Here is a 57671-nt window from a genome sequence, read left to right on the forward strand (position 1 = left end):
GGGCCGGACGCCGCTGCCAGCTGAGCGCGGCGATGGCCGCCGCGCCCGTCCGGCGGCTCATGGCGTGCGGGGGGGCGGGCTCTCCGGACGCACGCACGGCAGCTTCGGCTCGAATTTGCTGCGCTTGAGGCTGAAGAAGGCCTTCACGTTGCGCACGTTGCCGTCGCTGGAAAACAGGCGCTGGGCCAGGGTCAGATAGCCCGGGATGTCCTGCGCGTAGATCACCAGGATGAAATCGGGCCCCGGCGAGACGCGGTAGCACTGCTGCACCGCGGTTTCCGGCTGCATGCGCTGCTCGAAGGCTGCCAGGCGTTCGGTGTCCTGCCGGTCCAGCGTCACTTCCACGATCGCGGTGATGCCGTGGCCCAGGTGCCGTGCCAGGGCATCGGGCTGGACCAGGGCCACCTCCCGCTCGATCAGGCCCGCCTCGCGCAGGCGCTTGACCCGGCGAAGGCAGGTGGGAGGCGACACGCGAACCGCTGCGGCCAGGTCCTGATTGCTGGCCGTGGCATCGTCTTGCAGGGCGTTCAGCAGTTGAAGGTCTGTGTCGTCGAGAAATAATAATTCCATGGATTTAATTTTATGGAATTAAATTTCAATGGTTGTTCTGCGGGAAATTTAATTCCAAATATTGTTTGTATAATTTATACATATTTCTTGACGCCCTGCCTACCATCGCCCATCCACATTCCTTTCAGGAGATCGTCCATGTGCGGCATCGTCGGCGCGGTATCCACGCGCAACATCGTCCCCATCCTCGTGCAGGGCCTGCAGCGCCTGGAGTACCGCGGCTACGACTCCTGCGGCGTGGCCATCCACGATGCCAGCCTGGGCGCCTCCCGCACGGGCGGCCTGCGCCGCGCCCGCAGCACGGCCCGCGTGGCCGAGTTGCTCGAGCAGGTGAACGCCGAGCAGGTCGAGGGGGCCACCGGCATCGCCCACACCCGCTGGGCCACGCACGGCGCCCCCGCGGTGCACAACGCCCATCCGCACTTCAGCCACGGCACGGGCACGGGCGATCCCACGGCGGATGAGCCGCTGCGCCTGGGCCGCGTGGCGCTGGTGCACAACGGCATCATCGAAAACCACGAAGAGCTGCGCGCCGCCCTGCAGGCACGTGGCTACACCTTCACCAGCCAGACGGACACCGAAGTCATCGCCCACCTGGTGGACAGCCACTACAGCGGCGACCTGTTCCAGGCCGTTCAGGCCGCCGTCACCCAGTTGCATGGCGCTTATGCCATCGCCGTCATCCACAAGGACGAACCCCACCGCGTGGTGGGTGCACGCGCCGGCTCGCCGCTCATCCTGGGCGTGGGGGAGGGCGAGCATTTCTTGGCCAGCGATGCCATGGCGCTCGCTGGGGTGACTGACCAGATCGTGTACCTGGAAGAGGGCGACTTGGTGGACCTGCAACTGGGCCGCTACTGGATCGTGGGCAAGGGCGGGCAGCCGCTGGAGGCCCATCGGCGCCCGGTGCGCACCGTGCAGGCGCACAGCGGCGCCGCCGAGCTGGGCCCCTACCGACACTACATGCAAAAGGAGATTTTCGAGCAGCCCCGCGCCATTGCCGACACGCTGGAGGGCGTGCGCGGCATCGTGCCCGAGCTGTTCGACGGTGCGCCCGGCCCGGACGGCGAGCCCGGCGCCGCCGCCTGGCGCGTGTTCAAGGAGATCGACTCCGTGCTCATCCTGGCCTGCGGCACCAGCTACTACAGCGGCTGCGCGGCCAAGTACTGGCTGGAGTCCATCGCCGGCATTCCCACCCAGGTGGAAGTGGCCAGCGAGTACCGCTATCGCACCAGCGTGCCGAACCCGCGCGCGCTGGTCGTCACCATCAGCCAGTCGGGGGAAACGGCCGACACGCTGGCCGCGCTGCGCCACGCGCAAAGCCTGGGCATGCTGCACACGCTCACCATCTGCAACGTGTCCACCAGCGCCATGGTGCGCGAATGCAAGCTGGCCTACATCACGCGTGCGGGCGTCGAGATCGGCGTGGCCTCGACCAAGGCCTTCACGACCCAGCTGGCGGGGCTGTTCCTGCTCACCCTTGCCATCGCGCAGTCGCGCGGCCGCCTGACCGACGACCAGGAGGCCGAGCACCTGAAAGCCATGCGCCACCTGCCCGTCGCGCTGCAGGCCGTGCTGGCGCTGGAGCCGCAGATCATCAGCTGGGCCGAGGACTTCGCGCGCATGGAAAACGCGCTCTTCCTGGGGCGCGGGCTGCACTACCCCATTGCGCTCGAAGGCGCCTTGAAGCTCAAGGAAATCAGCTACATCCATGCCGAGGCCTACCCGGCAGGGGAACTCAAGCACGGCCCCCTGGCCCTGGTGACCAGCGCCATGCCGATCGTGACCGTCGCGCCCAACGACACGCTGCTGGAAAAGCTCAAGAGCAACATGCAGGAAGTGCGCGCGCGCGGAGGCGTGCTGTATGTGCTGGCCGATGGCGACACACGGATCGAAAGCGGCGAGGGCCTGCACGTGATTCGCATGCCCGAGCATTACGGCCCGCTGTCGCCGCTGCTGCATGTGGTGCCACTGCAATTGCTCGCGTACCACACGGCTTGTGCCAGGGGGACGGATGTGGACAAGCCCCGCAATCTGGCCAAGAGCGTGACGGTGGAGTGAGTGCCTGCGGCGGCCGACACGCGTATTCTGGGTAATTAAAGTCGTAAACACGCAAATAAAGTCGTAAACAAGCCTCCAGCATTCATGCGGGTTTGAGGGGCGGCCATTTGTAACCGTAAAGTCGTAAACTCGAACTCGACGGGTAAAGACGACCTAGAAATACGAAGCAAACCGCAGCCCTGTTTGGGCTTGTTGCTATATAAAAAAAGAGCGCTCAGTTTGAGCGCTCTTTTTCTTTGGTTTTTCTAGAAGTTCTTGCAGTCCGAGCAGCCCCTAAACGCTCCAATGACTGCAAGAGGCTGGGAGCGGCCGTTGACCCATTCCGCTACGAACGGCCGCTTCGCCCAAGAGCAGACACCAGGGAAGCTGTCAGGCATCAATGCAAAGCCGCCCTCAATTAAAGGCAGGATCATTTCTCAAGCGGATGCCTAGAATTGGCGGTCGCAGAGACCGCGAGCTAAACGCCGCTATTTCGCTGCATCTGTTGGACAAGGCAAATCCTGCAAGGCGTCATGACCCGGCTATGGCAGCTGCAGCTATCGGGCACGCAAGTTCCGTGAGCGAACGTCGACGAGCACTATGGGAAAACGCTCATGTCTTGCACGCAGGTAGGAGCCATGATCTTTAACAAGGCCCTCGTCGACATACCTAAATATCTGACGGGCCGGAACGTCATGTATCACGCCGAGCCCCATGGGGGCGTCGTTCAGGGTGATCGGATTGACTGGCGCGGCCCCAATTCGGGGGGCTTTGCTCTTGCCCTGCAGTTGCAAGGCACACAAGCGCTCCAATGTGTCGAACCCGCAGCTGACCGTCATGTCTGTATGCGCATGCTTGGCGGCAGCTTTCTCGAGTGTGGCCATCCACTCTGAGGAAAAGTCAGCTTCAGCCTTGTCAATAAGTAGGTTTCCTTTGGCGGTATCGGTCCGCGCCATACGGAGGCAGCGCTCGATCACTGCACCAACAATCTGGGCACGTAACTGATCCTGACCACCCTCGGCTTCGTTGCAGTCCGCCAGTAGGGAAAGGGCTGCGACTGCGGCCGCGCCGACATTGCCCTGTTTGAGGAGACTCGCCATGATGGTGTTTAGGCGCGCAGGCTCTAGCGCCCCAGTTGTGCGTTTCCGAGTAGCGTGGTGCAGGATGATTGCGCTCCACGCATCCACGGCAGTGACATCTCCAGACAACGTGTGTGTAGTGATCTGGTGGCTGATTTCCTCGAACGAAGCAAAGAAATCAAGGTAGCCCAAGGCGATGGGGCCCGCAGCACCTTGCAACGTCGTGTACCAGTCCAGGATGAACCCCTGATCCGGTGCCAAGCGTAGAAAGGCGGCCACATCATCGGTCAAGCTGTTGGAATAGTCGGCATGTGCCGCTGGCGAAGGCTTTACCAAACGCATGCGTTCTGCGACCAAAAAATTCCTGGAAGGACCGGTGCGCGAAGAAAAGCACGCCGGACTCTTTCTCCTCCGTCAAGGTCGAGACGATGTACTCATTGCGTTTTCCCTCCTGATCAGCGCTGTTGCCGTTGGGCAGGTCATGGAAAAGGAAGTCCGGCAGTTCGCGCCGGTAGAAGCTGCCCTGCGTGCCGTCAGGCTTACGCCAAGCCCACCAAGCGAGTTCGCGCTGGAACTGCAGGCGGGCCTCTAAGGCGATGGGCCTGCGCGCGGCCTTCTGCACCGTGTCGCGCTGGACCATATTGCTGATGAAATGCTCATACAAGCGGTGCGCATTGAACCCTCGCAGATCGAAGTTGGGATCAGCAGCTGCATCCGCGACGAGTTGCACATGGACGGGACGGCGTAGCAGATCCTCAGGCACCTGCGCAAAAATCTCTTCGCGACGCCTCTCGATGAAGTTCGATTGGTAGCAATAGCGCTTGCTTTCTTCGTGCTTGATTTGGTTGACCTGCAGGCTGGATGTCAGAAGCCGGGAGGTCTCTTCTGCGTTGAAGAAAGCCATCTTCCACTCATGCCAAGAGGGATAGTCCGCGCTTGCGACGAGTTGACCGCCAACCTTGGTCATGCCGCGAAAGACCATATCTCGCTCATCGGAAGGCAGCGCATTGGGCCTTCCCAACAGCAACACCTTTGCTTTGCCCACTAACAGCTTGTTGAATTCGCGGAAGTTGTTGAGAAAGTCCGCAGCTGTCATGGCGTGCTTCATCTCGTCGAATCCATCCAGGATGATGAACAGACGGCCTTGCTTGTTCAGGTACTCCAAGGTCGCATACTGGTATCCCGCGCAAGGAAAACGTGAGGTGAACTCCTTGCCAAAAAGTCCCTCGAGCTGGGTCTCATGCACCACCTCACCTAATCGCAGAAGGATGGGCATGCGGGCGGTAGGGTCGGCCAAGTGCAGATTGGCACAGTGAGCGGCAAGGCGCTTGGCAAAGCTGGACTTGCCCTGGCCATATCCACCCAGGATCGCCCGACTTGGCCCTTCATCGCTTCGTAGCCAGTTCTCGACGATCTGGATGGCTGGTTCTGTGAAGCCCTCTAGTCGCGCTTCGACATATTCGGTCAGATCAGTGGGTCGCAGCGCAGCCAGATGCGTAATGTAGGGCTTGATGCCGAAGACTGACTCGGCCAGCTGGTCGTAGGTCAGGTGCGAAGCGCCACGCCAGTCATCGATGAGTTCCTGTGCGTCTGTGGAGACTCCGCTGCGACTGACGATCAGGATTCGGTTGATCCGTCCCTTGTCGAGCATGACCTGGTACTGCGGATATATCTGGGAGGACACATAGCTCTTGTCTAGACGACTGCTGTAGTCCTTACATTCCACGGCCCAGATCTCGGTCTTTCCGAAGTCTTCGCGTGTGAAGCGGATGTCCACCTTGGTGCCGGACTCGCGGACTTCCACTCGCAAGTTGGGATACTTAGTCCTAAGCAGATCGCACACGAGGTCCCTGAATCGATCACCACGTTCGGTTGTGCTGGGCAGCTTTCTTTGATTCGCTTCAGGTGGAGGCGTGCTGGCAAGAGAAGAGCAGGGATGGGCGTCGCTTCCACGACGTAGGCACCACGGCAGTGCCAATTGCTTTCTAATACAAAAAACATCTCCCGAACGCATTCCGCAGAAATGTCGACGGCGCGCGTCCAGTTTCCTCAGTTTCAACGCACTGTCTACGCATCTTGGCAGCACCTCTGACTGTCTGGAGTTGGCATATCGCTGCCGCACGACTGCTCCGGTTGGCCGATAGCATTCGCTGGAGGCTGTGTGAAAACTCCGTTCGGCCGTGTTTTCATGGGACCTCGACCCCTTGGCCCATTCGAGAAAATGCAACCTGAGCCCATCTGAGAGTTAGAGCTTCGGAGTGATGCCCATCGCATCGAGTTTTCACACAGCCTCGCTGCATTGCAGACATCGATCAGGTCCTTCAGCCTAGGTGACCAGCAGCGGTGAGGCGCACTCCACCAAAGCAAGACACCTTGCACAGCGTCCTCCTTCGGCATAGCCTACCGCGATGCCAGAAACGGACAAACTCTTTCCCGAGTACCAGCTCCTGTCCTGGCTGCCTGGCGAGACATTCTTCAGTCTGGTTAGCCGTCATCACCAGCTTTGGGGGCATGTCACATCTGTGCAAACCTGCCAACTGATGTTCGGCAGCGCACGTGCTGGTGTCCACCATGATCTACCCAACAGTCTTGGTGCCTTCGCGCAGCGCACGAATGCATTGCTTGGTGAGGTCGATTCCATTGCGAGAGAGCGGACACTGCTCAATTTCTACGCGGCCTTCGCCCCCCCAGACGAGACTGCAAACGCTGTCGCATGTATGTCCGGTGCCAGTGTGGCCCATCTGAAGCTGCGGCTGGGCATCCTCACAAGCCGATTTCGCGCCAACCATCCCCTCAAGGCCTGCCCGCAATGTATGGAGCAAGACCTCCGCGAGACTGGATGGGCTTATTGGCATTTGAAGCACCAGTTCCCGGGCGTGTGGATGTGTACGGCACACCAGCAGCCGTTGCTTCAATCAGCCCTTAAAGCCAATGGAGTCGAGCGCTTCCAATGGCTCCTGCCGCGCTTGGCTGACTTGCATTCTGCAAGCGCGAAGTCCCCTGAAATAGCTTCGTGCTCTTTGTTGTTGAGCCTCGCGGAGCTCATTGAGCATCTTGTTCAATCAGGAGCATTCGAGCCACTGCTGTTGAGAGATCTGTACGAGGTCTACCGCGAAGAATTTCGGGCGCGTGGATGGGTTGCTGGTGCCGCAAGCTTGCGCACTGGACAGATCGCGACAGCCTTCCTCAACTACTGCGAGCCACTCAGGTGCATTCCGGAGTTTGCGTCGCTTGCCCAAGACGAGGAAGGGATGGCGACGCAATTGGGTCGATTGCTAAGGCCACCTCGCTCTGGAACACATCCACTCAGGCACCTGCTCCTCATCCATTGGCTGTTCTGCACCGCACTGCGGTTCGATCTCGCAATGAAATCCAAGGGTGTTCACTCCCAATCAACCGTCCTAAACACGGTGCTGCCCGGATTCCCCGTCATTGACCCGCGAATGGCCCACCTGCATCGTCTCATTCAGGAAGAGGGGCAATCGGTGCGCAAGGCAGCGAGCCTTGTTGGTGTTGACCCGCAAACAGCGCTCATTTGGGCTGCAAAGGCAGGGATAGCGATTTCACGTCGACCAAAGAAGCTATCGACGGATGTGCGTGCTAAAGCCATCCGGGAGCTACGCAAGGGGGTTGACAAAGAACAAGTGGCATCTCGAGCCAGAGTCTCTGTTGGGACGATCACCCGTTTACTACTCAGTGATGCAAAGCTGCATGCAGAATGGTCTGAAGCGCGAAGCGAAAAAGCGAGGGCCCATGCTCGAAATCTTTGGCTTGAACTGTTGCAGTCCTCAGGACATCTCGGGGTCAAGTGGATTCGCACAATGGACCCACGCACCTATGCGTGGCTCTATCGAAACGACCGTGCCTGGTTGAACTCGAACAAACCGGACCCACTTCCGGAATCCCAGCGCTCAAGGCCGCCCTCAGTGGATTGGGTAGCCCGAGATGAGCATCTATGCATCCTGGTTCGTGAAGCAGCGTTGCACCTGATGGAGGATCAGGGCGTCTCGCGCATACACCTCTGGCAGTTGTTCCAGCAAATACCTGACCTGCGGGCGAAGCAGGCCCAACTGCCCCGACTGCCGCGCACTCTTGAAGCCATCAAAGCAGCTCTGAGTGCCCATCTTCCGTCCCACGATCTCTTTCGCTGAGACCCATCCATTGTCGATTTAGCTTCGTACTTGATATGCATATATGCATCAGTGTATGCTTAATGCATGATCGAATCGGAAATCCGTGCACGCGCAGCAAATGCTCGTCGTATTTGCTCGGTCCATGGAATAGCCCAAGCGGACATCGCCGCCCACGTAGGGGCCAGTCAATCTCAAGTGAGCCGCATCCTCAAAGGAGAGGGCGTCAGAGCCTCACGTCTGTTTGAAGAGGTTTGCCTTTTTGTTGAGCGCTTCGAGAGTGGTGTCAGCGCCGATAGCGTTCGCAGCAATCGCGAGTTGATCGAGGCCCTTCAGGCCACTTGGGACGGGTCTGCGTCGCATGCAAAGGCACTGGCTGCCGTGATTCGATCCCTGGCGATTCTCAAACCCGCTTGATCTGATACGGAGACAGCTGATGAACATGCTTGTGCAGCCAGCGCCATTGCCAGAAGAGATGGACCGAGGCTACTTGGGGCGGATCATGCGGATCAATGGGTACCGCACTCCGAAGGACGCGGTGGAGGCGATGGCTGCGCATTTTGGTGAGGAAGGGCGGTCACGCCGCGACCTCACAACGCACGAGCTTCTCAGCAGGATGGCGGGAATGACTACCGAGCACTTCGCGCAGCGTCACACGACCCTGCCGTTGCGCAGAGGGATTACCTCCTATCTTCCAAAGCTTGTGCATGGATGTAGTGAACGCACAAGCCTGCTGTATGTCAGTGGCACACTGCGAAAGTATCCGGCGGCCTTCTTCTGCGAGGAATGCGTGCGAGCCGATATTCAGTTTCATGGGACCGCTTATTGGCGCAGAGACTTGCAAACTCCAGGTCAGCTGTGGTGTTCCAAACACTCGAAGCCACTGAGCTTCGTTGCCGGAAAAGATCCTTTCCTTGACTCCCCTGCAGCCTATGTCGGGAAATCAGAGCAAATACCCCAAGAGTGGGTAACGCCTGCAGTCAAAAATGCTCATGTGGATCGGTTTTTAGAACTTGCCGCCGGTCTCTATGATCGTCCGGTTCCTCTCGATGTTGCCCTCATCGCTCCACTTCTTCGCGATACGGGGAGTGCGCAGGGGTTCAAACCTAACGCTTGTTCGAATCAAGGGACACTGATCAGTGATCGAATCAAAGAGCTGTTTCCAGAGCAGTGGCTTGGTACCGTATTTCACGAAGTGATTGCAAAAGATCCAGGTACCTATCTCCACCAAGTGGATGGAACCCTCTACCTGCGCAAATCAGCCTCGTCTGTGATCGCCTACCTGCTCGTGCTGTCTGTCTTGTTTGAGAGCGCAGACCAAGCCTTACACGCCTTGGTTGAAGCCTGCAATGGGCAAGTAGCGCCGTCATGGCGGCCACGGTTAGCGAAACCGAGTGTTCCAGGAGTAGATGATTTGCTGGCGCAGTACGTCGCAGCGAAGGGAGTTCATTCAGCAGTCGCGCAGCTGCTTGAGTTACCGCTTCATACGGTACGAAAGGCTCTGTGTGATCTTGGTTTACCCAGCCTACCTGAGTGGGATGAGACGGCTGATGTTGGGCCTGTCGCAGCGTTGAAAGCGTACTACCTGGACAAGCTACCCTACACGTCCTGCTTGAAGATAGCGGGTGTGACTGAGGCTCGTTTTGATGCACTGATGCGCCAATGTAGTCCAAAAATGGCAATAGCCCTTGGGCGGATGAGTCTGAAGACAAGCATCCGGCCAAGGGCGCGCCAAGCGAAAGGTCGCCTCCCCGTCAGACTGGAGCAAGGGGCTGTGCTGGCAACCCCTCAGTTCCGCGAAATGTTGCTCCAGAACTGAGCCCAAAAGCTGTGGTCCTGCGGAGAAAGGTCTTCGTACATTGACAGCCGTCCTGGGTCATTGCTGTGAAGCGCAGCAACGGCCTGAGCCACTGGTGCCAGATAGGTATCTGCAGCCACCTTGAAGTCATCGAGACGAAGATCGTCATCATTGCGCTCGAACGCCACGCGGTGAGCGGCAATCCAAAGTGCGATGATCAAGCGCTGTACCCCGGCGGTTTTTTCAAGTATCAGGTCACCCAATTCTTCAGTGATAGCTACTGGGCGAGCGACGTACTGGTAGTGTCCGAGTCTTGGCAGAAAGTGCTGACGGAACGCCGCATCATGATCTGCCCAGAAATGCTTGAAGGCGTGGTACCCCGAGGTGACGATGCGTTCTGTGTTGCTCAGGCGCCTGGTCAGTGCACCAAACCCGTCTGGAGTACCCGAAACTAGCAGCGGTATCTGCCATTCGTTCAACGCCGTCAGAATCCACTTGAGGGAATGATCATCAATGATGCGCAGCTCTGGCGGAGGTTCACCGAGCTTTCTTTTGCTTCTGGACTTGAGCGTAGAAAGCTTGAACAGATTCTGAATCTCGTCCAGGTGCAGAAGGCCAAGAAAATGACTGGAGGCGACTTGCCGCCACTCGTCCAGCATTTGTGGCCCGTTGCGCCATTCACCAGCCAATGTCTTGTCAAAGCGGGTGCTGCCTGTGGCCTTCTTAAATGCGGTCATCAGCGCCGCTGCTAGATCGGTGGCTTTGCCCCCCGCAGGAACATCCAGCGAGAGCCAAACCACCTGCTGCAAGCCGTTGACCATCCGGAAAAATGAAGTGTGCTGGATAGTTTGAGGGAATGTAGAGAGGCATCTGCGAATCGCTTGTGTCTTGCCTGAGCCGGAAACACCCACAACCGCTGCACCATAGGTTGGCGCCGTCACAGGCGGCCTGAAGCGGGCCTCCTCGCCGCTGATCATGCTCCATGTACTAGATGACGAAGGTTGCAGGTGGTGGTAGTTCTGACAGATCATCATGTCCATCGTTTCGTACAACTGCAGCTCTTCCAAACTGGGTACATGCAGATCGCGAACACTCATCAGCATGTGTAGGCGGACGTGGCGCGGAATAGAGGCAATGTCTTTGGGTGGACGAGCTGGAAACTCCACCAATGCTTTGAGTGCGTCGGGCCGTGAGCGTATAAGTCCAAGCTGGGCGATGAGTGAATTTCCTGCGTAAGGGTCGCGCACTGCGACGGTTTCGGGTGCGTGCTTAGTCATGCATGGCCTCCGCATCCATTGCTTGGACCAAGTCGCCCATCATCGCGTCATAGTTGGATTTGGACTCCGAGCGTGTCTTTGCCGTTCCGCGGACTTCACCCACCATCAGTTGACCAGCAAACTCATTTTCGATTGCACGAGCTTCACGGATTGTGGGAGTGAGCCCCCGCGCGCGTTGACGTGCAGCGCGTGTCTCCTCAATGGCTTGCTTGCGGATAGACTCCATGCGGTAGTAGCCAAGCACCGCTTCCTGCACTCGTTGGTGTTCAACGTCGGCAGCCTTGAGTTTTTGGAACGCAAATGCGTCAACCATCTCGTCATGGGTGAGCGCGGGATCGGCCCGGGAATGGTCGGAGATTGTGAGGTCGATCAGGCCATTTCCGCTTTCGTACGGAGTCCAGATGCGTGAAACTGAGCCTGGGTAGTACTGGGCCGGGATTTCCCAGCTGCCCCGGACTGATCGTGCGCGAGTTGTCCATTGCTCAGTTTCTACGATTGGCGCACTATAGCGATTCGCGTGAAAGACGACACCGTTCCGAGTGACGCGTGCATCGCCCGTGGGAAGCAGCTGCGTGATCAATTCCGCTTGCGACTGTGCGCGAGAGAAGCCAATCCCCATGGCATGCCCCCAACGCCACAGCCCTGCTGGGCTAGGGAACACACCTTGCGCGATCATGTGTGCATCCAAGCGATTGCTTCGGTCTGCAGTCAAGTTGTAGATGTAGAAGCACTCGTGGAGAAACTGCATGTACCGACGGACGGACATGGTCGCTGCCGCTGGGTTAGATCGGCGCAAGTCGTACTCTTTGCGCCGGGCATCCATCGCACCTGGAATGAAGTGGTACTGCACGTTCTTCATGATGCGGTGCATGACCTCCACCACGCCTTTCAGATAGGGGCGGAAGGGCGCGGTGTAGCTGAGAGTGGTGAGCAATTTCATGCCCGTGGCCTTTGCCCGCTTGGACAGATACTCACCTCGATCGCAGAGTAGCCTTGCAGGCATGGTAGGGGCCGGAAACAGAGACTGGCGCATGTCGTATTCCCACAGATCGCTTAGCAGGTTGGACGATGCGACTGTGTTGAAAATGGCGACTTGTGCAGTGTCCCAACTGGGCCCTGTGAGACAGACATAGAAGCCCACGACAGCCGTGGAGAAAACGTCTACGATGACATACACGATCGGGCGTCCGATGATCCAGTTGGGATTGATCGAAGATCGCAAGTACACATCCCCGATGGTGGAGTCGATGGCGTACATCAGTCCTGGCCCCTCGGCACCTTCCTAGCTGTAGCCCGACAAGCCGCGGAGCGCGCGTTCGAAATGACCGCTGCTGGTCTTTTCGCGAATGCGTTCGATCTCTTCTACATCCTCGGTTAGCACCCGTTTGACCTGCTTTTTGTTGGGGTACTGGCCAACCTTCAAGTCAATCGCGACGATGTCTCCATTGTCCTCATACCGCATAGCAGTAGTGAAATGGCTGGCGATGATGCGCTTGTAGCGCTCTGGCATTGACGGCTTGGGTTTCGCAATTCCGTTGTCGGCCAGCATGATTTTTGCACGCCAGACAGTGTTCATTCCCGGTTGAACTGGTTCCCCCCAGCAACCGAAAAGCAGCTTTGACAGTCGCTGCGAAAAAGTCTTTCTCCCGGCCTTCTTTCTCGTGCCGCTGGCCGAAAGATCGCGCCGTTTTCCAGGCGCGCCGCACTTGTCCCAGCGAGTGCGGAGGCTGGCTTTTGTGAGTCCGAATGTGCAAAGAACGGACCAAAGCTTGTACACAAGCGATCGACTGACCTTGTGTGTTGAAGATGCATTCCTGACCAGCCCGGCTAAGCTCCCGTGGACTAGGATGGATTCCTTGAGTTTCTCGTTGTCAAGAAATGCCTCCATAACCCGACAACGCGTGTCGAAGGCATTTTGCGCGCTTGGTTGAACGATGTCCTGGTAATAGTGCCCCGGAAGTTCCAGACTGAGCTCGATTACCTCATGGGCTTCGATCAGGTCCAGGAGATCTCTGCGGGAAACTTTGTATAGGGTGCCCACGAGAGCCATTTGTGGGGTGCGCCGTTTGCGCTTTAAGTCTCGGTCTTCAATGCGGGGCCGACCGCCGCGAATCTTGACCCGTGGAGCCTCTTGTTTGATGAGTACGCAAAAAGTGGTGTCGGCGATGGCATCATCGACAATGATCCGAAAAATTCCTTCCGGGAGGCCAATATTGGCTTTGGGCAACTTGAACAATTGGTTGTGCATCAAATGCATGCTGACCTCCGTGCCAAGATGGGATTGAAAGAAGTGAACTCCTCCCCGGAGATCAACGCTATGGGTTGATGCGGCCTCCAGCCTCGGCGCAAATCCACGGGGAGAAAACCGCGCCAAACAGCCTGCCACAGCGCGCACTGAGCTCTATGGCGATGTGAATCCCCACCGAAGCGATCAGTCAGGTTCTGTATGGCGTCTGAATAGCGCTGCCAATGCATAGATTGGACTGTTTTGCAAGCCATGCGTATTTCCGCATCGGGTGCAGGCCTCTCGAATCCCCACGGCGAGCTTCGGCGCAGGGTAAGTCCGACACTTTTTCGTACTGATCTGGAGTGATGAGTAGCCACTCCACTCCCCTGTGCAACCAATAGGTCTTTTCGAGAAGAAGAAGCTCCTTGGCACGACCGGTAAGAGTACTAGTCGGTTTGCAGGAGACAGCTAGGAGTTCTAGCGCTCCGTAGCGATTTCGAAGAACGAGTAACAGGTCTGTGCTGCTGGTCCAGGCTTGAGACCGCTCTCCCCGGATAAGCTTCAGATGCTCGATGCCGATTGATCGAGCTATTTCAAGGGTTCCCGCGTAGCGCTTCAGTCCGAGGCCCAGTTGCCAGCGCGAAAGCTCATGCGGGGCACTCTCCTGACTCAGCGGGAACTGCTCCAAAAGATCCACTAGATTCGGCAGCAGGCCCGCGAAATTCAACGCAGTCCACTCCTTGTCAGAGAGAAGTTCGCGCTGGCGATCCCTCCAGACAATCAAATGCGATCTTCCTCTGCTCGACGGATCACCTCGTGATATCCGATGCCAGGGAATGTACTCAGCGTAAGTTCCTGTCCCTCTTTCTTCTCTTTGAAAGCGGTCGAGGACCTGAGGTGTGAAGCGCTTTTCGGTTCTCATTTTTCATTTCCTTGAGGGCGAGCGAATCCATCGCCCGCACGCAGTTGCGTTCGTTCATTTGGGTGAGAGGGGAGTAATGCAGCGCTATGTCAGCTTCCCGCTGTATGGCAGGAGAAGGAACATGGCTATCCGTGCGTCATGAGACGCCACGGCGAGTGCTGCATGCGGAGATGCTTATGGGGAAAAGTCGAAAAGGGTCATTGAAGTCTCTTGGTTTGGGAAAATGGTGGCCCTGCCATGGCAGTCCACAAAACGGCACAAACGAAGACTTGACCCCCCGCACGGTGGCGGATAAATTTGGATCCGTTAGAGATCTCTGGGGGTAAGCTTCTCGGAGTGAGGCGGCCTCGGATTGCAGTCCGAGGCCGTCTTTTTTTCGTGGATATCCACGAAACAGGTGGCTCTTAGCCACTTGCAGATTTGCGCTTATTTCATGTGCAGCGCCTCCGCGATAAGTGCGCTTTGCCCGCGCAGGCATTTGCGGTTGCCGCGCAAGATTTCATATACGAGACGCGGGCTGAATCCGCGTTGTTTCGCCCAAGCGGCAACGGTTATTCCTGCGCTATGAAAATCCCTCCACGTCAACTGTGGTTGGCTCTCCGATGCATAGGAGCATTGGCTGACGTTGTCCTGTGACGCGAGCATAGGTAGAGATGGAAATAGGCGCTTATCTCTACATCGTATGGCCCGTGTGGTCTCGCGTCTACGTGAAGATTGCGGTGCATTAGCTAGTAATTCTTGCCCACAAATTTGTATCTCTTAACACGGCGTATTTGCTAAGCTTGCATGCTTGGGCGATAGTCCTTTGCGCATAGAAATACCGCGGATGGCGCGAAAGAGCAGAAGATATTGGAGTTGCAAATTGTTGCATCCAGGTGGTATGGCAAGAAGGGCCAGCGGCACCTTTGCCTGTTGCATGCGGCCGACATCAAGACGTGTGAATCGGAGGACGCTGTTCGCAAAACCGGGCGCCTGCGTAAGACCGGCAAGATGCTCCAGTTCTTGGGGGTGGCCTCAGGCTCCTGGGCATTCCGATGCTCCACGGGGCACACTGGAAGGAAGATTGGGGCAGACGCGCAATACCAACAGGAGCTCTTTTGACCAGAGGGACTACACCCCTCTCGCGTTGCGCGTTGACCCCCTCCTGTTGAGGGTTGCCTGACTTTCGAAGCAGCGTTGGCCTTGTTTCGCCACACACTGGAACGTCAGGAGTGCGCCGGGCTGGACATCCATGACGCCATGCTGTATCCGGCTGATGAAGCGCGGATCACCCGGACCAGTCAGGCCCTGCACGGTGCGTGGACGGCTGGGCAAAGGATCTGGCTTAAGGCGGACCTGCACCTGGGACATCGCAATGTGATCGACTACTGCGACTGTCCTTTTAACGATGTACCGTTCATGAACCAGGCCTTGATGCGGCACCGTCGCGCACATCGAGAAGGCTCGCAAGCTGATGCATTGGGGCGGCATCGCCATGATCATCATCGGGATTCCGCTCATCCTGGTTTTCGTGGGCATCCTCATCATCGGCGGTGGCGTCATATTGCGACGCACTGGCAAGAACATGGTCAGAGGCATGCAGTACCAACTGGACATGTTGGAGCAATGCTACGCCACGCTGAAGCGCATTCCCGGAGTTCGGCTGGTTTGAGATGTACGTTGTCGGTTGACCCCCCTCTGGACACTGCCGGGTCTGCTGGTTAGGCTTTCATCAATGAACGAGCTGGACGGTGCAGGCTCAGCAAACGCGGTTCGTCACACAGGCGTTTTGTGTTGATGGGTCAATGGTTCTCGACTGGAGGAAAGCGTGATGAACAGCAAGGCGCAAGAGAAACCGAAGGATTTGATCGAAGCCCTGATCTGGCTGGTGGGGCCTGAAAGTAAAGAGATCCGGAAGAAACACCTTCAGGGGCAGCATCTCGTCAACTTCGATGGCGATCACCCGGACCGAGCGTGGAAGACCTCTCCCGATGGCTCAGTGGTCCATGGACGGTTGCTCGAAGACGGAACGTTCATTCCCGATGAAACGGGTGCAGTTCCACATCAACGGGCCAACAACGCTCAGTGAGAGCGCCGCAGTTCAGGGTGATCGCTTGTACGGTGCTCCTGGCGACGAATCTCTTCGATCATCGGCCAGCTCGAACAGGCACTGCATGTAGGGCTGGACATCGGTCCAACCCGCGCGCTCTTCGTAGAACTGCACCAGATTGCGCGTTGCCTCGATGGCATCTGGCCAGCGATCGGCCGCGCTGACTTTGGTCATCGCCTCGCGACTATCTTGCTCGTCGTGCAGCGCCCCATCTTGCGCTCCGTAGGTGTGAAACTCCACGATCCGGCGCGGGGCCTCATAGGCCGTCTCTGAGCACATGCCACCAGGCAGCAGCGCTTCACGAGAGACATGGGCTCCAGCAAACGAATCCTGCACAGTGTGGAGCACCGAGCCAAAGGCCACTTGGTGCAAATACCGCCCCAGCTTGTCTTGTTGACCCAGGATGTAGAGGTCGACAACGCGCCATTCTGTGCATCCAAAGTGTTCTTGTACGGTCGGGATCTGAACGTCTCGCAGGAAGGTGTCGGACTTTATCTCTCGTGACGAGACCTTCCAGGCGAATTCCAGCCAATCGAGTACTTTGGCACGGGTCGCTCCAGGATGCACGCCTTCCTGGCTCGCCATCGCATGCAGAAATTGCAGATCCCCAAAATGCGAACGCGTCATCACGTTCCCCTGCAGCGCGCCTTTCTCCTTGCTGCATCCCACAATGGCGCGGCTTTGCGCCTTCTTCTCCGCATCCTTGAAAAGGCAGTACCAACACAATGGCTGTGTAGAGAATCGGATGGTCTGCGCCACATTGCATGACTTCCCGAGGTAAGTGCAATTCCCTTCCTCCGGCGACAGCCGAAAGGGCGGCAGGTCGTTCCATCGAACGCCGTAGATGACATACGCCGAGGCAAAGGGGCGATCTCGCAAACCACAGGTCTTATCGGAAGCCAAGCTGGATGCATCGACTGGACAGCCCATCCCAATCTGAGTGATCTCTTCGTGAACCCGGCCTTTGATCATGATGCCCAGGCTGTCCGCGGTTCGCGCCAGTGATGCTTCGGATTCGTTGGTCAACCGCGCCTCGAACTCGGAGCCCATCGGGGCGATCTGGAATGCGAGGGCCGCACTGGAAAGAAGGCACGCTGACAGCACTGCCAGCATCTGTCTTAAGGCCTGCCCCGAAGTGCTTTTCTCCGAGCAAAGTCTGAACAGACTGGTTGCGCGATGGCGACGTGATGTGATCATTTCCCCCTCCCTGCCTCTGTGTGCTTAGGAAGAACATTCTGCAACATATCGCTTGGACGTGGTCGCAGAAGTGGACGCGCGGGCGTCAGTGCTCCGTAAGCCCTATGGCACCATCCAAGGGTGTGCTCCTGGTGAGTGCTTTGCTTTTTGAGAGGCCCTTCATGCTTAGCCGTTCCACGCTTTCACTTTTGCAACAGGCCGGTGAATCACTCTATGCAGCCCAGCAAGCCATGGCTCAGGAGGTTCGGTCCGGCGCCCAGAGCGTGGTAGATACCGTAGCAAGCCTGCCATTCAGCGCCGAGGCTGACCGCACCTATGCCCAACTTCGAACCGTGGCCCGCCTGTCCCACGAACTCCAAGCCATCGAAGAACAACTTCGCACGGCTTATCAAACTGCCGCCTCTTTGGCTCAGAATGACTTGCAATTGCTGCAGGCTTTGCCGCTGCGGAGATCACCTCAGATTTCGCCTGGTCAGCAGGCCCAGGCAGAGGATGCAGTCGTCAAGCCAACTCCAGTCAAAGGCGTCCGGGCCAGTTCCAAAACCAAGACCCAGTCATCTGGAGTGCCCAAGGCCCAATCGCTCAGTTCCAACGACGAGAAGGTCTTAACGTACCTCGAGCGGGAACTGACTCGCAGCGCCTGGTTGCAGATGACGCAAGCCTCGATCGCAGAAGGGGCGGGCATTCCGAAAGGCTCAATCGCTGTCGCGATCAGTCGGCTGAAGCAAATAGGCCGTTTGAAGGAAGGCGCGCGTGGGCACTACCGCTTGAAGTGACTGGGCTTGCAACCCGACCAGCCTTGCAAGCATCGTGAAGATCATCTGCACAATGGCCGGGGGAGGGAACAAAAGTGCAAAGACTTCTATGGCTCGCCCTGTTGCCCCTGGCCGCACAGGGGCAGCAGGCGGTTTATCGCTGTGAGCAAAATGGGAAGGTGGGGTATTCGCATGAGCCTTGCGTGGGAGCAAAGATCATCGATGCCACCCCAACCCAAGGGGTGAACAAAATGACCGGCGTCACTTGAAAAGGCGCCGAGGTTCAGCGTGATGAGCACCGTAAGCTACTTGACGATGGCTTCCGCCCTCTGACGGGCATGTCGCACGAACAAATGGATTTGGAACGCCGAAGGTCCAGGCTTTCATCCGGAGATAAGTTACGGTGCAGGTCTTTGGACTTTCAGCTGCCTGAGTTAGAAGGTCGTGCTGCCGCGGCCAATCGAGAAACGAGATCCCGCGCTGAGGCAGAGCTACATAAGGCCCGGCACGAATTTTATTGGCTCAAGTGCTGACTACGGATGTCGATGGGCGTATTCATTTTGAGTGTAGTGCGCCTCGTTAGCACTGTCTAAGGTGATTCCGTGGATTGATGCGAAGTCAGCTTCAGGCTGAGTGCGGACGGTCAGATTTGCCGCGCGAATGTCTGAGGTCGCTGACACCGGACATCGGCCGTCGTGCGCCGCGAGCGACTTCGCTCGGTACAAGTCGCCCAACTTCAACGAAGACCGCCCGCCCCCACATCCTCGCTCGGAAGAAGAATGCCACCGCTTGGGCTGAAAAACCAGAGTGTTTGCGATCTCATTCAGCTATTGGCGGAAGGGCAGTCTCGACTTGTCGCTTGCGTCGACGTCGCGGTCGAAGTCATGGCGCGTGTAGTCACGAGGGTAGTAGGAAAAGCTCTTAAGGCGGTAGTACGCGTTTGCGTTCATGTAGCGCCGCGACATGTCCAAGCTGGCAAGCTCGGCCGATTCTGCATCCATTTCCCGGCTCAAGTGAACATGGGTGATGCCCGTCTCATCGGTGCTGCGGGAGTCCACAGCGACGCAGCCACTACCCGACCATTCATGCAACAAGATATTGGCAGTCTTGGGAGGGCCGTAGGCCACCACAGGGCCGACTGAAACGCCGGCAATGTGCTCGTTGTGTTCATCGAGGAATGAGCGCGTCTCGGTGAGTGTCTTGGCCGTCTCTCCCGCGTAGAGCAACACATTGACTTTGGCAGCCACTCCGTTTTGTCCGCAAGCCTTAAGGAGCTTGGAAGCTCGATGCAGGTAACGATCAGGGTGTGCCGATTTGCGCATGCTCAGGATCTGAGTGGGAGAGGCGGTCTCGAGCCCTAGGTCCAGGACCTTCATGCCGGCTTCGGCCAGGCAGGCGATAGTCTCTGGCGTCAGCGCATCGACACGGCTCTCTGTGCGCCACTTGACTTCTAGGCCATGTGAGCGCACTGCGCTAACCAGACAAGTGCTCCAGTTCAGATTGGGCGCGAACATCGACGATTGCAGGTACGGGCGAACATCGCTGGTTCCGTACTGCCCCGCGATCATCGCCAAGGCGGCCGCGATCTGCTCGGCTGGCAGCAGCTTCTCGAGGGGGATGTCTCGTTCTTCGCAGAAACTGCACCCCATGCCACACCCTCGCGACGCCTCAATGCTTGGCTGATACCGCTCAAACCCCGAGACCAGTCGATGGTTCAGAACGAACTGCGGCGTCGGTGCGGAGAGCCGGCGCACGATCGGCGTGGCGGTGAGCAAACTCGTTATGACAGGCTCAGCCAGCCCTGGAATAAGCAAGTCCGCTTCAGGAAGCTTTTTGCGAAGCCAGCCAGGATCCGGACCGACAACCCAGCGCCCGCCAACGATGATCTTTGCGCAGGGGTCCGCGAGGCGGACAAGCTTGCAAAACCGTTGCGCCCATCCGAGAGCGTAGAAGCTCGGGATCGACAGCATGACCGGCAGTGAGGACGGCAACGTTCCGTCTTGCACAAGCGCATCGAGCAGTTCGCTGGGCTCGCGATGCTCGCCGTGCACCAGCAAGGTCTTGAATCCCTGATCATTCAGGATCGTTGCAAGCGAGAGAGCGCCATAGTTCAAGTAGAGCTGCCGGCGAGCCAGCATATGATCGCGCTTCTTGGGCGACAGCATGCCTGCCGACACGAACGCCACTGTGTTCGATCGCCTCATTTCGAGCAGCGACCCGCGAACTGCGGCTTTAGAAGGAAAGCAGTGCCGTTTATTAGTTTTGAAGGCATCGACGGAAGCGGAAAGTCTGAGCAGGTTTGGCGGATTGTCAAGCACCTGCGTGATTCAGGTCGGTCCGTACTACAGACCAAGGAGCCAGACGGAGGACATCTAGGTGCGGAGGTGCGAGCGATCTTGACGCGGCCTCAGCGCACGCTGGACCCAACGGAGCAGCTCCTTTTGGTCAGCGCTGCTCGTTACGACCACGTCAAGAATGTCATTCGGCCAGCTCTGGCCGCCGGAGCCTGGGTCGTGTCCGACCGATTCTTGGACTCCACCTCCGCTTTCCAGGTGTCTGTGTCTGAAACGAATCTTCGTCCACTCTTTCAAGCCACCTGCGACATTGTCGTAGGAACCACACTCCCAGATCTAACGCTTATCCTTGACCTGCCCCCGCAAGTGGCTATAAGCCGCCGCAGGCTGCGTTGCGACCAAGAAGATGACCCCGCGGAAAAAACCCGGGATTTTTCAGCGATCCGAAGCGCGTTGCTTGAGATTGCGCGCAACGACCCGCGACGGTGCCGCGTCGTGAATGCAGACCAGCCCGTCGATCAAGTCGCTGCCGCAGTACGTCGCATCATTGAGCAGTCGCTGTGACTGCGCCTGCGAAGAGTGCGGCCGCGTGGCGCTGACATCAGTTTAGGCTTTTTGTGCACCAACACACCCGTAGTCTTTTAGTGACGCGCCTGATGGAATCGCTGGCGGTCCTCGCCCCAGGCTCGGTATTCGAGAGGTTCGCCGTCGTCCTGATAGAACAGCTGCACGACATCACGCTGGTGCAGCGCGGATCTTCCGTCACTGGCAGCCCTGTCGGCGGTGCGCTTGATGCCGTTTCGGAAGACGGCCGCGTGGTCGTGGAGGCCTCCATCGTCAAGGGGTATTTTTCGGGGCAGATGGCCAAGCCCTGGGGCGATCTGGAGCACGCGCTTGATCTCGCGCCGAGAGCACAAGATGTCTACCTTCTGAGCTCGCAACGTGCTGAAACGGGGAAAATCGAAGGCATGGTCAACGAAGCGCTCGGGCAAGCGCGGATGTCCGGTAGGCGCCTGCATCTTATGGACAGCCGGGCGATCGCTGAGGCCATCGTCGATACGCTCATGCTTCGGGACGGCGCCATAGACAAGCTGTCGGTCCACCTGCCTGTGTTGTCGGACATTCGGGACGACCACCCCGCATCTCTGACCGCAGCACCATTGAGCGAGAATTATTTGCCAAACACAGCGGTCGACATGGAACTTGACCGGCTGCTGGAGACGAAGAAATGCGTTGAGATCACAGGCATCGGCGGCATCGGCAAATCTCAGGCCGCAGCCGCGTGCCTGGCGCGCGCAGAAGGTCGATTCCACTACCGTTTCTGGGTCAGCGGCAGAGATATCGACGGCATTGAGCGCCTCTCTGCGGTCCCTCTGCGGCGCGGAGGTGCCGAACGAAACGTGAGTGCCTTGCTGCGGCGAGAGCGCACGATGTTGGTCCTCGATGACGCAAACGCCCGGCTTGACCCATGCGGGCTGGCGAACTTGTGCGGCCCCGACTCGCGGGTCGTGATCACGCGGCAGCACTCATCCCCAGGAGCGTTCGCCATGCCGCTAATGGACGAGCATCAGGCCCGCATTTTGCTCACCCACGACGTGGCGAGCCAGCTATCCGACAAAGCCTTCCACACGATTTGGCGAACAGTCGGAGGTCACCCACTTACCCTGACGATGCTGAACGCCGCGGCACGGGAAGGATCGTCTTGGAACGAGCTTGCGAATGAGTGCGCGCACGTAGCCAAGTTTCAACTGCACGGAGCGCGGCTTGCCGACAGCATCCTAGGAAGGCTCAGGCCGGCGCTTGAGGAGGAGCTGAGCCTCTTTCAATGGGCGGACCAAAGTAACTTAGATCGAGCCTTTTTTGAACACGTCATCGGTTCCCTTCGTATGAGGGCGTTCGAGCGCCATGGCCTCACGGCGCCTGAAGGTAAGGCATCGATTCGAATTCACGACATCGTCTTCACAGCGCTCAAGTCCCTGGACTGGCTAACGACACAGCGATCCAGGGCAATCGACGGTCACCTGGAAGCGTTCATCGTCAAACAGATCCGGGATGACGGGCATGGCCTGCAGCTGATCGCCTCGCAACTGCGAGCCAAGATCCGAAGAAACGTCGAGAACGGTGACCGACGTCCGGCCTACCTTTATGCCTTGGCGATGACGTGGAGCGGCGGTGCAATCCCTGTCCAGTTGCTTCCCGATCCGATTCAGGAAGCCAAGCGACTGAGCGCTCTCAGCGCTCGCGAAAACGAAGTGGCGATCCTGGTCGTGCTGGAGACGATCGAAGCTAAGGCGCGCTTTCTTAAGCACACCATGGGAGAAGTTGCGGTCACCAGCTGGCTCAATTCAGTGATGCAAGCCTACGGAGCGCTCGCTGGCATGGCAGACCAAAGTGCTCGCCAAGTGGCTGAGATCAAGCACCACCAGGCTAAAGTGTTGCGCACTCTCGGGAGGGATTCCGAAGCCGAGGAGCTATTCCAGGAGGTGGTCGCCAGTTATCCCCTGAACGATGCCAAGCTCCAGCTGGTGAGGTCCCTCGGCCTCAGGCCCGAGGGCTATGCGGCGGCAAAGCAATACGCCACAGACATCATTGCCGCAAAGCTAGAGGACGCAGGCGTCTCGCCATCTCTGCTCCTGGCACTTGGAGACACACTCAACCTAGCTCGCAAGACATGGGCGGGAGAGCTTCTCGACCAACACGAGGAGATGTTTCTTGGCGAGGCGCTGTACAGCGCCGGGATTGGTGTTCCGCAGGGCTATCACTCGCTGGCGAACTTTGTGCGAGCGCTCATCTGGCATGCCCCTGAGCGAGTCGAGGGGGTGCTGGCGCGCCTGCCTGAACCTACCCCTTTGATGCTGGACGATGATCAGAGCCGAGGCGCTTACGCCGAAATCATGATGATCGCAGCGCAAGCGAGCGAGAACGAGACGTACTTGAGCCAGGCGCTGCAAGCGTTTGAGACTCTCCAGTCTCCCAACGCCTACCAACGGCGCAAATGGGGTGAGACGCTCTACAGGCTGGATCGATTCATCGATGCAGAGGCTATTCTCGAGACCATCAGCGACGATCCGGGGCGCCCTTGGCTGGCCCATAATTTGTCGCAGGTCAAACTTGCGTTGGGCAAGCTTCCGGAAGCACTAGCGCTGATCGACGAGTCCGTAACCGCTGCGGTTGGCGCGAACGAGAGGTACCGCAGCAGCTTTCTTCTGCAGCGGATCAAGGTCAAGCGTGCGCTGCAACTAGACGCTTCCGCCGATATTGCCGAAGCTTTGAGTTTTACTAAGCACCCTGGTCTTCTCAAGCAAATCTCTGAACTCGACGGGTAGGTACAGCTTGGGGGATGTCATGACAGCCTCGCTGTCCGGAGCACTAGAGTGGGAGGGGCCGCCGCAGTCAAACGCGAGCTGGCTGAGTTCGGCGCGCTAGGACGTAGACTCGACGGGCTGAAGCCGCCATGATGGCGCCCCCGCCGGGACTGAATCAATAAGCAACTCGCAGAAGTGCTATCACGTTGAGTAGATACCCAGAAGGGGGCACGTTCAAGACGGTCTGAACTGCCCCGGTTTTTTCGGAGGCTCAACACTCTAGGAGGATTGAGCCATGAGCAAGTCGAACAAGTTCTCGCTCGAGGTACTCGAGCGCGCGGTGAGGATGGTGCAGGGGCAGCACGGGGAGTACCCGGGCCGAATTGGGCAATATCAGCAACTCTTTTGATCGGTCGATGGAGCCGCAATTGAGTGGGTAGTTCAATGACCGCATTGAAGCCAAGACCGGGAGCTTGGTATCCGCCGACGACCGACCGCTCCCGCTGCAAAGCAGCCTCCTAGGGCGCACTCCAAGATCAGTGCTGCATTGCCATCCTCGGCAGAAACTCCACCCCAGTCCGCTTGACCAGTTCCTGATAGCTGATGGGCTGGCCAACCGATTCTCCTGCCTTGTTCTGCTGCCAATGCGCCCAAGCCCGCTGCGTGGTCGCGTCATAAACCAGCTTGTAAAGGTACGTTGGTACTTTCACCTGATTCGCACCAATCGTTGGACCGCTGTCCGTGAACACTGGCCCCGTGATCACATACACATCCCCTTTGGCCCGCAGCACATAGCGGCGCGTGTCCTGCTCGATCTTGTTCCACGCACCTCCGTTGTGTTGTGAATTCTGAGGAACCATGTTCGCCAGACTGAAGCTCTGCGCCATGGCGGTCGGCGTCGGCATATCGCCTACGGGCGCCATGTTGAGGCGTGCGGGCGGACGAAACACTTGAGAAGGCGCCAACCAATGACAGGACCAGCGCATAAGAAAAACGCACTCGGGGCGACCAAAAAAAATTTCAGAATCACTGCGATCAGGCTGCAAAAAAATGGGACTGCCGATTGGAGCATTCGACGGCTTTGTTTTCGAAGTCCGGAGGCCGAGTGCACTGGGTTTTACAGGTGCTTTCACACAGGGGTGCTGCGATGGAGATCTGTGCTCACCCGTACTGTCGGTCAGTCGCTATGAATGCGACATCCGATGAGCGCGGTGCTCCGTCACTTCTCCCGGCTTGCCGCTCCGTGCGGTGGGAACTGCTGGGCAACGGGCGGCGCATTCATTGGGCCTTGAGCAGAGAAGTGCAGGCCGTGCATCGGCGATAAAGAGAGCTCGAACGGACGGCCTTGCCAGTAGGCCGGCCCGGCCAAAAAGGCGGCTGCCAACGAGAGGGGCAGCCAGAACGACTTGCCCATTGCCTTGGCAAGGCGCTTCAGCTGGCGAAAGATGTGTCTGGGGTTCATGAAGTAAGTCTCCCGCCGTCATGCGCAGAAACGAAACCCTACTGGGGGGATGCTGCGCCATGAGGACGATGCCCAAGCATGCCGTTAAGGGCCGGAATCTCTCTGCCCTATACCGGTTTTCATCGCAGCGCTGGTGTCCCCTGTAGGGTTTGACAAATCGCCTAGCGTGAAGTAACACCACCCCATCTGTTCCCATTGTGCGTATTTCGGCTCTCCTAGACAGCCGGTTCGGCACCGTGGACACAGAATTCGGCACCGCGAGCACAGGGCCGCACATGGCCTGCGAAACCCTCGCTGAGGAACAGAGTGGGGGCGGTGGGCTAGACTTCCGGTATCGGCCGAGGGTGTGTGAAAACGTCGATAGACGACTTTTGCAGGGGTACTTCAACCATTGCTCGCATCGAGATCGTGCGTTGTAGGCCGATCTGAGCGGTCGATTTCTTGGCAGGCCGGAAAGTCCAGGGCGTGATGCGCGTTTTCACACAGCCTCGGTCAACACCGGTCGTTCGTCAATCTGAATAGGCTTCACTGATGGCGCATCTTGAGCGGTCTGTGGCAACGTTGCGCATCATGGGCAACGACCTAATTCCCGAGAAGATTTCGAGGCTCCTAAGAGCGGAGCCGACATTCAGTCATGCAAAAGGACATCAGTTCCTGTCGGCCTCATCTGGGCGCATTGTCATAAGGAACTCTGGCATGTGGCGTCTAAGCGCGAAGGAAACCAAGCCGGAAGACCTTGATAGTCAGGTCTCTGAGTTGCTTGCTCAAGTCACGTCAGACTTATCAGTCTGGAGCCGCATTGCGGCTCAGTTTCGCGTTGACTTGTTTTGCGGATGGTTCATGGGCAGTCGAAACGAGGGTGTGGCAATTTCGCCCGAGACTATGGTTGCTTTGGGGCAGCGCGGCATACAGTTGTCACTCGACATCTACGGGCCAGAAGCGTCGGATGGCGACAGCGCTGTGACGCAGGCCTAGCCTCCCCGCCAATTTCCGCCATGGAGCGAATGCTAGGACCGCTTCGGGCCGATGCTGCCCCTGCTACGATGGCGGCAACCGGCCAGAACCGGACATTCGCTAAACCGTCTGACGCTACTATGCCCGTAGTAAGGCTAGACTCAGGAGCTGTCAACCTCCAAGGCCCTTCGCGAATCGACAATACTGGGGGCGGCTGTGGTTACCGCCCCACGTTATGTCTGCATTCGGGCGCTGATTTGATGGATCACTTCGTTGATGTCATTCAAACTGCCCAGACTCTTACGGTGCGGGAACGCTTCGTTAAGCTTAAGCAGGATCGGCTTCGCTGCACTGTCCTCCTTCATAAAGGCAACGAGTCCCTCCGGCTCATCGATCAACTTCAGAGCGAGCGCCAACCCCATACCCCTGGGGTACGCACTTACCGCAACGGCGGTGTTTTGCTCTGAGTTTGGATGTGTTGGATGCATTCCCCCATACATATCGAGTAGCGCTTGCCATGCTCCAGTGTTACGGTAAGCCTGCACTGGCGGCCATGTTTGAAAGTCCGTCAGAGACTTCCCTGCGCTCAAAGCTTGTAAACACAGAAGCTGCGACACCTGGGTGAGCAACGCTCCGAGTGCCACATAGAACTGCACTCGGGTGCCATACATGAGCAGGTAGCTGAATTGCGCGTGATACGCGCACATCTCAGACTCGATCGGGTATCGCTCCATCCAGAAACGGTAGTCGGTGGGCCGCTGCTGTCGACGAATTGTCGTATGCATCGCGTGTCCGAGCTCGTGAACGATCAGTTCGACGGGCGAGCAGAACACAGAAGGTAGAAAGACGGCTCCGTCGGCGATGCCGCAAGACATGAAGAAACCTTCGACGCTTTCCGTTTGGGGTACTCGTGAAATATGCACCGGTACCGCAGAAGCGTCAAACTCATAGCGCTGCTGAATAAACTCCCGTGCCTGGCGAATGTGCTCAGCAGTTACGGGCTCATTCCGGAATGCGCTACCGCCCGCAAATGCCCGATCAATAACTTGCTGAGTTTCTGCTGACAGGGTCAGCTGTTGGTACTCCACTGGATAGGGCAACACAGCGTCCTCGACCGTGTCTTTCGGAATCTTCTTCGTAACCTCCATCAACACATCGGCGTGTAGCTGCATCGCGCGATCACGGCCCTCGAATGGACTGTAGCTTTTAAGAGTCGTATCCAGAAGCAGCCGCTCTCCCCTGGTCAACTGTGTTATCAGATCACTCATCTAAACAATTCCATTTTTAAATTACTCAGAATTATGAATCGCCCTGAGCCGCAGCACTGGTCGCTTGCTATGCAACGTGAGTTGCTCTTAGAGTCGCTAACAAAACCGGGAACTTGCAAGGCTGAGCAGCGTCACCGTGTACATGAAACGAGCCTTGATCAGCCAAAACTCTGGCAAGAATTCGAGCCACTGGTACCACAGCCGAAACCCTCGCCCAAGGGAGGCCGGCCGCGGAGCGACTACCGCGCCGCCTTCAACGGCATCCTCTTCGTCCTGATGACTGGCATCCCATGGGAAGACCTGCCGAAAGAACTCGGCTTCGGCAGCGGCATGACCTGCTGGCGACGTCTGCGGCAGTGGCAACACGAAGGCGTCTGGGATCGACTGCATCAGGCGCTGCTCCATCGCCTGCGCCAGTACGACCAAATCGACTGGAGCCGCGCAAGCATCGATGGCGCGAGCGTTGCAAGCCCCCGGGGGGCGAAGCGACCGGTCCCAACCCGACCGACCGGGGCAAGCTCGGCAGCAAGCGCCATGTCCTGACCGATGCTCGCGGCGTGCCGCTGGCGATATTGGTGAGCGCAGCCAATAGGCACGACTCGATGTTCTTGGAGAGTGTGATCGACGCCGTGCGACCTGTAGGAGGTTTGCAAGGCAGGCCAAGGAGACGACCGGACAAGCTGCACGCAGACAAGGGCTACGACTACGACAAGTGCCGCAAGGCACTACTCGAGCGTGGCATCCAAGTGCGCATTGCACGACGTGGCCTCGAGAGCAGTGAACGGCTCGGGCGCCATCGCTGGGTGGTCGAGCGCACGCATGCCTGGATTGCAGGCTTTGGCAAATTGCGCATCCGTTTCGAGCGACAGCTGGACACCCATCTGGCCTTGCTCAAGCTCGCCTGCTCCATCATCTGCTTGCGCTTCGTCGAGAGGTTTTGTTAGCCACTCTTAGTGCTTGGCCGCTTTGGGCCCTAAGCAGCCGGTAGACGAAACGACCCCAAAGCTGCCGTTGACTTACTACTAGCTGGCTTGCTGTCCAAACCGATCGGTCTGGCGCGGTGCCTGCCTATTGGCAAGCTATAGTTGTCAGAATATCCCGCACAGTCTATCTTAATTCGCAAGGTTTACGGGTGCATCACGTTAGATGGCTTTAAATATATTTATGCAAAAGTATTTCGAATTACCAAAAAACGATCCACAATCAAAAGCCAACAACGATTGGTTCGAATATTGCAGAAAACACGCGATTCCCTTCATTATTTTGAGATGCAGGACAACGCTTGCAGATGTTGAATGGGATTACATAGCGTATTCGACTGAATTCGATGACGCTTTTAAGAATTTAAATGGAGAGCTGCGGGATAAAGCAATTTTGCTTTTCAAGAAATATGCAGACCATCGATCGGAGTACCAAGCAAGTGATTTGCTGATATCTTTCAAAAAAATTGAGATATCTAAAGCAAAATCGGCTGCCAATGAACTTTACGACCTAATAATTCATTACTCAAAGAGAACCGAGATTTAAAGATAACCCTTCGCTCAAGCAGATCCACCTACGGCATTCGGCTTACCTAGCCCCTTAGGCGGCCGAGAACAGAACTATCCACTTCGGGAGTGATTTTGGAACCAATCACAACACATCTGCACGTCGAATGGGATGGCCCACATTCGTACGACGCTGCCAAGCGACTCAAAGATGAGTTTATTGACTACGGTGTCTACCAAGTTTATGGCGCGCATCCAGTTTATGGATCGGATGTACTGCTCTATATAGGAAAAGCGGACAAGCAGACGTTTGGCGTACGCCTTTCCCAGGAAGGCTGGAACTTCCACAATCAAGACTCAACGCGAGTGTGTTTCTACGTCGGCCGCATCTCAGGATATAACAAGACGCCAAGAGACTCTGTTTGGACAAAGCACATAACGCTTGTCGAAAGACTGCTGATCTATTCTCACTGGCCTGCAGGAAAATCCTCTGGACTCAACGTGGGGTTCGGAAAAGAGCTGTATGGGGTGCATGTTTTAAACTGGGGAAAGTACCGCGATCTGCTGCCGGAGGTATCGGGATCAAGATATTCTGACCAGTTCTACGAAGACAAAAACTACAAGCCATACGGCGAGTCGCGGCGCCCGGTCGTCTAAACCCTCGCTCAAGCATTAGGTTCTCATTGGATTTGCAAACCCAGAGCCATGCATGCCCGTGAAAACCGTAGATTCAGTGAGAACGGATCGAGGTGCCATTCCCATAGACCGCTAAAAACCTACCGCATAGGGGCTTCGGCTGCGATTTGGCGCCCGATGAAGCGATGAAAAAAGGCCCGTCAAGCGGGCCTCTCATTCTGGAAGCTTCCCTTACCGGTTGCGGTGGTACTCCGCGAAGTCTGCGTGGTCCTGGGCCTCCTCCGCATCCAGGGTGAACTCGTCACGATGCTCTCGGCAAAGCCCGTTTGGGTACATCTCGCTCGAAGGGTACAGGCGATCGGGCCCACAGCAGTGGCATGTACTGAACTCGCCTCGGTTGACCGCGACGGAGCTTCCAAAGCCAATCAGCACGTCGTCGGTGTCGTACACCGGCAGGTTGTCGATGGATTTCACACCGGTTGACATGCACGCTGGCGCTAAACCCGTCTGAATGCCCCGGGCGAGCCACAAGGCATCCTTGACATCAAGACCAGCACGGCTACCAACCTTGGCGATGGCTCGCTCAAGGGAAGGCACATTCGGCTCAATGTGATGCGGAAATTGTTCGTCCGGAGAGGGAACGCCGTCCACAGGAACCTCAATCATCATGGTCTTCGGCGCACCATGCGCAGGCATAAATACCAGCGACTCGATTAAATGAGTCTCCTTGTAGCCACCGGTGGACTTGAAGCCGAAATATCCGGCGATCAGTTCATGTGCAGTTGCTGAGCGAAGCTTGTGGCCATGCTGCTCGGCAACATGACGAAGATGGAATGCCGCCTCGCGGACGTAGTCGGGGGTTGTTTCGTTCGACATGATTTTTCCTTACAGGGGCCACGCGCATTACGCCCCTGATAGGTCCAGTCGGACGTTGGGGGAATCAGAGTCGGAAAAAGTAGAACCAGGCTTTTTTCGGAGCGCGAGAACCGAGGCGGCCGCCTGCCTTCATTATGATGGAAATCGCGCTGCACCGTGACGCGTGTTCGCATTGCCATTTGCAAGTAGCGAGAATCTTTGCAAGAGCAATGAGAACCTACCCAAGCGGCGACCCACTGCGGTGAACACCGCTTGGCCGCTCCAGGCATTGGAGTAAATAGACTTTCGCGGCTAAGCGGTGTCGCCTCCACGGGCGCCTTAGTTCGAGCGTTGAGCTTCGTTTCCGCTAGCCGCTACCGACTGCTTTTGGCCGAATTCTGCCGGATGATTGGCTGTAGGGGGTAAAGCATTCCGCTTAGTCTTGGGGAACTGACTTTGTCAGCTCCTGCAATTCGCGCACGCGGCGGGCAGTCTCAGAGGCCTGGCAGCTGATGTACATGGGTTGGTAGCCTTGACCACCGGCGGCACCCGAGGCGAGAAGTTCGCAATGAGCATCTCGATAGGAGAGCCAAGCAATCTCGCCCTTCCGAAGGGTCTCCTTTTTTTCGTCGCTGAGTCGATTGCGAAGCTGGCCGTAGATTCTGTTTAGGCGAGCATCGATAGCAGTGAACTCGCGTCCGAGGCAATCTATCAGTTGGTCATTTGCGAGCAGTTTGTCGCACGAACCTGCCCAAGAAAATGAGCAACTTGTCGCCAAGAGAATAGCAATCGCGAATTGAAGACGCATGTTTTGGGGGTCCGCTTTCGGGTATTTTCAAAAGACGCCTGGGCAACCGCTCTTGGCCGAATCCTGCCCTAGAGGCGCGCCTGGATAGTGTGATTGGCGATCTGTCATCGGTGCTGGCATAGTGGTCAGGTCGAAATGGACTCAGTGTTCAGGTGCGTCCGGAACACGCAATACGCTGTTTGAATGGCTTCCTATTTTGGAAGAGGAACTGGCCCTGCATCCATCTGTAGCCCTGGTGTTGAGCAGCACCTGGTGCACCCGCCCAGGTTATGCCAAGACGCTCCAGCGGCTGCCCGAGCAACTGCGAGCGCGATTCATTGGCGGCACGTACCACAAGCGCGTCCATGGGGCCGATCCATGGAGCCTGGCGTCGTTCCGCAGCACCCCGCGAGGCATGCAGATACTGGCAGATGTGCAGCGGAGAAAACCGCGCCACTGGATCGCGCTGGACGATGACATCGAGGACTGGCCCCCGCTCGCCATCGGCAATTTGGTAGCTTGTGAGGGCACTACCGGGCTTTCTGACCCAGAAGTCCAGCGTGCGCTGAGGCGAAAACTGATGCAAAGTGCCGTAGGGTGAGAGGCGTCAACAGCGCGACAGATTGCATGACCATTTGCGGATAAGGGACTCATGTAAGTCTATGATTTTGCTGAATCTATCCGTGAATTCAGAGAACTATTTGCGGCTAAAAATGCGGCTATTTCAACCACTGAGTTGACATTGTCCGCATCCTTGATGCGCCACAAGACACCTCTCTGGGCTGCTGACCTCGCAGCTCGTGGTGGACGCGCTGATGATGAGGTAACCGTAGATATAGATCTTCAGCAGCACTGCGGGGTGGTAGGACGGGCGCCCCGTAAAGGCAGGCGTTGAGCCTTCGAAACCCAGTGACGCCAAGTTCAACTCGCCGACGAAGACATCAACCACACGGATCGGGTTGTCCTCGGCGATGAAGTCATCCAGGCACTCTGGCAACAGCATGACCTGTTGCCGATCCTGGCCTTCGATGTATATGGACATATTGACCTCGGTGCTCAATATGCCTGTGAAGACTACTGGCGCAGATGTCACGCCGGGTGAGGGTTTTCACACAGCCTCGGTCGATTGCTGGCCAACACGAACGACCGCTGATGGGTATCTCAGGTTTGTAGCGCTGTCCCATCAAGCCTGCCGTCCGGCGACAGACCGCTCACAGCCTGAAGCCGCCACGCCGGAGGTCTGTTCTACAGCGATCTCGGCCATTAGGCGAGTGGCGTCGTGCGACCGGTCCTGCGCCAGTCCCGGTCTTCAAGGTTCCGGCCGGCGTAGATTCTAACCGGCTGGTTTGACGGAAAGGCGGCCGTACGATACTGCTGGCCGCGCTGACGACGTCCGAGGGACCGCTGCAGCGTTCTGCGACCGTTTCAGATGACCCGTTGCTGTCAGTTATTCATACCACGCAGAACGGTTAGCTAGTTGAACTCAAGCTTTCGGGACAGCCGACGCCGGCCAGGGCGTCTCCGGCAGCTCCGTCAGCCGCTTGGCCACGGCCGCGGCACGCTCCTTAGCCTCTCCATCTAGCTCCTCCAGCCGGTCCAACGAATCATCGGCGGGCGGCAGTTTGCCAATCCGCCGCAGGGACCTGGACAGCCTGGCCGCCTTGAGGCCGAGCTTGAGATACAGCTCCCGTCGCATCTCCAAGGTGCTTTCGGCGTCGGTCCAGGCATGGTTCCAGTGCTCGGTGATGCGGCTTTCGGCAAGCGCCTGCTCGCCGGGAAGATTCAGGACGTCGTAGACCAACCGGATGTCGATCGACTTCCAGTCGACCGGAAGATCATGAGGAGCAAAGCTCGGGTCGCGCACCGCCGCCATCTCGGAAGTTTCGTCATTAGGCTCGGGGCCGAAATCCTGAGCTACGGCGGCGCAACCCGTCGCGAAACGGTCCAGTTCGCAGACGACCCGCACGCACAAGTAGGCCGCGTGGTTGCTCTTCTCGCTGCGCCGGGTGATGGCGTCGATCGCCCATTTGCCTAACAAAGCGATGGCAGCGCCGACGACCGCGTAGAGAAATCCGATCAGCTTGTCGTCCATGTCCATCATGGCATTTGGATGGAGTCCGGACTTGCGACCGGCAGGACAGTCGGGACGACCGGATGGCTTGCCAGAACGGGCGCGATCATGACGTGCGCCGTGGCTTTGGCTGCAGGCGCTGCCGCCGCACCTACTTCCACGAATCCTTTGGCGATCAACGCCGGCCGAAGCTCTTTCAGGGCGTTGTGAGGTACAGCTACCCAGAGCAGGTCCCGGGCTCGCGTCGCCGCGACGTAACCAATGCGGCCCAACTCTGTCGTGACGCCGCCCAGCATTTCCTTCACGTGCTCCTTGGTAGTCACATACAGGACGGCGTCCAGGCTTTCTCCCTTGGCCTTGTGCACAGTGTCGATCCGCAGTGCCGTTGCATTGTCATCAGCCAAGTCCTTGGCGCTGATCAGCGGCGTGCTCGGCAACGCCTTCTTAGAAATCTTGTTGCCGAGGTTGGCGACTTGCGTGAAGCCGAAGTCGTTTTCGAGGTCGGTCAGCAGCACTTTGATGCGCGCCAGCAGCTGGGCATGCCACTCCTTGTCGCCCACCAGGGACGACGACGGCAGGCCGGTTACAGGGTAGCGGGTGAAGGCCCAGATCGCCTTGCGCAGTTTCCGGTCATCGGGCTTGTTGGACGGTTGCGTGATCTGGCTCACCAGGCCGTGAGGTGCGTTGTCCAGCAGTGCGACCACCGCGACGGCTACGCGTTGGAACGCCCTGAGGAAGTCTTTGCGGCGATCACGCAGCACCGCGGCGGCGGCGAACAGCTTGACCAGGCCTTGGCCAACCGGTGCCTCGTCGCCACGAAGTGTCCCAGCCAACTTCTTGGCTCGGCACAAGATGGCGGAACGCTTGATGTCCGCGCCGGCGGCTGACATGGCACCCTGGAATGAAGAGATGAGCTGGGGGTGCTGGTCTCCCTTATAGCCGGTGAAGAAGGCACCGTGTGGCGTGCCAGGCGGGGGCCGTTCGGCGACGTCGACGCGGCCGCACAGGCCATTGGCCAAGTCCACGATACAGGGGGCCGAACGGAAGTTCTTCTTCAGCGAGTGCTGCTGAACACCGGCGCGCTGGTGGTATTCGATGAGGAACTTTCCGTCGGCGCCCGCGAACTCATAGATGCCCTGATTGGGGTCGCCGATCAACGTCACGCGAGAGCCGGCACCTATCAGCAGTTCCAGAATGGCCTGATGGACCGACCCGATGTCTTGGGCCTCGTCGATCACGATGTGCGGATAGCGACGTGCAAGTGCGGCGAGAAGTTTCGGTTGCTCCTTCAGCGCCCGGTAGGCCCAGTAGCGCCCGAGGTCGTGGGTATAGGCGCCCGTGCGGCCCAGCTTCGCGATGAGGTTGCGCGCGATGGAGGTGTCGACCAGGTCAGGCTGTTCGTTGAACACGTAGAAGAAGACCTCCTTGCCGTTGACAAACGCCAGCTTCAACTCCTTGATCGACTGAGGAAACGATGACGTCGAGAACTTGAAGCCTTCCAGGAACGTTTCATCGCCCGTCACAAGGAAGGCCGCCCGCGGCGACTGCATGGTCCGATGGCAATGGGGCCGGATCATGTGCGTGGTGATGAATCCGTCGAGCGTGTCGATGTCCACCCGCGATCGGCCGGCGTTGGACGGCAGGCTGCCGGCCAGATCGTCATAGGCCCTGCGGAAGGTGTCGACCGCTACGTTGGAAAAGGATAGCAGCGCCACGCGGCCGCGCGCCTCGCCGAGATTTCGCCGCATCTGCACAACGCGGTGCACGGCGGTCTTGGTCTTGCCACTACCAGCGCAAGCGATGACGCAAAGCGGCACCATCGGCGCGTCGACGACGCCTTGCTGCTCAGGGGTGAGGCCGCTCATAAGGCCGACGTCGCTGCTGCTTTGCAGACGTGCTTGATGGCGTCCTGTATGTAGGCCGGCACATTGAAGGAGACCATCTCGTCTGAAATGACCTGCGCCAGCGACTGAGCAAAGCTGCCTTTCTGGACGTTCTTTGTCTTGCGTTCGAACATGCCGCAGAACAGCGCCTTGGCCTTGGCAGCGTCACCGACCTCCGCGGCGACGGTGGTTCCGAGTGACTTGGCGATCCGAGGCCGCAGTTCCTTCAGCGCTTTCAGCATGGCGGCGCGGTTGTCAGGATCCAGGGCCAGGTCGTACTCGAAAGTCTTGAGGCCATAGAACACTTTGACGTGGCTATCCTCGCGAGCCTTCATCTTCGCGGCGTTCGCCGAGACGGTGAGGGTGTCTCCCGGCGCGGGATATAGCGGCTCGGCATCGTCGTCTTCGTTGTCTTCGTCCTCGGTCGCAGGTGCCGGTGCTACTGCCGGTGCCGCTACTGTCGGTGCCGCAACTGGTGCGGCCACCGCTGGTGCGGCCACCGCTGGTGCTGAAGGCGTAGCAACTGCGCCCGCTGGGACAGGCTTGGGCGCCACTGGGTCGGCATCTGTGAGGACCGCCACCGGGATCTTCAGCGCCTTGTCGCCGAAGAGAGGCAAGAACGAATCGAAGTTCAGCCCCTCGACACTGATCAGGCTCACGCCATGCTGGCGCAGGTTTAAGCCCATGCGCTCGGCGAGCGCGTCTACCATCATGAGCTCGGCCGCGCCTTCGACAAAGATGACCCGACGAGCAAAGAAGAGCTCAGCGCGTGTGACATCGAGGTAGCGCTCTAGCTTCTCGCGTTTCCCTTTGTCGAAGGTAATGCTGCGGGGAAGGAAGGTCTCGACCGCAGCGCCCGTGTCGACGAGGCACACCAGGCTATCCAGGTCGGCAATGCTTGCGAAGTTGGGCGAGTGGCTGGTGACAAACAGCTGGACCGGCTTCTCGCCGTCGATGGCCTGGATGGACTGCAGGTACTGCAGCAGCACGGCTTGAAGCTGCGGGTGCAGATGTGCCTCCGGCTCCTCGACGATCAGTCCGCGGTAGCAGGAGTCTGGGTTCTTGGTCAGCTCGCTGAGCACGACCGCCATGTAGATCAGGTTGTTGAATCCCAGCCCGTTCTGCTCGATCTCGAAGGCGTCCACGACCAACGACAGCCGGGACTTCAAGCTCTTGAAGTCGCTGGCGCTCAGGCCGACTTCCAGCAACTGCGCGAGCTGCGTACCCAGCATGGACTGATGCCGGGTGTCGATGGCCTTCTGTGTATTGACGATGGGCAGGTGCTTCTTCAGCTCTTTGTCGAGATCCTGCAGCGCTTTGTCGATGCCTTTGACACCGTCTTCCTCGGCCAAGAGTTGCAGCAGCCGTGCAAGCTGGCTGGTGCGGCCGGGCTTGAGGCCTTGCGACGCGTCGCGCAGCGGCGGCAGGTAGACGCCTCTGAGGTTCTCCATCATGTCCGTCGTCAGGCCGACGTCCTCATGCTCACCGCACCACCGCTTGGCGCGCAGGCGGCCGCCCTTGTCGGGGTCCGAGTAGCGGATCTTGATGTGCGCTTCGAGTTTTCCTGCCGCGTCAGGCACGAGGGCGGCCAGGAAGTCCGCTTCATCGTCTTCGTCCAGCCCGCTGAACACGTACTCGAAGACGATGTCGCCAGATGGGACACCGCCTTTGGGTCGATGCAGGTCCTCTTCGCCGAGGCGCGGGTAAGGCTCGTCGTGCCCAGCCAGCAGCGCGCGCAAGGCGTCGACCACCGCCGTCTTGCCGACGTTGTTGCCGCCGACTAGGACATTCAGGCCGGCCTGAAATGACAGCTCCGCATGCGCGAGCTTGCGGAAGTTCTTGATGACCAGTTTGGCCAGGTGCATTGTTGGTTTCTCCCTGTCTGAAGGATCTCTTCCTTGCAGTGCATCTCGTCCCGAAAGTGGCCCGTGGCCACCAGGCTCAGCGACCTTTGGCGGGTACCGGTGCTCCTCCGTACATCGAATGCTAGCTGACTGGCGCGCCGGTTCCGCATGTATGAGATATGCGGCGAAGGTCCCGTGCTGAGGCCGCCGGCTTGGGTATCAACCGCGATATGGCTTTCTCCAAATCGACCAGTACGAATGCGAACGCCGGGTCCAACGGCCGGTTCCGGCCACAAGCAGACATCTCTTTCGGAGGCAGAATCGGGGCTAGAAGCGAAAGCTTAAATAGCGACAGATAAAAATTAGGGGATGTGATGAGCCAAATTAAAGGATTGATGCCTGCCAACCCGAAATTCAATGAGGATGATTTACTTATTTTTGTTACACGCATCTTGGAGCGCTCGACCAGCTACAAAAATTTCAGCATTAGGTCTGCATCCAAACATTTGGAAAGAAAGCTTGGTTACGACGCAGATGTTGAAGCACTCTATCAAGTTTATATGCAATTCAAGGTGGCAAAATATGCTTATCAAGAAAATAGCAAGTTTATTAAGGGGCGCAAGAGCTTCGGCTTTGATGATACATTGGGGGTAATGCATTTTGGCCTAAGAGCGCCGCCAGAAAATATAAGTACTCCTGAAGAGTTGCAGCATAATTGCCTTTTTCGACTCTCATTGATATACCCGGGTCGCACAATATATGTCGCGCCCACGTTTACAGACGATAGCCTGCTAAACTCTTTAGCCATTCCATGGCACTATGTCTACTCCCATCTTTCGCCGATGGTCTTGCAGCAGTCTACCATTCAAGTGGGGAAATTAAAATTCTCCTGTTCAAGCATTCCTGTACTGCAAAACCTCGTTTCGATCTTCCCTCATGCGCCAGTTAAAACGTACAAGCATAGCTACGCATTCAACTTCTCCAATGAAGTTTCGTTTCATTCGAGTCCAAAAAATATACCGGATGGTTCCAGATCATTTCTATCTCTGATTACAGAGAAATATTCAGGCGCTATTGGGAATATGGAGGTGCAAGGCTGGGAGAGCCCGGACCAAATCATTGAGATAAATCGATTTATTATTAAAGAGGTTTTTCGCGGCAAAAATTCTCAGCTTCAGAATTTCTTAGATGCAATTTGGAGCCGCAGACCAGCGAAATCCAATCCGCTCGCGTTGGGCGCTTAATCGCGCTCTTGAAGAATTTTTCGGAATTCATTCGTTCTGTCTTGTGAAGTATCGAGACTGATGTGCGCAAATCGGCAGGAAGGTTGATTCCTGATGCGTTGCGACGTTCGCTTTCGTAGGTGAACATCAGACTTAGTTATGGCCGCCTTATACTCACAAGGGTCGCCGAGGGATAGGCTGTGTGACGTTCTCCAGGACCGCTGCTGGCTAATAGCAGCTAGCCCAAGTCGGCATACGAATGTTTGCGATCGCGAAGCAGTCGGTCGTAAGTGACGCGCGAGCGTCTGCTTTGGGCCCAAAGCGGACAGTTGGTATATTAAGCCATAACTGAAAAACGTCGCGCAGCCACTAAGATAGTGTTTGATTAGGCTTTAGTGCGAAACGCTTCGCGATGTATTTTGCAGAATTATCAATGTTTGGATAAACTGTTCGTTCATTGATATTTAGCCGATCAAGCTGGGCTAGTATCTCGACTTTATTGCTGATTCCTATCCTAAGAATTTTCATGTCCTCACTTCCTTCTTCTGGGAGTGCTGCGTCATGCCCAAACAATAGAAAGGCACCTGATTGAAAGGATATGCGATTATTTGTGTGCTTGCCCTTTACACAAATGACTGAACGCATGTCGGCAGGTAAAATTCTACCTTCGAAATATGGCTTTTCTTCTTTTATAAAATGGAGCAGTCTTTTAACTGCTTGCTGTTTGTTAAAGCCTTCTATATCTTCCATTCTTGAGTAATCAATATTGCTCTTGTCTTCTTGGGAAAGTCTGGCGAGATTTGCAATACAACTAGCCGTATCGGAGTCAAAGTATTTGACTTTATCAGGCGGGATGAAAAACATAATGACCTCGCCGTCCTGTTGAGCATTGGAGATGCATGCAAAATACAAGCTAATCAGTGGGTTTGATGTAATATCCAGCAGCCTCGTCGGCAGAGAATAATGCTGCGCCCTCACAAGGCGATCTAGTGTGTAAACATCTTCGCGAAAATCTCCAGAATTGGACACGAGAAGCTCGCGGTACATGACGTCTTCGTTATTTAGGTAGATAACGTTGCCTTTTTCGTCCTTCCTTAGCAACGAAGGCTCTAAGAGATAGCCTTTGCGCTTTGAATGTCCCCGATAAAAGACCTCGCTAGTGCCGACACTTAAACGCAATACCGTCTCAACAAAGCTTCCGACGTTGTCTGCGTGGTTTTGAGGCGGAACCGGCTCAGGCAAATCAGAACGATAAATTTTTTTCGAGCCGAAATTAATCCCAGGCACGCCAGCCCTTGACAATACGTCAAAGAGATCTTCGTCCTTAATTGCCCAGTGTGTCCGATTCATTTCCCAATCACGAATGTCAAGTGCCCCCTGAAGAGGCAGTATTGATTCATAAGGAATGGGTTCAATGTTGGGATCAAATTCAAATTCAATATAAAGGTCTTGATTTCGGTTGCGATGTTTGATAGTTTTTAAGCGCCCGATACGAACAGGCTCATCCGTTCCCTCGTATGCAAACATGCATGGTAATTCGAGCAAAGCGTCTATTTGCCGCGACTCCAATTCTCTGAAGCTATCAGCAACATCCGCATCAGTATATTCAAGGAACCTACTGCGGGGATAGACGTACCCAAAACTATTCCAAGCGTCGCGGTTTCCAGATACTAAAAAATTAAACATTGACTTAAAACCCCAGTTGCCGTATTGGACCTCAAGTATTAATTAACACCTGCAAAAAATTCGGCTCCCGCGAATGTCTGCTTCTGGCCGAACGCGGTCATCGCAGCGCCTAGGGCATCGCATCGCTTACAGAGCGTCGAGCCACCCATGCGCGTCCATATGACCTATGAACGCGGCAAGCGAGGCTCCGTCCACCTCAAGCTCGGCACGGTGACCTCCCTTTCGATGAGGCTCGATGGTGAAAACTGAGACGAGCCCCGGTGCGCTCTTCAACGCTGTAACGAGGGCCTCCCTCTCTGCATCACCAGAGGGGAAGGGATGTTGCTTGTGCAGGTAGCGAGGTCCAATTCTCATCACAGCGTCCGCTTCTGGCCGAATTCTGTTCCCTACGCCAAACGGAAGAACGGACAGCCGTACTCTCAACATCGCTCCGGACTTGAGTCATTTGCGACTTCTGTTAGGACCTAGAGAACTTGAATTCTCGTTTAATATTATTCTCAAACAACGTTGACGATTACAGTTGCTGCACAGTAAGACCATCAAAAACACAGACTGCAAGTCACTTTCAGGAGAAAATCGTGTCCAGAATAACCCGCATCGCCCAGCTTAATCTGCAGGTTTTGCAGTCTAAATTACGTTAGCCGCTACAGGCAATCGTCTCCCGGTCTTACTTCCATGACGCATTCAGATCATTCCGGTATCCAGCTTGCCGATTGGCAATTATCATTTGTCGAGCAGTTCATCTCGGATGGCAAACGGCGCACACGCTTGGTTGCCAGCAACGGAATGGGGAAAACGACAGTTGCTCGGTACGCAGCCCGTGAGGTGCTACGACGACAGGGAAATGATTACGCACTCGTTATTAGCCATCACGGCGCTCTCGCAGAATATTGGCGCCGTCGGACTGGAAACGACGATTTAAACTGGGGAACCTCTGCTGATGATCTTCAGACCAGAAAGGCAACTGGACTTTCTGTGTCTTCCCACAATTTGCATACTTCCGATCTCGGTCGTGACATTTTGGAGGTGGGCAAGGATGCAAGCTTTCTTGTCATTGTTGACGAAGCACATGACGCATATCCCCCCTTAGAGGAATATGTTGGCCGTCTGCTTGCTGCAAATAAGCGTTCTCGGTCACTGGCTCTGTTTACGCCGTATCAAGCAATCAAAGTTGGCGGATGGGGTACCGAAGTTGATGCGGAGTACTTTTTTCAATCTGACGTAATTGCGCTTCCAGAATCTCGGGTGGAAGTAGCTCGGTTATCGCCAAGCCACTCAGTTCTTCAGTCTTTGCTCTTGCGCCCTGGCAGCCTAGATGAATTGCACTGGAGACAATTCGAGAAACTCATTGCCGAGCTATTAGAGGCAGATGGCTACACGGTTGAACTCATGCAAGGAACCAAAGACGGTGGCGTTGACGTAGTCGCGGTAAAGGATCACGGGCCGCTCGGCCCATTTAAGACACTCTGGCAGGCGAAGAAGAAGAATCCCGGAAACAAGGTTGGACTGTCGGTGGTTCGGGAGTTAGCGGATACTCGAAATGAGTTTGGTGCATCCAAGGCTTTCATCGTCACCAGCACCTATCTAACACGCGGTGCCATTCAAAGAATCCAAAGGGATTGCTATCAGTTGGGTAAGCTCGACCGAGATGATCTGAATAAATGGATAAGTCAGGTGCTTCATGGCACACGCGGCTAGCACAGCGTTCGAGCGGAGCTGCGCAAACAGCCGCGCAGCCCGCTGAACTCTACGTTAAGCATCAATGATCACAACAGTCCGCGTGATCCTTGGAACCATTCTCTTCGCGCTGTTACTGCCATTCACCCTACTCTATTCACGAATTCGAATGATGAACCCTCGAGAATACGGTCTCAATCAGAAAGACCGGGAGTTTGAAACTGTACGAAAATTCGGCATCGCCAATGCTTCGCGAGTTCGGTCAATGCTTGCTTCAAGAAGTGCGCGCGCCTAGCGATAAGGTACTTGGCGCAATTGTCTTTCTCGCAAACCAGGCATCGGAAATTGGGCACCTTGTCTCGCTGGCCAACAGTGATCCCGAAGCGCAATTTAACGCAGCCACCGTTAAAGATGAAAGAGCCAGGTAGCTCGGTTTCCTGCTTCTCCAATTGGCACTTTTCAGTGCCGCTGAAGCGCCTGCCTAAGTCGAACGTTCAGCGTCCGCTTTCTCCGACGGCCACCGACTGGTATTGGCCGTATGAGGAACTACCCAGCGACGTACATCGAGGTTTCTGGTAGCTCGCCGGCCTTCCAATGCGCGAAGACCTTCTGAGCTGCACGGTCAGCGACCCGACGCTGGCCATCACCGGGCATCGGCTCAAGTAAATCGAACTTCCCAGTCTTCTTGACAAGCTTCAGCCGCCCGGAGACGGCTTCGGCCTGTTCGTTGCGGTTCGGCCCGACGGCACGGTAGAGATTGCTACTGAACTGGTAGACACACTCGCGGTCGTCGTCGGAAACGCGACGCAAACTGATGCACATCCAGTCGAGATACCCACCGGAATCAGGCGTTGATGGCGATGGCTCTGCGGGCATGTTTCTGACGACCACAGGGGTCGCATGGGTTGCTAGAGGGGACTGCTCGGGCTGAATCGTGCCACAGCGAGGAACGTCCGTTCCTGGCCGAATTCTGCCTCATACGGCAAGCGGATAAGCGTCAAGAGCGCACCATGGTTGGACTTGGCACCGTCGTCCCTGAGTTGAGTCCTTTGCGACTGACCGTTGAGCGTGAGTGCTTCAAATTCTCATTTAGCTCCCGAAATTTGCATCTATTCTCAAATAGCGTTGACGATTACATCCGGCGCGTGCAGGGCGTACAGCTTGTTCTTGTCCTTGGATGACAACACTGACGTCTCTCATGAAGGAGCCTTGAGGTAACGCTTCTGCACCCGCTCCATGAACCCGCCTAGTGGCAATTCAAGGGCTTCCGCGAGTCGATAGAGCACGCTCAACGTGGGCTGTTTTCGCGCTACTTCTATCAAGCTGATGTACGGGCGATCAAGATCGCATCGCCCTGCTAAATCTTCCTGCGTGAGTCCCAACTCCTTGCGCCGGGCTTTCAACTCCAATGCGAGCGCGTTCATGAGTGCTTGGTTCGTGCTCGGCCGCATGAACCAAATTTGGCATTTATGTATACTTTAGACACGTGTCTATAGACGGCTAAATAATTGCTGTTTGTAGAGGTAGTTTTGTGTTGCATGGCGCAAGCACAGTCTGAAGTTTCGCGAGGAAGTCAATCGCTGGAAGCGCTACTTTTGTGGTGTTGGGATTGGGACGGTCCAATGATCAAGGCGGGAGTTGTCTTGACGCGGCGGTCCAGGCTTCGTCGGCACGCAAGCCATGCAGCACGCATTCATTCACTGGCTTAAATAGCCGCAGGGAGGGGTAATGACGCCGAAGCCATGGCAGCCACAGGTGCTGCAGGATCAACTGACCGAGATGGGACCATCGGAGTCCGATCTGAACTCGACAAAGTACGCGTATCTGGAGTTCCGCAATTCAGGCCGTGTGCACAACGTGACCGTGATGTCCGATCTGGTGAGCAAACTCAAACAGTCCCTCAGCAAAGAGGGTGCAACGTTCCATTTGATACACGGGGAGAATGTGCGCACGGGGGACGCTGCCAGCATGGCAATCGCGGTTGGAGACGCGGATGGCAACACTTACGCCATCGACATGAAGCGCCGTGGCGCCGACGTCACTGTGGCTCGCTTGAAGAAAGCTGCTGCCACGGGGCGTGTTCTTCAGTATGTCGGGCTTTTCATGGGCTTGATCGGTGTTCTGCTGATTCTGGCCATCGTGGGCGCACCTATGGTTGTTCTCGGAATATTGGCGTGGCGCAATGGCAAGAAGATGGCAGTCGGGTGTCGCGCGCAAGTGGGCCTGTTGGAGCAGCAAATTGCCATGGTGGCCAGCATCTCTGGCGCACGATTGCTCTAGTCCCGTGGGGATGTGTCCAGTACGTTGCGCGATGCCCCCTCTGCACACGTTGGGCTTCCCCCAATTTCCCGGACGCCTTTTAAGGGCTGTGACGTCTCGGATGCGCGCACCACACTCAGCTGTGTTTACGACTTTAGGCAAACAAGCAGATAGCCAATCAACGCGCGCAGCCGCATGGATGCTGGACCTCTGTTTACGACTTTAATTGGCCAGAATAACGCGAATCAGGTCGTGAATCAGCCTCGGCATCCAGGTGGGTGCTCCGGCTCCAAGCCCATGCCTTTTCCTGGTTGATGCTCCCATATATGAATTGGTGTGGGTATCAAGGAGCCTGCATAGAAGAGCGTTCTGAATGTCCCAGCCATGGCCTGCACAAGGGGCTCGGCCACTGGATCGCTCTTCGGCAGCCCACATACAATCAACGCCACTCTGAACATGACAAGCCGCCATGTTCAGACGCCACCAGCTGCACTCTGGCATTTTCCCGCACTCCTTTGGAATGCAGGGATGCCAGTGCAGTCGCTGTCGAGCGCCCCGGCAGGCTCGTCAATGGCACATCCGCAGCCCCTGTGTCCACCAGGGAGATCCCGTCAACTCGAGAGGTGAGTCGGCAGTGAACGTCATTCTGGCCACGGAATCGATCCGACACCCGTTGACCGGGATTGGCCGCTACACGCACGAACTGGCACGGCATCTTGCCGAACTGCCGCAGATCGAATCCTTGCGGTTCTTGCACGGGCATCGGCTCAGTGAACAGCTGCCAGAGCCCGGGGTCGCAAGGACCGTCATCCCTTGGATTGGAGATCGTCTTTCACGGTTTCACTGGACTCTCGACACGTATCAGCGTTTGAATCAAGTCGCCAAAGCGCAGGCGCTACGCGGTTCAGGCGCCGCGATCTTTCACGGTTGCAACTATTCTTTGCCGCATCACGACGGGCCCTGTGTCGTGACTTTTCACGACATGTCGATTTACCGCTGGGCGCAGTGCCACCGTGCAGATCGGGTGCGTTACATGCGCAAGGAAGTGGCTTTATCGTTGCGCCGGACGCAGCTCATCCTCACGGTGTCGGAGTTCTCCCGACGCGAAATTGCGGCGCAGTTTGATTGGCCGCTGCAGCACATACGGGCCATACCGCTTGCATGCAGCGGTGCTTTCCGTCCTCACAATGACGCGGAACTGGTTGCGCCTTTGCAAGCGGCAGGATTGAGGCAGGATGGCTACAGTCTTTTCGTGGGCACGATCGAGCCACGAAAGAACCTGCTGAACCTCATGGACGCTTATGCCCAATTGCCTGCGGCATTGCGTGCAAGATGGCCGTTGGTGGTCGTCGGTCATCCTGGCTGGAACAGCTCGGCTGAACACGAGCGCATGCGCCTGGCCGAACAGGCCGGCTGGCTGCGTTACCTCGGCTATATCGAAGACATTCGCCTGCCCGCACTCTTCGCTGGCGCACGGCTCTTCGTTTTCCCTTCGCTGTACGAGGGGTTCGGCCTGCCGGTCTTGGAGGCCATGGCCACGGGCACACCGGTTCTGTGCTCGGATGCGGCGGCGCTACCAGAAGTCTCCGGCGAGGCTGCAGCCTTGTTTGAACCGATGGACGTGAAAGCGCTGGCTGCCCAGCTGGCGCGCGGCTTGGAAGACGAAGCCTGGCGCACTGCCGCAAGCGCCGCAGGGCGTCAACGCGCCGCGCAATTCAGCTGGCAACGGTGTGCCGAACTCACCGCTCAAGCCTATCGTGACGTTCTCACGGGGACAGGTGCCGTACGGCGAACGGCCGGCTCCCTTGTCTCCGCCACGACCTGATCGCCCATGAACTGCGAATTGGCCGGCAGCAAGCCCAGTGACGCGTTGACGCGGCGAGTTGACGCTGTGCGCGAGCATGGGCCTGCTGTTTGCGGCAAAGCTGAAGTCTTAAGATTCTGTATGCATCGCCCTGGAGGCGGGGGTGCATGCGACCAAGGCAACCACAATACAGAAGACGGTATGGAGGAGAACCAGTTGCGGTTCATTTTCGCGGCGACCCGCCCGCGCGCTCCGAAGGACTATCCCGCATGAGCGTGATGGAGCGATTGTTGGCCCACGTGGCCGTGTCCCCGCGCGCGGCCGGCGACGGGATGGCAATGGCCGCGGCAGTGTTGAAACTGGCGGACATGGTGGTGGTGGTTGCCAGCGGGTTGCTCGCGTACGCGTTGCGGACAGGGCATGTCGAGTTGCCTGATGCGCCCCACTATTTCTATGCCCTGCTGGCCGGAGCACTTCTCAATTTGTTCGTGTTCGTGCAACTGGCGCTGTATCAAAGCTGGCGCTTGGCGCTTCCCTCCATGGTGCTGGGGCGGCTGCTGTGGGGATGGTGCCTGGTGCTGGTCGCCCTGGCGTCGCTGAGTTTTTTAAGTAAAACGGGCCCGAGCTTTTCCCGTCTGTGGTTCTTGTACTGGGCGGGGATCGGAATCCTCGGTTTGGTCGGCGCACGGGTGCTGCTGGATCGACTGCTGCGCTGGCTGCACTCCCGTGGCATCGGCAATCGGCGGGTTGCGCTCCTGGGGCCGCCGGACAGGGTGGCGCAGGTGTCGGAGCGCATCCAGCGTGGCCCCTGGTCAGGCATCGAGGTGATTCCCGTGCCGCCCGCGATCAATGCGGGGGACTTCGCCGCTTTGCCAGACTGGTTGAGTCAGCACAGCGTCATCGAAGTCTGGCTGGCTTGGCCGATGCGCGACGAGCGGCTGATTCGCGAGAGCGTGCGCAATCTGGACGCCAGCTGTGTCGAGATTCGATGGATTCCGGACATTTTTGCGTTCCGTCTGATTCACCATGGGATGGCTGAAGTGGTCGGAACTCCCATGCTGGAGTTGTCGGTGCGCCCCTTGTCCCTCACCTCGCAACTCGTCAAGTTGGTGGTTGACAAACTGATCGCCAGCGCGGTGCTCGTTCTGGCGAGCCCGTTGCTGCTGGCGCTGGCCGTGGGCGTCAAGCTCTCGAGCCCGGGGCCTGTGATTTTCCGGCAGATGCGGCATGGGTGGGACGGGAAGGCTTTCGAGGTGTGGAAGTTTCGGAGCATGCATGCCCACGATCCGGCAGAAGCGCCGCTTCAGACCTCGCGCACGGACTCGCGGGTGACCCGCTTTGGTGCGTTCCTGCGCCGTACCAGCCTCGATGAGCTGCCGCAGTTCGTGAACGTGCTGCAGGGACGGATGTCGATCGTCGGGCCGCGGCCGCATGCACTGCGACACAATGCGGAATATCAGGATCTGATCCCGAACTATCTGCAGCGGCACCGGGTCAAGCCGGGCATGACGGGATGGGCGCAGGTCAACGGGTTGCGCGGAGAGACCCACTCGCTGGAAAAGATGCGCAAGCGTGTGGAGTACGACCTGTACTACATCCAGCATTGGTCGCTCTGGCTGGATCTGAGCATCATTGCGCAGACCTGCGCGATCGTGCTGTTCGATCGCGATGCTTACTGACAAGGCCGGAGTCCATGCGTTCTCAGATTGCCTATGTGCTAGGCACACGCCCAGAAATCATCAAGATGTCTTCCCTGATTGCCGCCAGTCAGCGGGAGGGCATTGGCCATAGCGTCATTCACACCAACCAGCACTACGCGGAATCCATGGACCGCGTCATCTTCGAGCAACTGGATCTGCCGCCGGCCGGCATTCATCTCGGGGTGGGGTCTGCACCGCAAGGCGAACAGATAGGGCGCATGCTGTGTGGCCTGGCGCCTGCCCTGGCGGAGATGCAGCCGGACATTGTGGTCGTGCAGGGCGACACCAACAGTGCCTTGGCCGGTGCATTGGCTGCCAGCAAGCTTGGTATTCCGGTGGCGCACGTGGAAGCTGGGCTGCGGAGCGGTGACCGGCGCATGCCAGAGGAAATCAACCGCATCCTGATCGATCAGATGGCGGACCACCTGTTCTGCCCCACCCCGCTGCAGGCGCAGATTCTGCGTGACGAAGGGGTGTCCGAAAGGCGCATCCACGTGACAGGCAACACGGTGGTCGATGCGACGCTGGCCTATGCTCCGGCTGCACGGCAACGCTCGGACGTCCTGCGCAGGTTGGGCTTGCCCAGCAACGGCTATTGGCTGCTGACGTGTCACCGCCGTTCCAATACCGAAGAGCAAACGCATTTCGAGAGGCTGATGGACGCCGTGTGTGCGATGTCGTGGTCTGCAGGCATGCCTCTGGTGTTTCCGATGCACCCGCGCCTGGCCGCCATGGGGCGTTCTACGCTGGCTGGCCGACCTGGGCTGCTGGCCATCGAGCCGGTCGGCTACCTGGACATGCTGGCGTTGTTGCAGGGCGCTGCGCTGGTCATGACAGACAGCGGCGGCGTGCAGGAGGAAGCCTGCATCTTGCAGCGCAAGTGTCTTTTGCTGCGCACCAGCACCGAGCGCCCGGAGACGCTAGAGCGTGGCGGTGCCGAGCTGCCGGCCAGCCTGAGCGACGGTGACCTGCGGACGGCTTTGGAAAAGTTGCTGGCGCGTGCAGTGGCATGGAGCAATCCCTTGGGTGATGGAAACGCCTTCCGGCGCATTCTGGATATCCTGCTCGCGAAGGGCCAGGAAGACACATCGTCCCCACGCCATCGGCACCACAGAACCACTCACTGACCGGCCTGGGCAGGCAAGCCGGCTTTCACGATCAGACGTCAGCGCAACCTTTCGTCCAAGAGATCCGGCGGCGGATGCAGCGCGACATGCACGTCGGTGCACAGACCGCAAACCCAAGCCCGAGCGCTTTGGCTGAACCGTCAAGTTGTGGATCGTGATACGCCGTCGGCCTGCAAGGGCGCGCAATGTCCCGCGTGCAGTGAGGCCACTGCCAATGCGGCATGCATCGAGAACGGGAAAAACGGGAAGTAAAAATCAAACGTGCTCAGACCCAGCACGAGAATCAGCCACGCGATCGCCCATTGACGCTCGGCCGCAATGCGCAGCAGGGGACGCCACAGCGCAAAAATCAGCGCCAATCCGGCAAGCAGGCCGAAGAGTCCCGTTTCGGACAGTGCCGCCAGCAACAGGTTGTGAGCGTGCAGTTCGCCGCGGTGGAAGCGGCCGCCGGTGTAGTCCGGAACCATGAACTGGAACACGCCTGCCCCAAGACCGAACCAGGGGTGGTCGCGCCAAGCATCCAGCGCGCCGCTCCAAAGGTACGTCCGCCCTAGCGTGAAGGCCGTCATCATGTTTTCCTGTGCCGCGCTGGTCATGTCTGGATAACGTAGCCACAACACGAAGACGGCAAGCACAGCGATTCCGCCCAACGCCACGCGTGCGATGTGGCGCTGTCTATTGGACGTGCATGCCCTTGGCCATGCCCACCATGCCATCAGCACCCCGACGGGCAGCAGGGTGTTGCGTACCTGGGTCAACGCCAGCGCCAACACGGCGCCCACCAACGCGAGCGCCAGCGAGATCTTCCCGACTTCACCCCGCTGCTGCAGCCTCAGCACCAGCAGCAGCACCATGGCCGCGGACGTGGCCAGCAGTGCAGGGTGCTCGTACATGCCCGAAATTCGCGGCAGGTACTTGAAAGTCTCTTCTGGATGGAATGCCAGGGTCACGCGCAGCGCCCCAGGCCATTGGAACCAGACGGCCCCGGCCAGCGCCAGGTTGAACCACACGGCGATGAGTGCTGCCAGCGTCGCCGCACGCGGCCAGCGCGGGCAGGCCGCAGCGAGGTTGAGCATGGCCCAAAGCGCCAAAAGACTGGTGGCATACCGCACGGCGAATGCGCATGCCAGCCCGATGTGGTTCGAAGCCAGGACCGATGCAGACAGGGCCGCGATGCACATCAGGATGGCCAGCAGGGGACGTACCAATTCAGATGGCACGCCATGCCGCACGAGCGATCCTGCGGAAATGGCGAGCATGCAGCCCAGCATCGTCACGGACCCCAGTGACAGGGCCATGCCGAAAAACCGAAACGGCAGCACGATCTGCTGCAAGCAAAACAGCAGATAAAGGGCCAGGCAAATGCTCACCAGGAGCAGTTGCCCGCGCGGCGGTACGGCCGCCGGGGAGGGATCGAAACGTGAGTTCATGCACCCGTGCGGACGATGGCACGCGAACGATGGCGTCTGCTCATGCGCGCGCGTAACAGCAGCAGTAGATAGGCGCAATTGGTTCGCAGGTACCGGGCGAACAGGCGCCTGGGCTCCAGCCACAAACGGAACATCCATTCCATGCCGAATCTCTGCATCAGCAGTGGAGCGCGCGGCAGCATGCCGGACACGACATCGAACGATCCTCCCACCCCCATCGCCAGTGCCACACCCAGTTCATACCAATGCCGCTGCAAAAAGAGTTCCTTCTTCGGCGAGCTGATGCCGACAAAAAGATAGCGCGCTCCCGAGTTCCGGATCGCAGCGACGACTTGCGTCACTTCGTCGTCCCGGAAATAGCCGTCGCTTGTCCCGGCAATGTGAAGTCCGGGAAACATGTCACGCAGCCGTTGAGCGGCCGCCAAAACGATGGCCGGCCGCGCACCCAGCAGGTAGACCCCGACACCGGACTGTGCAGCCTGGCCGCAGAGGTCTTGCATCAGGTCAATGCCGGCGCGTCGAGCCGGGGGATCGACTCCCAGCCAGCGCAGGCCAGCACTGATGCCGCTCCCGTCGATGTGAACCAGCTCGGCCTCATCCAGTGCGTCACGCAGCAGTCCCTGCGCTCTTGCGTCGATCAGCTTGGCCACATTGAGCCCTTCGATGCGAACCGGGTCTCCACCGTGGGCGGCCTCCTGTGCACGCTGCAGCAACTGCGTGGGAGAGACGAGATCCAATGGGCAATCGAAGAAACGAATCCGTTCGGGACGGTGTATCAAGGCGCAGGCTCCTTTTTCGGCGCATCGTACAGTGCCCCTACACGCGATCGCATGTGCTCCCACGTGAAGCCTGCGCGAACCTGCGCAATGGTGTGCGGCAACACGCGTCGTTGCCGCTGGGTGGCTGCGCAGGCTGCCAGTGCGGCGACGTTACCGAGTGGATAGAGGGCATCGGACAGTCCGACGGCCTCCAAAATCGCCCGGTTGCCTGGGATGTCGCTGGCCACGACCGGGCAACCGAGCAATAGCATCTCGATCAGTACCGTCGGCATGCCCTCCATCGCCGATGGCATGACGAACAGATCGGCGACCGAGGCCATGGCGGCCACATCGGCATCGTCGACAAAACCATGGAGCCGCACCCGATCGGCCCATCCGCGTGTCTGCGCGAAAGATTCAAGCCGCGCGCGATCCGGCCCCCGCCCAACCACATGCAGAACGGCATGCTCCATGCCCGGCTCGCCCAGCAGCGCGATGGCATCGTGCAGGCGCTTGACCGCGTCGAGCCGCCCCACGGAGAGCAAAGCCGGCGCCCCTTCCAGCCCTGGTACTTCCATTGGTGGAGCGTGCAATTGCGCCTCGAGCACCGCATTGGGCAGCAGCACCGGGTGCGCGGGACGGAGACCGCGCCGCGTCAGGTAGTCCTGCCAGTAGGCCGACAGGAGCACCACCCGGTCTGCGCCTCGCAGCAGCGCGCGCTCGATCAATCCGTCCCAACACCGTTTTCCCAGGCGCTTGCCCAAAGCGGGATCGTCGTCGTAATAGCAGTGGGGCGTATAGACCAAGCGCTTGCCAAGCAGCCAGGCCATTGACGCTGCCAACGCGGAAATGGGGGTCCGCGCGCCATGGACATGCACGGCGTCGGCCCAGCCGATGTGCTGCCACATCGCCCGGGCACTCACGCGCACCACTTCGTAGGCGTGCACGTGCCCGCTCGCAGCCGACGGTGCCGCAACGCGCACGGCATGGCCTGCTTCCACGGCCAGCACGGCCAGCCCATGGATATGCCGGGCGACGCCGCCGCCCCCGCCATGGGGGGCAAAGTCTTTGTAGACGTGCAGGATGCGCATGGAGTCACGCCCTCGCCGCATGGATGCACGGTGCGCGGATGGTTCCGGGCTCGACAGCCGCGCCGAAGCGCGTGGCTGCTGCGCATTGGCGCAGCACGCCGCCGAGCAGCAGCCAGAATCCGCCGGCGCCGGAGACGGTCAACGCATTTTCGGAAGACACGAAGGTCGTCACCATCCCGCACAGCAGCCAGAAAGTGGCCAATGCCAGGCGGTCACCGTGTCGGACGTGGGCTTGCCACAGGGTGCGCAGGCACCAAAAGACCAGGCCAAGAAACAAAAGCGCGCAGGGCACTCCCATCTGGTAGGCGATGCTGAACAAGGCACCTTCCCCGCCTCCCAGATCGGTCAGCGCTTGCCGGGCGGCGAAAGCGCCCTGGCGTCCCAGACCACCTCCCCATAGAGCGACTTGGCCCAGGTCGGCCAGGTTGCGCTGCAGTGCCCACCAATGGCCAATCGTGGAGCCGTCACGGAAATTCCACGAGGCCACCACAATGCCGTAGGACGCCCAAACCATCGCCACCAATGCGGCGCCGACCAGCAGCACCCGCGCAGTGGCGGAGCGGACCAGACCGCGGCTGGTCAACAAATAGCCGAGCAGCGCAACGATGCCTGCGAGCATCGAACCACGGGTTCCCGACATCCACACACCGACGAAAAGCCCGGCACACACCAGCAGTGCGCGCCACGGCAAGCGCGTCTGCCACAGCCCCAGCGCTGCCAGGGCCGCAGTGACCAGGAACTGCCCCTGCGCCAGCGGTGCCGCCAATAAGCCGCCAGCGCGGCGCGCATACGTTTCTCCGCCAAAAAAATTCCATGGCAGGCCGGTATGGGGATCGGTGTCCTTTGGCATCACGCCCTTGATGTTCGCAAGGTAGTCAGGCAGGCGCACGGTGTCCACCCAGAACTGGGTGTTGACGATTTCCCACATGCCAAACAAAGTGCTGGCCAAGCCCAGCCAGACAAGGGCGGACGCGCCGAAACGGAGATTCCGAGGTGTCGAAAAGCAGCCGTATCCCGCCAACAGGAACACCATCGGCACCAAAATGACGCCAAGCGATCCCAGTACCACCCCGGCTGGAAGGCCATGCACGAGGCCCACCGGCGCGTAGGCAAGCGCCAATCCGCCGAACGCCAGCACCGACACCAGCAGCGCCCGCGGCATACGCACCGTCAACAGGCACAGCGCTGCCAGCGCCAACACTGTGAGGTCCCGTACCGGGCGCAGCCAAGTGGCCTGCAACCAGGTGCCACCGCCGTACAACCACGCCACCAGCGGATCGCCGACATGCACCCAAAGGATGAGCAACGCCAGACCCCAGCGTTTCATTGGCTGGCTCCAACATGGCTGGGCCAGTCTGGGTCGGAAGCGAAACTGAGTGACAGCCATTGTTGCTGCCGTTCAAGGAAAGCGCCGCGCGTGCAGGCATCCTCTCGCAGTCGGCGGACCAGTTCGCACAACGTCGTCACGTCGGGCACCTGCTGGGCCGGCCGCCCGATCTCCTGCGCATCCGCAGACCCTGAGGCCGGCCATGCCAGGCCGATGACATAGTGGCCTCGACAAGCCGCCTGCAACAGCGCAGTGGAACAGAAACCCACTACCAGCGCGGGTGCTGCGGTGTCCTCCAACAAGGCATGTGGCGGCGGCCGGCACAATGAGGCCATCGCGCTTTTAGCGTAGGGATGACCGTTGCGCACTTCCTCGGGATGCAGCAGGATTTGCAATGTGATGCCCTCGAGCCGGGCCTGGATCAGGGCGTCTGCCAGGGCTTGAAAATAGCCCGCGAGCGAGAGCCCATACACCGGTGTGTGCGTTTGCGATACGAGATACAGAACTGAAGGCGCGGCATGGGCACTGGCTTCAACCTGGGGACGCGCCGGACCGTAGCTGCACGCATGTGCGGCCACACCATGCCGGGCGTAGACCTCTGCGCTGCTTGGTCCCCACAGCAAATGGTGCTGGGCCCGCACGGGAAAGAATTCTTCGGTAGGCAAGCCGTGCTGTACGCAGATGCTGCGCCAGCCGGCGCCGGCGGCCTGCTGTGCCGCCACGGCGTAGAGATCGAAATCGTTGTGCAGCAGCAGCGTGGCGGTCGTGCCCGAGCACATCACGCTCGACCAGGCGCCGCACCAGAGGCGTTGCCGAAACACGCAGCAGCGCACCAGCCAGGGCGCGGCGACCGGTGTCGTGCCTGGCGCATGCCGGAGCCGCCAGGCTGACCAGGCATGGCGCCAAGCCGATGCTGGCGGCCGGGCCGGAAGCTGTCCAGCGACCTGCCCGCGCAGGCGCGGATGGATGAGGACGGTGCAGGCGATGCCGCGCCGGGCCAGATCGGCAACGCACGGTGCGAGGGCGCCCCAGCCATTGCTGCCCGGTAGGGTGGCCAGCGCGGCCCATCCCGCCACTGGCATCGCGCGCCGTGGCAGCGTCGCACACAGCCAGGCATCCCGCAGCAAAGCGAGTACGGCACGCAGCACTGCGCTGCGACCTCGCAAGGACAGGAAATAGAGTTCGTGGCGCACTGCTGCGGCGTCTTCGCCATACTGGATCCGCAGGGTCCGATGAAAGTCACGGAATTGCATCGCAGTCCTCTTGCAACACACGCCACTGGTTCCGCCGACGCTGCAGTTCTCCAACCAGGCCACTGCCGAACAGACTCACGATGGCCTGCTTGAGCACGCGCCGCATCCGATCCCGCAGCGCCCAGGACACCCGATTGAGTTGCCGATCGAGCAGGCGCACCTCCTGCGCGGTTGCCGCCGCCAACGGCTTGGACACACACGCGTGCCGTGGACGCCGCAGGTGCAGCCACAGGTTGTCCGCCAGCATGCCCCCGCCAGGGTAGGCATCGCAGTAGATCACATCCAGTCCTGCGGCTTGCGCCAGCCGTTGCAACAGCGAGGCCGAGAAATAGCTCAGATGTGCAGGATGCACATAGTTCCGCGAACGCCAGTCGCTCATCACGTCCGGCACCTCGATCCATGCCTGACCGCCAGGGACCAAAACCCGTGCCACCGTTGCCAGGAAATCGCGCGGATCCGGTAAATGCTCCATCACGTGGAAGGCCACGACCGCATCAAGCGTGGCTTCGTCCATCACCTGCTGCTGGGGCAGGAACTGAACGCGGGCGCCATCCAGCAGGCGCTCGCGGTGCGCCATATCCGGCTCCGACGCCAGTAAATGCAGGTCCGGACGCACCGCAGCGGCGGCGCCCAGGAAGGCACCAAAGCCAGAGCCCAACTCGAACAGGCGCGCACCCCTTGGAAGATTCGGCGAAATCCGGCGCAGCCGACGATTTGCGACCAACCGGTCGCCGCGCAAGGCGAAGAAGCGTTCCTCGCTGCGCCAGGGCACTTCCATCGGAAACAAGCGGCGGTAGTCGTGCGCGTAGAAGCGCGCCAATGCCTCCTCGCTGAAGTCCGGAGCGAGGTAGGCAGCAGCACACAGTCCGCACCGCCGCAGTTCCTGGCCGCTGCCGAGGTACACCTCCCGCCACACCGTGCGCTGCGCGCAGGTCGCGCCGCAGCAACGGCAACGGCCGTCGTCAGGAGCGAAGTCTGCATTCATTGACCGCCTCGGTTGACCAGACAGACGCTATGCATAAATGCTCCGGTGCCACAGGGCGACTGACACCGCGAGCCAGAGCGTGGTGTGTGCGCGTCCCCGGGCCAGTTCGGTTCGCAGCCGGGGCACGTCGAGGAATTCGCCCAACTCCGGCGGCAGCGATGACAAGGTCCGCTGCACGGGCATGCGGTCCAACAGGAATTGCTCGGCGTGACCGAAGCCAGTGCTCTTGCGCCGTTCCACGATGCGCGGAGGCATGTCGGCAGCGAAGGCCCGCCGCAGCAGCGCTTTGCCGTGGTAGTCGCCCATGCGGGTGTCTGCCCGGGTCGCGAGCGCACGCTCCACCAGCCGGTAGTCCAGGAAAGGCGCTCGCACCTCGATGCCGGCGGACATGCTATTGCGATCGGCCATGCGCAGCACCATTGGCAGATTGGTGGAGAGCACGTCACTGCGCATGCGCATCTCCACGCCAGCCCGGCGGTCGACCTGCAATGCGCGCAGGCGCGGCGACTGGTCGTGCCAGAGCGCGCCGGACATGCAGGCCACGCTGGGCCGGTTTCGCCGCAGCATCGCGCCCAGCAGCGGTCCTGGCAGATCCCAGGCCAGGCGGTGGAGCAACGCACGGGGCAGCACGGCGCCGCCGGCAAGCAGTTTCACCAGCGCAGGCAGGTGTGCGCCGCGCAGAGCGTCCCGTGCGGCCAGGGGTAGGTACAAACCCACATAACCGCCAAACAACTCGTCGGCGCCTTCTCCGTTGAGGACCACCTTGTATCCTGCCTCGCGGATTGCCCGGTACATGCGGAAGCTGGCGAAGATCGATGGAGTGCAGAAAGGCGCTTCCTGCGCGACCACCAGCGCCCGCAGTTCCTCCTCGTCCGGGACCGCGTGGGCGCGATGAACGTGGTGCCGGGTGATTTGACCCCACTCCTTCATCAGGGCGGCGGCGTCGGCCGTTTCATCGAACGCTGCATGGGCAGCATCGCAATATCCGTAGGTGAACGCGCCTGCAAAACAGGTGCGCGGTGCGGAATCGGCTTGCAGGCTGATGCGGGTCAGGATGGAACTGTCCAACCCGCCGGACAGGAGGGTCACGGTGGGAACATCTGAGCGCAGACGCAGGCGCGTGGCGTCTTCGAGCAGGGCCCGGGTTGCCTCTGCGTCAAGGGGATCGGCGGCGCCTGGAGCGGGCCAGTCGTGATAGCGGTGGCGGCGGCTGTGGCCAGTTGGCGATACCCGGTACAGCCAGCCAGGGGGCACGGCGCGGATCCCCTGGTAGAAAGTGTCGCAATTGTGATCGGACAGGCCCGCGACGAGGAAGTCGAAGATTGCGGCCGGGTTGGGTGGCGGGTACCCGCCCAGTGCACAAGCGATCGCACGGATTTCGCTCGCCAGCACCAATCGCTGGCCGTCGTGGTGCATGTAGAGCGGCTTCACGCCAAGCCGGTCGCGGCAGTACACCAGTTCGCCGGTCGCCTGTTCCAGGAGCACCACTGCCCACATTCCGTTGCAGCGCGTGAACAATGCCTCGCCCCATGCTCGCCAACCGTGCAGGATCACCTCGGTGTCGCTGTCAGTGCGGAAGCGATGGCCGAGCGTTTCCAGTTCGCGGCGCAACTCCAGAAAGTTGTAGATTTCTCCATTGAACACCACCACGTTGCCGCTCTCCGCACACCGCATCGGTTGCGTGGCAGCGTCACTCAGATCAAGGATCGCCAGCCGGCGGTGGCCCAGCGCCGTCGGTACGGGCTGGTCCAGGCACAGCAGACCTTGTGCATCCGGCCCGCGGCTCGACAGTGCATCCAGAGCATGCTGGGCGCGTGGCTGCAGCGCCGAATCGGCCACGAAACTCCGCAGGGCGACTATTCCGCACATTGAACAAAACCCAATCGGTTACCGAATGCCGCTACCAGGAGATCGCACGCCATCGCGCAGATCGTGCGCTGGCGCGCAAAAGATTGTGGTGGCGCCACGCTTTCCATGCGGTGGCTAGCAGGAGGATGGCGGCAATTCCGCGTCCAACAGGACTGCTCCAGAGAGCCGCTGCTAAGAGCACAGACAGCAGCGCGGCGTACCCGCCCAGATTCAACCACAGACCGCACAGGCGCAGCGCTGCGCCAGCCATTCCCAGAAGACACAGCAGACGTGCCCATAGCAACCACTGCGGCGCTGTCCAGGCCGCAGCGGCCAGTTGCAGCAAGCCGCTGCACAGGAAACCCAACAACAGCACCCGCAGCAGCGCGGCTTCGCGATGGCGCCCGATCAGCAGTGCAGACAGTACGCTGCTGGGCAGAATCACCATACCAGCGGCCAGTACCGGAGCAACCCAGACAATCCAGGCCCGTTGCTCTGCAGTGCCCGCCGCATCGATGACCGCGACCAGCAGTTGCATGCCCAGCGCGGAAAAGCCCAGCACCAGTGAAATCA

General features: G+C 58.7%; 48 protein-coding genes and 2 pseudogenes (1 of these 50 running past the window's edge). 20 read left to right on the forward strand and 30 right to left on the reverse strand.

What is annotated here, in order from left to right:
* Window positions 1–57: 57 nt before the first annotated feature.
* Window positions 58–570 carry an Lrp/AsnC family transcriptional regulator gene (locus tag AC27IQ_RS00855; RefSeq protein WP_487087471.1) on the reverse strand — a complete coding sequence of 171 codons (513 nt, stop codon included), beginning with the start codon at window positions 568–570 and terminating at the stop codon, window positions 58–60.
* Between the two features lie 138 nt (window positions 571–708).
* Between AC27IQ_RS00855 and glmS the strand changes: the two genes are divergently transcribed.
* Window positions 709–2631, forward strand: a complete 1923-nt coding sequence (glmS, locus tag AC27IQ_RS00860; protein WP_284429767.1) for a glutamine--fructose-6-phosphate transaminase (isomerizing) — start codon at window positions 709–711, stop codon at window positions 2629–2631.
* 536 nt (window positions 2632–3167) lie between these two features.
* Here the strand turns inward: glmS and AC27IQ_RS00865 are convergent.
* Window positions 3168–3980 (reverse strand): hypothetical protein, encoded by an 813-nt coding sequence (locus AC27IQ_RS00865; protein ID WP_487087473.1) that lies wholly within the window; start codon window positions 3978–3980, stop codon window positions 3168–3170.
* Window positions 3970–5703 carry an NACHT domain-containing protein gene (locus AC27IQ_RS00870; RefSeq protein WP_487087578.1) on the reverse strand — a complete coding sequence of 578 codons (1734 nt, stop codon included), beginning with the start codon at window positions 5701–5703 and terminating at the stop codon, window positions 3970–3972. Before AC27IQ_RS00870 ends, AC27IQ_RS00865 begins: the two co-directional genes overlap by 11 nt.
* Window positions 5704–6097: 394 nt before the next feature.
* Between AC27IQ_RS00870 and AC27IQ_RS00875 the strand changes: the two genes are divergently transcribed.
* From AC27IQ_RS00875 to AC27IQ_RS00885, 3 genes are all read left to right on the forward strand, one after another.
* Window positions 6098–7840 (forward strand): TnsD family Tn7-like transposition protein, encoded by a 1743-nt coding sequence (locus tag AC27IQ_RS00875; RefSeq protein ID WP_487087475.1) that lies wholly within the window; start codon window positions 6098–6100, stop codon window positions 7838–7840.
* Between the two features lie 66 nt (window positions 7841–7906).
* Window positions 7907–8236 (forward strand): hypothetical protein, encoded by a 330-nt coding sequence (locus tag AC27IQ_RS00880; protein ID WP_487087477.1) that lies wholly within the window; start codon window positions 7907–7909, stop codon window positions 8234–8236.
* Window positions 8237–8255: 19 nt separating this feature from the next.
* Window positions 8256–9638 carry a TniQ family protein gene (locus AC27IQ_RS00885; protein WP_487087479.1) on the forward strand — a complete coding sequence of 461 codons (1383 nt, stop codon included), beginning with the start codon at window positions 8256–8258 and terminating at the stop codon, window positions 9636–9638.
* Here the strand turns inward: AC27IQ_RS00885 and AC27IQ_RS00890 are convergent.
* From AC27IQ_RS00890 to AC27IQ_RS00910, 5 genes are all read right to left on the reverse strand, one after another.
* Complete coding sequence (locus AC27IQ_RS00890; protein ID WP_487087481.1) at window positions 9608–10894, reverse strand: AAA family ATPase; 1287 nt, start codon at window positions 10892–10894, stop codon at window positions 9608–9610. The two genes, AC27IQ_RS00885 and AC27IQ_RS00890, sit on opposite strands and share 31 nt — an antisense overlap.
* A complete protein-coding gene (locus AC27IQ_RS00895; protein WP_487087483.1) occupies window positions 10887–12152 on the reverse strand; it encodes a hypothetical protein in 1266 nt (421 codons plus the stop codon). Before AC27IQ_RS00895 ends, AC27IQ_RS00890 begins: the two co-directional genes overlap by 8 nt.
* A 24-nt stretch (window positions 12153–12176) precedes the next feature.
* Window positions 12177–13151 (reverse strand): hypothetical protein, encoded by a 975-nt coding sequence (locus AC27IQ_RS00900; protein ID WP_487087485.1) that lies wholly within the window; start codon window positions 13149–13151, stop codon window positions 12177–12179.
* 178 nt (window positions 13152–13329) lie between these two features.
* Entirely contained in the window at window positions 13330–14043 is a 714-nt protein-coding gene (locus AC27IQ_RS00905) for a PDDEXK family nuclease (RefSeq protein WP_487087487.1), read from the reverse strand.
* 426 nt (window positions 14044–14469) lie between these two features.
* On the reverse strand, window positions 14470–14688 hold the full coding sequence (locus AC27IQ_RS00910; protein WP_487087489.1) for a helix-turn-helix domain-containing protein: 219 nt from the start codon (window positions 14686–14688) through the stop codon (window positions 14470–14472).
* A gap of 808 nt (window positions 14689–15496) precedes the next feature.
* Here AC27IQ_RS00910 and AC27IQ_RS00915 point away from each other — a divergent pair.
* Window positions 15497–15694, forward strand: coding sequence for a hypothetical protein (locus tag AC27IQ_RS00915; RefSeq protein ID WP_487087491.1), 198 nt, complete (start codon window positions 15497–15499; stop codon window positions 15692–15694).
* A gap of 159 nt (window positions 15695–15853) precedes the next feature.
* On the forward strand, window positions 15854–16111 hold the full coding sequence (locus AC27IQ_RS00920) for a hypothetical protein (RefSeq protein WP_487087493.1): 258 nt from the start codon (window positions 15854–15856) through the stop codon (window positions 16109–16111).
* Between the two features lie 12 nt (window positions 16112–16123).
* On the opposite strand, the gene AC27IQ_RS00925 is transcribed toward AC27IQ_RS00920, so the two are convergent.
* Window positions 16124–17245, reverse strand: coding sequence for a hypothetical protein (locus tag AC27IQ_RS00925; protein ID WP_487087495.1), 1122 nt, complete (start codon window positions 17243–17245; stop codon window positions 16124–16126).
* Window positions 17246–17490: 245 nt separating this feature from the next.
* Here AC27IQ_RS00925 and AC27IQ_RS00930 point away from each other — a divergent pair, with 245 nt between their 5' ends.
* Window positions 17491–18105: a hypothetical protein gene (locus tag AC27IQ_RS00930; protein ID WP_487087497.1), complete on the forward strand. Its 615-nt coding sequence runs from the start codon at window positions 17491–17493 to the stop codon at window positions 18103–18105.
* An 806-nt stretch (window positions 18106–18911) separates the two neighbouring features.
* Here the strand turns inward: AC27IQ_RS00930 and AC27IQ_RS00935 are convergent.
* Window positions 18912–20402 (reverse strand): B12-binding domain-containing radical SAM protein, encoded by a 1491-nt coding sequence (locus tag AC27IQ_RS00935; protein WP_487087499.1) that lies wholly within the window; start codon window positions 20400–20402, stop codon window positions 18912–18914.
* Between AC27IQ_RS00935 and tmk the strand changes: the two genes are divergently transcribed.
* Window positions 20331–20942 (forward strand): dTMP kinase, encoded by a 612-nt coding sequence (tmk, locus tag AC27IQ_RS00940; protein WP_487087501.1) that lies wholly within the window; start codon window positions 20331–20333, stop codon window positions 20940–20942. The two genes, AC27IQ_RS00935 and tmk, sit on opposite strands and share 72 nt — an antisense overlap.
* A gap of 92 nt (window positions 20943–21034) precedes the next feature.
* Entirely contained in the window at window positions 21035–23704 is a 2670-nt protein-coding gene (locus tag AC27IQ_RS00945; RefSeq protein WP_487087503.1) for a hypothetical protein, read from the forward strand.
* Between the two features lie 515 nt (window positions 23705–24219).
* On the opposite strand, the pseudogene AC27IQ_RS00950 reads toward AC27IQ_RS00945, so the two are convergent.
* Window positions 24220–24618: pseudogene (locus AC27IQ_RS00950) on the reverse strand (DNA/RNA non-specific endonuclease); the annotation flags it as partial.
* 284 nt (window positions 24619–24902) lie between these two features.
* The gene (locus AC27IQ_RS00955; RefSeq protein WP_487087504.1) at window positions 24903–25145 is read right to left on the reverse strand and encodes a hypothetical protein; all 243 of its coding nucleotides are present in this window, start codon (window positions 25143–25145) and stop codon (window positions 24903–24905) included.
* A 531-nt stretch (window positions 25146–25676) separates the two neighbouring features.
* Here AC27IQ_RS00955 and AC27IQ_RS00960 point away from each other — a divergent pair.
* On the forward strand, window positions 25677–26120 hold the full coding sequence (locus AC27IQ_RS00960; protein ID WP_487087506.1) for a DUF4279 domain-containing protein: 444 nt from the start codon (window positions 25677–25679) through the stop codon (window positions 26118–26120).
* A gap of 212 nt (window positions 26121–26332) precedes the next feature.
* On the opposite strand, the gene AC27IQ_RS00965 is transcribed toward AC27IQ_RS00960, so the two are convergent.
* On the reverse strand, window positions 26333–27367 hold the full coding sequence (locus AC27IQ_RS00965; protein WP_487087508.1) for a hypothetical protein: 1035 nt from the start codon (window positions 27365–27367) through the stop codon (window positions 26333–26335).
* Between the two features lie 189 nt (window positions 27368–27556).
* On the opposite strand from AC27IQ_RS00965, the gene AC27IQ_RS00970 reads away from it, so the two are divergent.
* Both AC27IQ_RS00970 and AC27IQ_RS00975 read left to right on the forward strand, forming a co-directional pair.
* Window positions 27557–28311, forward strand: a protein-coding gene (locus tag AC27IQ_RS00970) for an IS5 family transposase (protein ID WP_487087580.1) whose coding sequence is annotated in 2 segments (ribosomal slippage) — window positions 27557–27836 and window positions 27836–28311 — 756 coding nt in all. Because the reading frame shifts where the segments join, the coding sequence is not laid out codon by codon here.
* Between the two features lie 678 nt (window positions 28312–28989).
* Window positions 28990–29511, forward strand: coding sequence for a hypothetical protein (locus AC27IQ_RS00975; RefSeq protein ID WP_487087510.1), 522 nt, complete (start codon window positions 28990–28992; stop codon window positions 29509–29511).
* A 210-nt stretch (window positions 29512–29721) separates the two neighbouring features.
* On the opposite strand, the gene AC27IQ_RS00980 is transcribed toward AC27IQ_RS00975, so the two are convergent.
* Together AC27IQ_RS00980 and AC27IQ_RS00985 are read right to left on the reverse strand one after the other, a co-directional pair.
* Window positions 29722–30366, reverse strand: coding sequence for a hypothetical protein (locus AC27IQ_RS00980; RefSeq protein WP_317357234.1), 645 nt, complete (start codon window positions 30364–30366; stop codon window positions 29722–29724).
* 415 nt (window positions 30367–30781) lie between these two features.
* A complete protein-coding gene (locus AC27IQ_RS00985) occupies window positions 30782–31153 on the reverse strand; it encodes a lysozyme inhibitor LprI family protein (RefSeq protein WP_487087512.1) in 372 nt (123 codons plus the stop codon).
* 121 nt (window positions 31154–31274) lie between these two features.
* Here AC27IQ_RS00985 and AC27IQ_RS00990 point away from each other — a divergent pair, with 121 nt between their 5' ends.
* On the forward strand, window positions 31275–31733 hold the full coding sequence (locus AC27IQ_RS00990) for an HAD domain-containing protein (RefSeq protein ID WP_487087513.1): 459 nt from the start codon (window positions 31275–31277) through the stop codon (window positions 31731–31733).
* A 219-nt stretch (window positions 31734–31952) separates the two neighbouring features.
* Here the strand turns inward: AC27IQ_RS00990 and AC27IQ_RS00995 are convergent.
* The 4 genes and pseudogenes from AC27IQ_RS00995 to AC27IQ_RS01010 all read right to left on the reverse strand — a co-directional run.
* A pseudogene (locus AC27IQ_RS00995) lies at window positions 31953–32174 on the reverse strand (transposase); the annotation flags it as partial.
* Between the two features lie 441 nt (window positions 32175–32615).
* Window positions 32616–33224, reverse strand: coding sequence for a hypothetical protein (locus tag AC27IQ_RS01000; protein WP_487087515.1), 609 nt, complete (start codon window positions 33222–33224; stop codon window positions 32616–32618).
* Between the two features lie 5 nt (window positions 33225–33229).
* A complete protein-coding gene (locus AC27IQ_RS01005) occupies window positions 33230–35068 on the reverse strand; it encodes a UvrD-helicase domain-containing protein (RefSeq protein WP_487087517.1) in 1839 nt (612 codons plus the stop codon).
* Window positions 35065–36951, reverse strand: a complete 1887-nt coding sequence (locus AC27IQ_RS01010; protein ID WP_487087519.1) for an ATP-dependent nuclease — start codon at window positions 36949–36951, stop codon at window positions 35065–35067. The genes AC27IQ_RS01005 and AC27IQ_RS01010 overlap by 4 nt, the downstream gene beginning before the upstream one ends.
* Before the next feature lie 353 nt (window positions 36952–37304).
* Here AC27IQ_RS01010 and AC27IQ_RS01015 point away from each other — a divergent pair, with 353 nt between their 5' ends.
* On the forward strand, window positions 37305–38174 hold the full coding sequence (locus AC27IQ_RS01015; RefSeq protein WP_487087521.1) for a hypothetical protein: 870 nt from the start codon (window positions 37305–37307) through the stop codon (window positions 38172–38174).
* A gap of 348 nt (window positions 38175–38522) precedes the next feature.
* On the opposite strand, the gene AC27IQ_RS01020 is transcribed toward AC27IQ_RS01015, so the two are convergent.
* Entirely contained in the window at window positions 38523–39680 is a 1158-nt protein-coding gene (locus AC27IQ_RS01020) for an FRG domain-containing protein (protein WP_487087523.1), read from the reverse strand.
* 834 nt (window positions 39681–40514) lie between these two features.
* Between AC27IQ_RS01020 and AC27IQ_RS01025 the strand changes: the two genes are divergently transcribed.
* Window positions 40515–41537 carry a restriction endonuclease gene (locus tag AC27IQ_RS01025; protein WP_487087525.1) on the forward strand — a complete coding sequence of 341 codons (1023 nt, stop codon included), beginning with the start codon at window positions 40515–40517 and terminating at the stop codon, window positions 41535–41537.
* A 194-nt stretch (window positions 41538–41731) separates the two neighbouring features.
* Window positions 41732–41944 (forward strand): hypothetical protein, encoded by a 213-nt coding sequence (locus AC27IQ_RS01030; RefSeq protein WP_487087527.1) that lies wholly within the window; start codon window positions 41732–41734, stop codon window positions 41942–41944.
* Window positions 41945–42062: 118 nt separating this feature from the next.
* On the opposite strand, the gene AC27IQ_RS01035 is transcribed toward AC27IQ_RS01030, so the two are convergent.
* Both AC27IQ_RS01035 and AC27IQ_RS01040 read right to left on the reverse strand, forming a co-directional pair.
* Entirely contained in the window at window positions 42063–42392 is a 330-nt protein-coding gene (locus tag AC27IQ_RS01035; RefSeq protein WP_317357230.1) for a hypothetical protein, read from the reverse strand.
* A 320-nt stretch (window positions 42393–42712) separates the two neighbouring features.
* Entirely contained in the window at window positions 42713–42940 is a 228-nt protein-coding gene (locus tag AC27IQ_RS01040; protein WP_487087529.1) for a helix-turn-helix domain-containing protein, read from the reverse strand.
* 304 nt (window positions 42941–43244) lie between these two features.
* Between AC27IQ_RS01040 and AC27IQ_RS01045 the strand changes: the two genes are divergently transcribed.
* The 4 genes from AC27IQ_RS01045 to wecB all read left to right on the forward strand — a co-directional run bounded on the left by AC27IQ_RS01045 (window position 43245) and on the right by wecB (window position 48406).
* On the forward strand, window positions 43245–43796 hold the full coding sequence (locus AC27IQ_RS01045) for a hypothetical protein (protein ID WP_487087531.1): 552 nt from the start codon (window positions 43245–43247) through the stop codon (window positions 43794–43796).
* A 613-nt stretch (window positions 43797–44409) separates the two neighbouring features.
* Window positions 44410–45600, forward strand: a complete 1191-nt coding sequence (locus AC27IQ_RS01050) for a glycosyltransferase family 4 protein (RefSeq protein WP_487087533.1) — start codon at window positions 44410–44412, stop codon at window positions 45598–45600.
* A 248-nt stretch (window positions 45601–45848) separates the two neighbouring features.
* Complete coding sequence (locus AC27IQ_RS01055) at window positions 45849–47258, forward strand: undecaprenyl-phosphate glucose phosphotransferase (RefSeq protein ID WP_487087535.1); 1410 nt, start codon at window positions 45849–45851, stop codon at window positions 47256–47258.
* Window positions 47259–47272: 14 nt separating this feature from the next.
* Complete coding sequence (wecB, locus tag AC27IQ_RS01060) at window positions 47273–48406, forward strand: non-hydrolyzing UDP-N-acetylglucosamine 2-epimerase (RefSeq protein WP_487087537.1); 1134 nt, start codon at window positions 47273–47275, stop codon at window positions 48404–48406.
* A gap of 140 nt (window positions 48407–48546) precedes the next feature.
* On the opposite strand, the gene AC27IQ_RS01065 is transcribed toward wecB, so the two are convergent.
* The 8 genes in view from AC27IQ_RS01065 to AC27IQ_RS01100 are tightly spaced (at most 31 nt apart) and all read right to left on the reverse strand, a layout consistent with a single transcriptional unit that may run on beyond the window.
* Window positions 48547–49836, reverse strand: a complete 1290-nt coding sequence (locus AC27IQ_RS01065) for an O-antigen ligase family protein (protein ID WP_487087539.1) — start codon at window positions 49834–49836, stop codon at window positions 48547–48549.
* Window positions 49833–50615, reverse strand: a complete 783-nt coding sequence (locus tag AC27IQ_RS01070; protein WP_487087541.1) for a WecB/TagA/CpsF family glycosyltransferase — start codon at window positions 50613–50615, stop codon at window positions 49833–49835. The genes AC27IQ_RS01065 and AC27IQ_RS01070 overlap by 4 nt, the downstream gene beginning before the upstream one ends.
* Window positions 50612–51685, reverse strand: a complete 1074-nt coding sequence (locus tag AC27IQ_RS01075; protein ID WP_487087543.1) for a glycosyltransferase family 4 protein — start codon at window positions 51683–51685, stop codon at window positions 50612–50614. Before AC27IQ_RS01075 ends, AC27IQ_RS01070 begins: the two co-directional genes overlap by 4 nt.
* Before the next feature lie 4 nt (window positions 51686–51689).
* Window positions 51690–53012: a hypothetical protein gene (locus AC27IQ_RS01080; protein ID WP_487087545.1), complete on the reverse strand. Its 1323-nt coding sequence runs from the start codon at window positions 53010–53012 to the stop codon at window positions 51690–51692.
* On the reverse strand, window positions 53009–54265 hold the full coding sequence (locus AC27IQ_RS01085) for a hypothetical protein (protein WP_487087547.1): 1257 nt from the start codon (window positions 54263–54265) through the stop codon (window positions 53009–53011). Before AC27IQ_RS01085 ends, AC27IQ_RS01080 begins: the two co-directional genes overlap by 4 nt.
* Window positions 54252–55250: a class I SAM-dependent methyltransferase gene (locus AC27IQ_RS01090; RefSeq protein WP_284429776.1), complete on the reverse strand. Its 999-nt coding sequence runs from the start codon at window positions 55248–55250 to the stop codon at window positions 54252–54254. Before AC27IQ_RS01090 ends, AC27IQ_RS01085 begins: the two co-directional genes overlap by 14 nt.
* A gap of 27 nt (window positions 55251–55277) precedes the next feature.
* Window positions 55278–57119 carry an asparagine synthase (glutamine-hydrolyzing) gene (gene asnB / locus AC27IQ_RS01095; RefSeq protein WP_487087549.1) on the reverse strand — a complete coding sequence of 614 codons (1842 nt, stop codon included), beginning with the start codon at window positions 57117–57119 and terminating at the stop codon, window positions 55278–55280.
* Between the two features lie 31 nt (window positions 57120–57150).
* A protein-coding gene (locus AC27IQ_RS01100) for a hypothetical protein (RefSeq protein ID WP_487087551.1) crosses the window boundary here: on the reverse strand, window positions 57151–57671 show its 3' portion. Its footprint extends 844 nt past the window's final position; the window shows 521 of its 1365 coding nt (coding positions 845–1365); the start codon falls outside the window, past its right edge; it ends in the stop codon at window positions 57151–57153.

The organism is Acidovorax sp. KPB24-07 (assembly GCF_057543315.1).

What these genes read in the sequence shown, in the direction of transcription:
- AC27IQ_RS00855 (WP_487087471.1), bottom strand. Translation starts at nt 570, where the DNA reads ATGGAATTATTATTTCTCGACGACACAGACCTTCAACTGCTGAACGCC.
- glmS (WP_284429767.1), top strand. Translation starts at nt 709, where the DNA reads ATGTGCGGCATCGTCGGCGCGGTATCCACGCGCAACATCGTCCCCATC.
- AC27IQ_RS00870 (WP_487087578.1), bottom strand. Translation starts at nt 5,703, where the DNA reads ATGCGTTCGGGAGATGTTTTTTGTATTAGAAAGCAATTGGCACTGCCG.
- AC27IQ_RS00875 (WP_487087475.1), top strand. Translation starts at nt 6,098, where the DNA reads ATGCCAGAAACGGACAAACTCTTTCCCGAGTACCAGCTCCTGTCCTGG.
- AC27IQ_RS00880 (WP_487087477.1), top strand. Translation starts at nt 7,907, where the DNA reads ATGATCGAATCGGAAATCCGTGCACGCGCAGCAAATGCTCGTCGTATT.
- AC27IQ_RS00885 (WP_487087479.1), top strand. Translation starts at nt 8,256, where the DNA reads ATGAACATGCTTGTGCAGCCAGCGCCATTGCCAGAAGAGATGGACCGA.
- AC27IQ_RS00890 (WP_487087481.1), bottom strand. Translation starts at nt 10,894, where the DNA reads ATGACTAAGCACGCACCCGAAACCGTCGCAGTGCGCGACCCTTACGCA.
- AC27IQ_RS00895 (WP_487087483.1), bottom strand. Translation starts at nt 12,152, where the DNA reads ATGTACGCCATCGACTCCACCATCGGGGATGTGTACTTGCGATCTTCG.
- AC27IQ_RS00900 (WP_487087485.1), bottom strand. Translation starts at nt 13,151, where the DNA reads ATGCATTTGATGCACAACCAATTGTTCAAGTTGCCCAAAGCCAATATT.
- AC27IQ_RS00905 (WP_487087487.1), bottom strand. Translation starts at nt 14,043, where the DNA reads ATGAGAACCGAAAAGCGCTTCACACCTCAGGTCCTCGACCGCTTTCAA.
- AC27IQ_RS00910 (WP_487087489.1), bottom strand. Translation starts at nt 14,688, where the DNA reads ATGCTCGCGTCACAGGACAACGTCAGCCAATGCTCCTATGCATCGGAG.
- AC27IQ_RS00915 (WP_487087491.1), top strand. Translation starts at nt 15,497, where the DNA reads ATGCATTGGGGCGGCATCGCCATGATCATCATCGGGATTCCGCTCATC.
- AC27IQ_RS00920 (WP_487087493.1), top strand. Translation starts at nt 15,854, where the DNA reads ATGAACAGCAAGGCGCAAGAGAAACCGAAGGATTTGATCGAAGCCCTG.
- AC27IQ_RS00925 (WP_487087495.1), bottom strand. Translation starts at nt 17,245, where the DNA reads ATGCTGGCAGTGCTGTCAGCGTGCCTTCTTTCCAGTGCGGCCCTCGCA.
- AC27IQ_RS00930 (WP_487087497.1), top strand. Translation starts at nt 17,491, where the DNA reads ATGCTTAGCCGTTCCACGCTTTCACTTTTGCAACAGGCCGGTGAATCA.
- AC27IQ_RS00945 (WP_487087503.1), top strand. Translation starts at nt 21,035, where the DNA reads ATGGAATCGCTGGCGGTCCTCGCCCCAGGCTCGGTATTCGAGAGGTTC.
- AC27IQ_RS00955 (WP_487087504.1), bottom strand. Translation starts at nt 25,145, where the DNA reads ATGAACCCCAGACACATCTTTCGCCAGCTGAAGCGCCTTGCCAAGGCA.
- AC27IQ_RS00960 (WP_487087506.1), top strand. Translation starts at nt 25,677, where the DNA reads ATGGCGCATCTTGAGCGGTCTGTGGCAACGTTGCGCATCATGGGCAAC.
- AC27IQ_RS00965 (WP_487087508.1), bottom strand. Translation starts at nt 27,367, where the DNA reads ATGAGTGATCTGATAACACAGTTGACCAGGGGAGAGCGGCTGCTTCTG.
- AC27IQ_RS00980 (WP_317357234.1), bottom strand. Translation starts at nt 30,366, where the DNA reads ATGTCGAACGAAACAACCCCCGACTACGTCCGCGAGGCGGCATTCCAT.
- AC27IQ_RS00985 (WP_487087512.1), bottom strand. Translation starts at nt 31,153, where the DNA reads ATGCGTCTTCAATTCGCGATTGCTATTCTCTTGGCGACAAGTTGCTCA.
- AC27IQ_RS01000 (WP_487087515.1), bottom strand. Translation starts at nt 33,224, where the DNA reads ATGGACGACAAGCTGATCGGATTTCTCTACGCGGTCGTCGGCGCTGCC.
- AC27IQ_RS01005 (WP_487087517.1), bottom strand. Translation starts at nt 35,068, where the DNA reads ATGAGCGGCCTCACCCCTGAGCAGCAAGGCGTCGTCGACGCGCCGATG.
- AC27IQ_RS01010 (WP_487087519.1), bottom strand. Translation starts at nt 36,951, where the DNA reads ATGCACCTGGCCAAACTGGTCATCAAGAACTTCCGCAAGCTCGCGCAT.
- AC27IQ_RS01015 (WP_487087521.1), top strand. Translation starts at nt 37,305, where the DNA reads ATGAGCCAAATTAAAGGATTGATGCCTGCCAACCCGAAATTCAATGAG.
- AC27IQ_RS01020 (WP_487087523.1), bottom strand. Translation starts at nt 39,680, where the DNA reads ATGTTTGCATACGAGGGAACGGATGAGCCTGTTCGTATCGGGCGCTTA.
- AC27IQ_RS01025 (WP_487087525.1), top strand. Translation starts at nt 40,515, where the DNA reads ATGACGCATTCAGATCATTCCGGTATCCAGCTTGCCGATTGGCAATTA.
- AC27IQ_RS01035 (WP_317357230.1), bottom strand. Translation starts at nt 42,392, where the DNA reads ATGCCCGCAGAGCCATCGCCATCAACGCCTGATTCCGGTGGGTATCTC.
- AC27IQ_RS01040 (WP_487087529.1), bottom strand. Translation starts at nt 42,940, where the DNA reads ATGAACGCGCTCGCATTGGAGTTGAAAGCCCGGCGCAAGGAGTTGGGA.
- AC27IQ_RS01045 (WP_487087531.1), top strand. Translation starts at nt 43,245, where the DNA reads ATGACGCCGAAGCCATGGCAGCCACAGGTGCTGCAGGATCAACTGACC.
- AC27IQ_RS01055 (WP_487087535.1), top strand. Translation starts at nt 45,849, where the DNA reads ATGAGCGTGATGGAGCGATTGTTGGCCCACGTGGCCGTGTCCCCGCGC.
- wecB (WP_487087537.1), top strand. Translation starts at nt 47,273, where the DNA reads ATGCGTTCTCAGATTGCCTATGTGCTAGGCACACGCCCAGAAATCATC.
- AC27IQ_RS01065 (WP_487087539.1), bottom strand. Translation starts at nt 49,836, where the DNA reads ATGAACTCACGTTTCGATCCCTCCCCGGCGGCCGTACCGCCGCGCGGG.
- AC27IQ_RS01075 (WP_487087543.1), bottom strand. Translation starts at nt 51,685, where the DNA reads ATGCGCATCCTGCACGTCTACAAAGACTTTGCCCCCCATGGCGGGGGC.
- AC27IQ_RS01080 (WP_487087545.1), bottom strand. Translation starts at nt 53,012, where the DNA reads ATGAAACGCTGGGGTCTGGCGTTGCTCATCCTTTGGGTGCATGTCGGC.
- AC27IQ_RS01085 (WP_487087547.1), bottom strand. Translation starts at nt 54,265, where the DNA reads ATGCAATTCCGTGACTTTCATCGGACCCTGCGGATCCAGTATGGCGAA.
- AC27IQ_RS01090 (WP_284429776.1), bottom strand. Translation starts at nt 55,250, where the DNA reads ATGAATGCAGACTTCGCTCCTGACGACGGCCGTTGCCGTTGCTGCGGC.
- asnB (WP_487087549.1), bottom strand. Translation starts at nt 57,119, where the DNA reads ATGTGCGGAATAGTCGCCCTGCGGAGTTTCGTGGCCGATTCGGCGCTG.